The organism is Catenulispora rubra, assembly GCF_015356825.1.
GTDB classification, from domain to species: domain Bacteria; phylum Actinomycetota; class Actinomycetes; order Streptomycetales; family Catenulisporaceae; genus Catenulispora; species Catenulispora rubra.
Genome location: NZ_JAACYW010000052.1, coordinates 1 through 52,588, shown reverse-complemented (window position 1 = coordinate 52,588; position 52,588 = coordinate 1). Strand labels below are relative to the sequence as shown.

The 52,588-nt window shown below is 71.2% G+C and carries 46 protein-coding genes and 2 pseudogenes; 13 read left to right on the top strand and 35 right to left on the bottom strand.

What is annotated here, in order from left to right; translation table 11 throughout:
• Positions 1-166 precede the first annotated feature (166 nt).
• A complete protein-coding gene (locus GWK61_RS17260) occupies positions 167-655 on the bottom strand; it encodes an SRPBCC family protein (protein ID WP_194909404.1) in 489 nt (162 codons plus the stop codon).
• Between the two features lie 17 nt (positions 656-672).
• The gene (locus GWK61_RS17255; protein ID WP_194909403.1) at positions 673-1,458 is read right to left on the bottom strand and encodes a PP2C family protein-serine/threonine phosphatase; all 786 of its coding nucleotides are present in this window, start codon (positions 1,456-1,458) and stop codon (positions 673-675) included.
• 240 nt (positions 1,459-1,698) lie between these two features.
• Here GWK61_RS17255 and GWK61_RS17250 point away from each other — a divergent pair, with 240 nt between their 5' ends.
• Entirely contained in the window at positions 1,699-2,562 is an 864-nt protein-coding gene (locus GWK61_RS17250; RefSeq protein WP_194909402.1) for an SURF1 family protein, read from the top strand.
• Here the strand turns inward: GWK61_RS17250 and GWK61_RS17245 are convergent.
• From GWK61_RS17245 to GWK61_RS17215, 7 genes are all read right to left on the bottom strand, one after another.
• Entirely contained in the window at positions 2,525-2,971 is a 447-nt protein-coding gene (locus tag GWK61_RS17245) for a DUF3817 domain-containing protein (RefSeq protein WP_194909401.1), read from the bottom strand. The genes GWK61_RS17250 and GWK61_RS17245 overlap by 38 nt on opposite strands.
• Before the next feature lie 35 nt (positions 2,972-3,006).
• Positions 3,007-3,699, bottom strand: a complete 693-nt coding sequence (locus GWK61_RS17240; RefSeq protein ID WP_194909400.1) for a hypothetical protein — start codon at positions 3,697-3,699, stop codon at positions 3,007-3,009.
• Positions 3,696-5,102: a DUF58 domain-containing protein gene (locus GWK61_RS17235; RefSeq protein WP_194909399.1), complete on the bottom strand. Its 1,407-nt coding sequence runs from the start codon at positions 5,100-5,102 to the stop codon at positions 3,696-3,698. Before GWK61_RS17235 ends, GWK61_RS17240 begins: the two co-directional genes overlap by 4 nt.
• Positions 5,103-5,164: 62 nt before the next feature.
• Positions 5,165-6,202, bottom strand: coding sequence for an AAA family ATPase (locus GWK61_RS17230; RefSeq protein WP_194909398.1), 1,038 nt, complete (start codon positions 6,200-6,202; stop codon positions 5,165-5,167).
• Between the two features lie 32 nt (positions 6,203-6,234).
• Positions 6,235-6,789 (bottom strand): hypothetical protein, encoded by a 555-nt coding sequence (locus GWK61_RS17225; RefSeq protein ID WP_194909397.1) that lies wholly within the window; start codon positions 6,787-6,789, stop codon positions 6,235-6,237.
• The gene (locus tag GWK61_RS17220) at positions 6,789-7,847 is read right to left on the bottom strand and encodes a DUF4129 domain-containing protein (protein WP_194909396.1); all 1,059 of its coding nucleotides are present in this window, start codon (positions 7,845-7,847) and stop codon (positions 6,789-6,791) included. Before GWK61_RS17220 ends, GWK61_RS17225 begins: the two co-directional genes overlap by 1 nt.
• Positions 7,844-8,899, bottom strand: coding sequence for a hypothetical protein (locus GWK61_RS17215; RefSeq protein ID WP_194909395.1), 1,056 nt, complete (start codon positions 8,897-8,899; stop codon positions 7,844-7,846). The genes GWK61_RS17220 and GWK61_RS17215 overlap by 4 nt, the downstream gene beginning before the upstream one ends.
• 212 nt (positions 8,900-9,111) lie before the next feature.
• Between GWK61_RS17215 and GWK61_RS17210 the strand changes: the two genes are divergently transcribed.
• Positions 9,112-9,549 carry a CBS domain-containing protein gene (locus tag GWK61_RS17210; protein WP_194909394.1) on the top strand — a complete coding sequence of 146 codons (438 nt, stop codon included), beginning with the start codon at positions 9,112-9,114 and terminating at the stop codon, positions 9,547-9,549.
• Positions 9,550-9,624: 75 nt separating this feature from the next.
• Here GWK61_RS17210 and GWK61_RS17205 read toward each other — a convergent pair whose 3' ends face one another.
• From GWK61_RS17205 to GWK61_RS17175, 7 genes are all read right to left on the bottom strand, one after another.
• The gene (locus GWK61_RS17205; RefSeq protein WP_194909407.1) at positions 9,625-10,590 is read right to left on the bottom strand and encodes an ABC transporter substrate-binding protein; all 966 of its coding nucleotides are present in this window, start codon (positions 10,588-10,590) and stop codon (positions 9,625-9,627) included.
• Between the two features lie 246 nt (positions 10,591-10,836).
• Complete coding sequence (locus GWK61_RS17200; RefSeq protein WP_194909393.1) at positions 10,837-11,232, bottom strand: rhodanese-like domain-containing protein; 396 nt, start codon at positions 11,230-11,232, stop codon at positions 10,837-10,839.
• Positions 11,229-11,765 (bottom strand): cysteine dioxygenase, encoded by a 537-nt coding sequence (locus GWK61_RS17195; protein WP_194909392.1) that lies wholly within the window; start codon positions 11,763-11,765, stop codon positions 11,229-11,231. Before GWK61_RS17195 ends, GWK61_RS17200 begins: the two co-directional genes overlap by 4 nt.
• A gap of 240 nt (positions 11,766-12,005) precedes the next feature.
• Positions 12,006-12,950: an ABC transporter substrate-binding protein gene (locus GWK61_RS17190; RefSeq protein ID WP_194909391.1), complete on the bottom strand. Its 945-nt coding sequence runs from the start codon at positions 12,948-12,950 to the stop codon at positions 12,006-12,008.
• Positions 12,951-13,000: 50 nt separating this feature from the next.
• A complete protein-coding gene (locus tag GWK61_RS17185; RefSeq protein WP_194909390.1) occupies positions 13,001-13,678 on the bottom strand; it encodes an ABC transporter permease in 678 nt (225 codons plus the stop codon).
• Positions 13,675-14,325 carry an ABC transporter permease gene (locus tag GWK61_RS17180; protein ID WP_194909389.1) on the bottom strand — a complete coding sequence of 217 codons (651 nt, stop codon included), beginning with the start codon at positions 14,323-14,325 and terminating at the stop codon, positions 13,675-13,677. Before GWK61_RS17180 ends, GWK61_RS17185 begins: the two co-directional genes overlap by 4 nt.
• Entirely contained in the window at positions 14,325-15,638 is a 1,314-nt protein-coding gene (locus GWK61_RS17175) for an ABC transporter ATP-binding protein (protein WP_323747608.1), read from the bottom strand. Before GWK61_RS17175 ends, GWK61_RS17180 begins: the two co-directional genes overlap by 1 nt.
• A 185-nt stretch (positions 15,639-15,823) precedes the next feature.
• Between GWK61_RS17175 and GWK61_RS17170 the strand changes: the two genes are divergently transcribed.
• From GWK61_RS17170 to GWK61_RS17140, 7 genes and pseudogenes are all read left to right on the top strand, one after another.
• Complete coding sequence (locus GWK61_RS17170) at positions 15,824-16,954, top strand: NAD(P)H-dependent flavin oxidoreductase (protein ID WP_194909388.1); 1,131 nt, start codon at positions 15,824-15,826, stop codon at positions 16,952-16,954.
• A gap of 269 nt (positions 16,955-17,223) precedes the next feature.
• Positions 17,224-18,111, top strand: coding sequence for an aminoglycoside phosphotransferase family protein (locus GWK61_RS17165; RefSeq protein WP_194909387.1), 888 nt, complete (start codon positions 17,224-17,226; stop codon positions 18,109-18,111).
• 171 nt (positions 18,112-18,282) lie between these two features.
• Positions 18,283-19,851, top strand: a complete 1,569-nt coding sequence (locus GWK61_RS17160) for an acyl-CoA synthetase (RefSeq protein WP_194909386.1) — start codon at positions 18,283-18,285, stop codon at positions 19,849-19,851.
• 14 nt (positions 19,852-19,865) lie between these two features.
• Positions 19,866-20,894, top strand: coding sequence for a Zn-ribbon domain-containing OB-fold protein (locus GWK61_RS17155; RefSeq protein ID WP_194909385.1), 1,029 nt, complete (start codon positions 19,866-19,868; stop codon positions 20,892-20,894).
• Positions 20,894-21,835, top strand: coding sequence for a thiolase family protein (locus tag GWK61_RS17150; protein WP_194909384.1), 942 nt, complete (start codon positions 20,894-20,896; stop codon positions 21,833-21,835). Before GWK61_RS17155 ends, GWK61_RS17150 begins: the two co-directional genes overlap by 1 nt.
• A gap of 2 nt (positions 21,836-21,837) precedes the next feature.
• Positions 21,838-23,019 (top strand): thiolase family protein, encoded by a 1,182-nt coding sequence (locus GWK61_RS17145; RefSeq protein WP_194909383.1) that lies wholly within the window; start codon positions 21,838-21,840, stop codon positions 23,017-23,019.
• Positions 23,020-23,242: 223 nt separating this feature from the next.
• A pseudogene (locus tag GWK61_RS17140) lies at positions 23,243-24,034 on the top strand (ABC transporter ATP-binding protein); the annotation flags it as partial.
• Between the two features lie 66 nt (positions 24,035-24,100).
• Here the strand turns inward: GWK61_RS17140 and prmC are convergent.
• The 15 genes and pseudogenes from prmC to dtd form a co-directional block, all read right to left on the bottom strand.
• Positions 24,101-24,847 (bottom strand): annotated as a pseudogene (gene prmC, locus GWK61_RS17135) (peptide chain release factor N(5)-glutamine methyltransferase); the annotation flags it as partial.
• A gap of 123 nt (positions 24,848-24,970) precedes the next feature.
• Entirely contained in the window at positions 24,971-26,041 is a 1,071-nt protein-coding gene (prfA, locus tag GWK61_RS17130; RefSeq protein WP_194909382.1) for a peptide chain release factor 1, read from the bottom strand.
• Positions 26,042-26,143: 102 nt separating this feature from the next.
• Positions 26,144-26,362, bottom strand: a complete 219-nt coding sequence (gene rpmE, locus GWK61_RS17125; protein ID WP_194909381.1) for a 50S ribosomal protein L31 — start codon at positions 26,360-26,362, stop codon at positions 26,144-26,146.
• A 92-nt stretch (positions 26,363-26,454) separates the two neighbouring features.
• Positions 26,455-27,243: an alpha/beta hydrolase family protein gene (locus GWK61_RS17120; protein WP_323747606.1), complete on the bottom strand. Its 789-nt coding sequence runs from the start codon at positions 27,241-27,243 to the stop codon at positions 26,455-26,457.
• Positions 27,244-27,526: 283 nt separating this feature from the next.
• A complete protein-coding gene (gene rho / locus GWK61_RS17115) occupies positions 27,527-29,572 on the bottom strand; it encodes a transcription termination factor Rho (RefSeq protein ID WP_194909380.1) in 2,046 nt (681 codons plus the stop codon).
• Between the two features lie 373 nt (positions 29,573-29,945).
• Positions 29,946-30,956, bottom strand: coding sequence for a homoserine kinase (thrB, locus tag GWK61_RS17110; protein ID WP_194909379.1), 1,011 nt, complete (start codon positions 30,954-30,956; stop codon positions 29,946-29,948).
• A 52-nt stretch (positions 30,957-31,008) separates the two neighbouring features.
• Entirely contained in the window at positions 31,009-32,064 is a 1,056-nt protein-coding gene (gene thrC / locus GWK61_RS17105; protein ID WP_194909378.1) for a threonine synthase, read from the bottom strand.
• A gap of 32 nt (positions 32,065-32,096) precedes the next feature.
• On the bottom strand, positions 32,097-33,392 hold the full coding sequence (locus GWK61_RS17100) for a homoserine dehydrogenase (protein ID WP_194909377.1): 1,296 nt from the start codon (positions 33,390-33,392) through the stop codon (positions 32,097-32,099).
• Positions 33,393-33,532: 140 nt separating this feature from the next.
• The gene (gene lysA, locus GWK61_RS17095) at positions 33,533-34,930 is read right to left on the bottom strand and encodes a diaminopimelate decarboxylase (protein ID WP_194909376.1); all 1,398 of its coding nucleotides are present in this window, start codon (positions 34,928-34,930) and stop codon (positions 33,533-33,535) included.
• Positions 34,931-34,965: 35 nt separating this feature from the next.
• The gene (gene argS / locus GWK61_RS17090) at positions 34,966-36,660 is read right to left on the bottom strand and encodes an arginine--tRNA ligase (RefSeq protein WP_194909375.1); all 1,695 of its coding nucleotides are present in this window, start codon (positions 36,658-36,660) and stop codon (positions 34,966-34,968) included.
• Positions 36,661-36,791: 131 nt separating this feature from the next.
• The gene (locus GWK61_RS17085) at positions 36,792-37,235 is read right to left on the bottom strand and encodes a response regulator (RefSeq protein WP_194909374.1); all 444 of its coding nucleotides are present in this window, start codon (positions 37,233-37,235) and stop codon (positions 36,792-36,794) included.
• A 30-nt stretch (positions 37,236-37,265) separates the two neighbouring features.
• On the bottom strand, positions 37,266-38,474 hold the full coding sequence (locus GWK61_RS17080) for a DUF1700 domain-containing protein (RefSeq protein ID WP_194909373.1): 1,209 nt from the start codon (positions 38,472-38,474) through the stop codon (positions 37,266-37,268).
• Complete coding sequence (locus tag GWK61_RS17075; protein ID WP_194909372.1) at positions 38,471-38,806, bottom strand: PadR family transcriptional regulator; 336 nt, start codon at positions 38,804-38,806, stop codon at positions 38,471-38,473. The genes GWK61_RS17080 and GWK61_RS17075 overlap by 4 nt, the downstream gene beginning before the upstream one ends.
• Before the next feature lie 162 nt (positions 38,807-38,968).
• On the bottom strand, positions 38,969-40,648 hold the full coding sequence (locus tag GWK61_RS17070) for a DUF885 domain-containing protein (RefSeq protein WP_194909371.1): 1,680 nt from the start codon (positions 40,646-40,648) through the stop codon (positions 38,969-38,971).
• Between the two features lie 91 nt (positions 40,649-40,739).
• Positions 40,740-41,186, bottom strand: a complete 447-nt coding sequence (dtd, locus tag GWK61_RS17065; protein ID WP_194909370.1) for a D-aminoacyl-tRNA deacylase — start codon at positions 41,184-41,186, stop codon at positions 40,740-40,742.
• Positions 41,187-41,230: 44 nt separating this feature from the next.
• Here dtd and GWK61_RS17060 point away from each other — a divergent pair, with 44 nt between their 5' ends.
• Positions 41,231-42,100: an alanyl-tRNA editing protein gene (locus GWK61_RS17060; RefSeq protein ID WP_194909369.1), complete on the top strand. Its 870-nt coding sequence runs from the start codon at positions 41,231-41,233 to the stop codon at positions 42,098-42,100.
• A 223-nt stretch (positions 42,101-42,323) separates the two neighbouring features.
• On the opposite strand, the gene GWK61_RS17055 is transcribed toward GWK61_RS17060, so the two are convergent.
• A complete protein-coding gene (locus GWK61_RS17055; RefSeq protein ID WP_194909368.1) occupies positions 42,324-43,685 on the bottom strand; it encodes an MFS transporter in 1,362 nt (453 codons plus the stop codon).
• 224 nt (positions 43,686-43,909) lie between these two features.
• Between GWK61_RS17055 and GWK61_RS17050 the strand changes: the two genes are divergently transcribed.
• Both GWK61_RS17050 and GWK61_RS17045 read left to right on the top strand, forming a co-directional pair.
• Positions 43,910-44,803 carry an ADP-ribosylglycohydrolase family protein gene (locus GWK61_RS17050; protein WP_194909367.1) on the top strand — a complete coding sequence of 298 codons (894 nt, stop codon included), beginning with the start codon at positions 43,910-43,912 and terminating at the stop codon, positions 44,801-44,803.
• 20 nt (positions 44,804-44,823) lie between these two features.
• Positions 44,824-46,008 (top strand): serpin family protein, encoded by a 1,185-nt coding sequence (locus tag GWK61_RS17045; protein WP_194909366.1) that lies wholly within the window; start codon positions 44,824-44,826, stop codon positions 46,006-46,008.
• Here GWK61_RS17045 and GWK61_RS17040 read toward each other — a convergent pair.
• From GWK61_RS17040 to GWK61_RS17030, 3 genes are all read right to left on the bottom strand, one after another.
• Positions 45,981-46,748, bottom strand: coding sequence for a hypothetical protein (locus GWK61_RS17040; protein WP_194909365.1), 768 nt, complete (start codon positions 46,746-46,748; stop codon positions 45,981-45,983). The two genes, GWK61_RS17045 and GWK61_RS17040, sit on opposite strands and share 28 nt — an antisense overlap.
• 146 nt (positions 46,749-46,894) lie before the next feature.
• Positions 46,895-49,729 carry a DUF7824 domain-containing protein gene (locus GWK61_RS17035; RefSeq protein ID WP_194909364.1) on the bottom strand — a complete coding sequence of 945 codons (2,835 nt, stop codon included), beginning with the start codon at positions 49,727-49,729 and terminating at the stop codon, positions 46,895-46,897.
• The gene (locus tag GWK61_RS17030; protein WP_194909363.1) at positions 49,726-51,138 is read right to left on the bottom strand and encodes an SWIM zinc finger family protein; all 1,413 of its coding nucleotides are present in this window, start codon (positions 51,136-51,138) and stop codon (positions 49,726-49,728) included. Before GWK61_RS17030 ends, GWK61_RS17035 begins: the two co-directional genes overlap by 4 nt.
• Before the next feature lie 196 nt (positions 51,139-51,334).
• Between GWK61_RS17030 and GWK61_RS17025 the strand changes: the two genes are divergently transcribed.
• Positions 51,335-52,543: an ROK family transcriptional regulator gene (locus GWK61_RS17025; protein WP_194909362.1), complete on the top strand. Its 1,209-nt coding sequence runs from the start codon at positions 51,335-51,337 to the stop codon at positions 52,541-52,543.
• Positions 52,544-52,588: the final 45 nt, after the last annotated feature.

Here is a 52,588-nt window from a genome sequence, read left to right as displayed (position 1 = left end):
GGACGGCGGCGGGGGTGGGAGTGCGGCCGTGGTGTGGCGGTTTTCGGCCGACTCGTACTTTCACCCCGCCCCATCCGGGGGTCACACCACCCTCGGTTCAATGATCCCAGATCGTCAAGGCCCGAATGAAGTACTCACGCACCTGAACCGCCCGATCGGCGCAGCGCTACGCAGCCGCGCCCAGCATCCGATCCAGCCGCCCCAGCGCCCGCCGCGTCGCCAGCGCGATCCCCAGTGCCGAGGCGCGGATCGCCGCGGCGGTCGGGAGCGCCGCGTCCACGGCCATGGTCCAGGCGACGCGGGTGCCGGCCGGGGTGTCCAGGACCGCCCATTCCTCGGCCATGGCGCGGATGCCGGGGACGGTGGTGCGCTCGATGCGGTACGCGTACCTGTTCGGCGTGTCCCAGGCGAGGATCTGCTCGTGGAAGGCCACGCCGCCGACTAGGCGGACCCGGCGCTTCGTGCCGACGCCGAAGGGGCCTGGGCCGCCGTACTCTGCCGCCGCCACTGCGCCGTACCAGCGCGGGAGGTCGGCTACGTCGTGCGCTATGGCGTCGAAGACCGCTTTCGGCGCGGCGGTGAGCGTGCCGGAGAAGGACAAGCGGATCGGGGCTGTGTTCAGGAAGTCGAGGTCTACCGGTCGCGTCGCGTACATGGGCTTACTTTAGGTGCTCAGCTTATGCGGCTGACCAGCAGAGCCCTGTCGTCCCCGGCGTACGCCTCGCCGGGCAGCAGCATCAGGTGCCGGCACACGGTCTCCGGCGACTCCGCGCACACCAGCTGCGCCGCCATGCGCAGCCGCTCCATGCCGTCCTCGATGTCGTCGCCGGGCTTCTCGATCAGGCCGTCGGTGTACAGCACCAGCGTGTCCGAGGGCACCAGCGTGAACTGCGCGACCGGGCGGTGCTCGTTCTCGCGCACGCCGAGCGGCAGGCCTTTCGCCTGGTCCAGCCAGTGTGTGACGTAGCCGCCGGCGCGCTCGACCAGCAGCAGGGGCGGCGGGTGGCCGGCTCCGCTGTAGCGGACCCGGCCGGTGGCGCGGTCCAGGACCAGGACGCAGGCGGTGGCGGTGGTGTCGTTCGGGAGGTACGCCGACACGAAGCGGTCCAGGCGGCGCAGGATCTCCGCCGGGTCGTCCGTGTCCAGGGCGTAGGCGCGCAGCGCGTTGCGCAGCTGGGCCATCACCACCGCCTCGCCGAAGCCGTGGCCCGCCACGTCGCCGATCACCCAGGTCACGGTGCCCGGGACCGGCTCGAAGACGTCGTACCAGTCGCCGCCGACGTTGTGGTGGCGCGCGGCCGGGACGTACTCGGCGGCCGTCACCAGGCCCTTGACCTCCAGGACGGAGGGGAGCAGGGAGCGTTGGAGGCGTTCGACGATGCGGGCGTCGTCGTCCTTGGGCGCGCGGGGACGGGCCGGCGCGGCCGGCTGCTGCGGCCTCGGTTCCTGCGCGTGCACGTCACCTCCAACGCGGGGATACAGGCTCCGGCATATCCGAAAGCCCAGTTCATTGTGCAGGATCATGGTGTCGCCGCGCCGTGGTGACCACCGGGCGTCGGCATGGCGGCATCGAGACCGACACCGTCCGTCGCACTCAGAGTATTCCCTCCGTGACTCACTACGGAGTAGGAGCCGCGCCTTCGTGCCGAAAAGCGACCCGATTCTTACCGCTCTCACAGCCGTGGGAAGCTGGAGGCGATGAAGTACCGCTTCCTGCTCCGACCTGCCTGGCTCGCGGCGATCACGGCCCTGGTCGCGCTCACCGCGGCCTTCGTCGGCCTGGGGATGTGGCAGTGGTCGCGGGCGCACCGCACGCACAAACTGAGCCCGCAGGCCGCCGCGGCGTACGTGACGCCGGCCCCGCTGGCCCAGCTCCTCAAGGACGGCTCGCCGGCCACCGACGACGCCATCGGCCACGCGGTCACCGTCTCCGGGGTCTTCGACGGCGCGCACCAGCTCCTGGTCCCGGACCGCCGCTTCCCGGACGGCCGGATCGGCTACATCGTCATCGCCCCGCTGAAGGTCTCCGACGGCAGCGTCGTGGTCGTCGGCCGCGGCTGGTCGGCGCAGCCGGTCACGCCGCCGCCGACCCCGTCCGGCCAGGTCACCGTCACCGGCTGGCTGTCCGCCGAGGAGCCCGCCGACGGGGCCCCGCCGGACGCCACCGACGCCGCCGCGAAGGACCCGGCGCACCTGATCGCCTCGGTGGACGTGGCGACACTGGTGAACACCTGGCCGTACACCAACCTGGACCAGGCTTATGTGAACGAGCTGACCCCGGGTGCCGCAGACCTGACTCCGATCCCGGCGCCCGCACCGCCGAACACCTCGTCCTGGTACATCCTCAACGTCGGCTACACGTTGCAGTGGTGGTTGTTCGGCGTCGTGGGCCTGTGCTGGTTCGTCATCTACGTCCGCCGCCTGGCGAACCCGGTCGAACCTGAGGAAGACGAAGAAGACCAGGAAGACCAGGAAGACCAGGAAGACCAGGAAGACCAGGAAGACGAAGCAGAGGAAGAAGAACTCACTCAGCCTGAGCAGGCTCCGGCGACGGCTCCGTAGCGTCCGCGCCCTGCGCGCCGACCGAGACCGTGGTCTTGGTGCGAGCCGCCTTCGCCGCCGTCTTGGCCTTCTTCTTCGCCGTGCGCTCCTGCGCCTCGGCCAGCAGCCGCTGCGTGTCCCGCACCACGATCCGCTCGTAGTAGAAGGCCAGGAACGGCACCACGCCGACCAGCAGGATCAAGATGGTGCGGATCGGCTTGTACCGGGCCCGCAGGCACAGGTCGAGCGCCACGATCAGGTACAGCATGTAGCCGTAGCCGTGGATGATCGCGACCGGCTTCTCCAGCGTCTTGTTGTGCGCCCACAGCTGAAGCGGGATGACCACGAAGGTGAGCAGCAGCAGCATGGTGCCGGTGAACAGCGCCATCACGCGGTAGCGCTTGATGGCACCGGAGGTCAGCGTAGTCATTCGGGGGACCTGTCCTGTCCAGCTTTTAAATCAGCTCAGCGGCGTTCGGTTCCCCGCGAGCCTACTCGCCGTTCCTCGGCGCTCCCGAAGGCGGTCGCCAATGCGGCGCCGACCGCGGCCGCCGCCGCGATCGCGACCAGGACCGGCCGGTACGCCCCGCTCGACGCCGGCAGCGCGACCAGCGCCGTGGCCCCGGCGATCAGCGCGGCCAGCGTGATCAGGAACACCGGGGAGGCGGTCCGGCGCAGCACTCCCGGCGGGATGGTGAGCGAGTCGGTCAGCAGCAGGTAGCCCGCCAGCAGCACGGCGTCGACTCCCGCGGCCCACGCCTGGGGCTTCTCGCACGCGACCAGCACCACGAACGCGCCGACCAGCAGCGTGTTGCGATGCACGGTCGCCACGTGGTGGATCCGCATCGACGTCAGGACCGGCCGGCCGGTGTACGGCTGCGCGAGCACGGCGAACACCACGACGCAGAACGTCAACTCCAGGACCGATTCCGCCTTCGGCGGCCAGGTCCACATCGGCACCCGGGTGCCCATCACGGCCATCACGACGCCGTAGGCGGCCCAGAACAGCGGGCTGACGAGCAGGCCTTCGACGAAGCCGCCGCCGGCGGGATCAGTGCCACCGACGACGCCACCAACGGCACCGGCGCCGCCGCCGTCGACGTCGCGGCTGTCGGAGGCCGAAGCCGAGGCCGAGGCCGGTGAACTCGCCACACTCATCGCGCCCTCCCGGCCAGCGGAGCCTGCTGCAACGGAGCCAGCGCCAGATCCAGCGGCTCGATCCCGTCCCACGACACCACCGGCACCCCCAACTCGCCGAGCACGAACCGCACCGCCTGCCGGTCCAGCCGCCACAACCGCAGCGCCAGCGCGTCCAGATGGTCCGGCTTGGCGCCGGTGGTCGGCGCCGGCTCGTGCGCCAGCACGTCGATCACCACCAGCGGGTGCCCGCGGTCGGCGAGCTCGCTGATCGCCTCGACCACGCCGGGGTCCAGCAGGGGGCTGAAGACGTAGACCATCGCGCCGCGCGGCAGCACGCGGGTCGGGAGCCGGCTCAGCCCGCCGACCTCGTACGTGAAGTCCTTGCGCAGGTCCATGACGGTCTGCGCGATCCGGTACAGGTACCCGTTGCCCGATCCCGGCGTCAGCCACTGCACCCGGCCGGACAGCGTGACCAGGCCGATCCGGTCGTGCGCCTTGAGGTACGCCTGCGCCAGGCCGGCCGCGCCGCGCACCGCGGTGTCCAGCGTCGAGCGCGGACGCGGGTTGGCGGGATCCGGCGGCTGCGGCAGGTCGGACAGCGCGTCCACGACCACCACCGCCTCCGCGGCGCGTTCGGCCTCGAAGGTGTTGACCTGCAGTTCGCGTCGCCGGGTGGTCGCCGACCAGTTGATCCGGCGCTGGCGGTCGCCGAACACGTACGGCCGCACCTGGATGAACTCCACACCCTCGCCCGGCGTGCGCGCCGAGTGCTCGCCGAAGCGGTCCGGGAAGCGCACCGGGGCCAGCGTCGTGTCGTCGGGGGCCGGGACCGGGAAGGCCTCGACCTCGCCGAGGTCGGCGTGCAGCGAGGTGAGCCGGAGTCCGGCGGTGTCGTGGACGTCGATCGCGACCGCGCCGAGCGACCACCGGCCCCAGCGCGGGACCAGCAGCTTCACGGTGATCACGCCGCCGGTCAGCTCCAGCGACTCCAGCGTCACGCCTGAGGGCGCCGGGGCCCCGCCGAACTCGTGGTCGTCGCGGGAGCGCGGGGACAGGTACTCCTGGCGGGTCCAGCCCGCGGCGGCGTCGGCGGCCAGCCGGATGGTCGCGGTCAGCGTCTCGCCCTCGAAGCAGCGCCGCTCGGGGACGTCGACCTCGGCGCGGATCCGCTTGGGGTGCGTGCCGCCGTGCGCGGTGAGCATCAGCAGCGGCACCGCGGCCAGCGGGACGCACCACCACGCGCCGAACACCACGGCCGGGACCACCGCGCAGATGGTCGCGGTCAGCAGCCGGGCGGCGCGTTGGGAGGGGCGCCAGACGGCCGGGGCGGTCGCGGTTTTGGCCGCCGAGGCAGGCTTCGGCTTTGCGAGGGTCGGCGAGGTCGGCGACGACAACGACGACAATGACGACAGCGAGGACACAGAGGCGACGGACGGTCGCGGTGCGCCCGCTGTGTCTGCCGAGTCCCGCGGCGTCGGCTCGCTCATCGGCGCGCGCCGGCCGGCTTCTGGGCCGGCTCCTGATTCGGGTTCGGGTTCGGTGCGGCGTCCTGCTGCCGCGGCAGCGTCCGCGGCGTCGGCGTCGCGGCCAGCAGCGAGGCCACGACCTCGTCCGCCGACACCCGCCGCACCCACAGCTCCGGCCGCAGGCTGATCCGGTGCGCCAGCGCCGGGACGGCGACGGCCTTCACGTCCTCGGGGATCACGTAGTCGCGTCCCGACAGCACCGCACGCGCCCGCGCCAGCTGCACCAGCGCCAGGCCGCCGCGCGGGCTCGCGCCGACCTGCACCTGCGCCGCCGCGCGGGTGGCGTTGACCAGCGCCACCACGTAGTCCACGACGTCGGCGGAGACCTCCACCGTCTCCAGCGAGGCGCGCATCGCCAGCAGCTCGGGGGCGTCGACGATCCGCTGCAGGTCCACCTTCTCGGCCCGGCGGTCCAGGCGGCGCAGCAGCATCGCGGCCTCGTCGGACGGCGGCAGGTAGCCCATCCGGACCCGCAGCAGGAACCGGTCGAGCTGCGCCTCCGGCAGCGAGTAGGTGCCCTCGTACTCGATCGGGTTGTCGGTGGCCAGCACCACGAAGGCCGGGTCCAGCAGGTGCGACTTGCCGTCCACCGACACCTGGCCCTCGCCCATCGCCTCCAGCAGCGCGGCCTGGGTCTTCGGCGGCGTGCGGTTGATCTCGTCGGCCAGCAGCAGCTGGGTGAACACCGGGCCCGGCCGGAACACCATGTCGCCGCTGCGCTGGTCGTAGAAGGGGGCGCCGGTGACGTCGGAGGGCAGCAGGTCCGGGGTGAACTGGATGCGCGTGAAGTCCAGGCCCAGGGCGGTGGCGAAGGACCGGGCCATCAGGGTCTTGCCGAGCCCGGGCAGGTCCTCGATCAGCACGTGGCCGCCGGCCAGCACGCCGAGCAGGACCAGCTCCAGGGCGGCGCGCTTGCCGACGACGGCCTTCTCCACCTCGTCCAGCACGGCGAGCGCCTTGCGGCAGGTCTGCTCGGGGGTCAGGTCGTCGGACATCGCGTCTCCTCTGGTCTGGTCTGGCTGCCCGCTCACATCCGCTCCAGCCGCTCGATCAGCTCGGCGACCGCACGGATCGGGACTTCGGCGGGCCTGCCGCCGGCCGGGTTCGCACCCGCGGCGGTGGTGGCGGCGGCGTTGGTGGTACTCGTGATCGCCGCCGGATCGACCAGCGGCCACAGGTCTTTTCCGATCAGCTGCGCGGCGGCCTGCGGGTTCCGGTACAGGTTCACGCCGTGCCGCTCGGCCACGCGCGCCGCCGCCAGCCGCGTCAGTTCCCTGCGCAGCCCGCGTTCGTAGCCGCCGCGCTCGCGGGTGTTGCGGAGCATGGAGCTGTACCAGGCCACGCCGATGTAGTGGCGTTCCAGCACGCGCTCGCGGACCTCGGTGTCCATCCCGAGGGTGCGGCCGGACACGGTGTACCAGGCGCCGAGCGCGATCGCCGCGACGCAGGCGCCGAGGGCCGGGCCCAGCCACGCGGTGCCGAGGACCAGCTCGGCCACCGCGGCGACCACCGCGGTCATCGCGACCAGCGCGATACCGATCGCGATCCACCGGCGGCGCTCGACGCCGGACAGTCCGTCCATCAGCGCCTCCCGGCGGTCTGTGCCGATGCCGATGCTGATGCCGAAGCCGATGTCTGCGACGATGCGGACGCCGCCGCAGCAGCGGCGGTGGCCTTGGCCTGCGCTTTCGCGGCTTCCAGCGCCTCCGCGCGCACCCGCAGATGCTCGGAGATCGCACGCAATGCCTCGCGCGCCGCGTCCCGCTGGCTCTCGGCGATCGGGTGGTGCGAGAAGCGGGCCTCGCGGAACAGGTCGGTGAGCTGGCGGGCCGGCTCCTCGGGGATGAGCTGCGCCGCGGTCACCCGGCGCAGGAACTCCTCGGGGGTGTCGGTGGCGCGCCGCAGAGCGCCGCCGGCGCTGACCGCGAGCTCCATCGCCGAATAGCAGGCGATGACGGCTTCCCGGGCGTCGCCCTCGTACTCCAGCGCTTCAGTCCCGGCGGCGACGGCCTCGGCGAGCTGTTCGAGCTCCGGGTTCAGCGGCTCGAAGTCGATCGTCGCCACCGGCATGCGCAGCCGGCGGCGCGACAGCAGCTGGATCAGCACGTAGACGACCAGCGCGACCGCTGCCGCCACGATCAGGACCATCACGGTCTGTACGATCCAGGCGGCGATCGGCGCGCCGGGTTTGCCGGCGGCCGGCTTCAGTGTCACGCCGGGGTCGATCTTGGGGGTGCGCGTGCCGGACGGCACGGTGTTGGGGGTCACCGGATCCGGCGGCGAGGGCTGGGGTTTGCGCCCGAGGAACACCAGGCCTATCGGGGTGAGGACGGCGGCCGCGGCGAGCAGCACGGCGGTGGCCGTACCGGCCCGGTGCAGGACGCCGTAGCCGTCGTCCCGGTGCTTGGCGAAGTTCGTGGCCACGACGACCAGGAGGACCACGGCGCCCAGCGCTATAGCCGGCCGGGCGCCCTCCCACAGGCCGGAGCCCGCACCGGGGTCCAGCGGGCCGTCGTGCCGGGACGCGACCGCCATCGCCGCGACCGCGAGGACGACCACCGCGGCCGGCAGCCAGCGGGTGGGCTTTCCGGAGTTGCTGGGCTTTCCGGGGTCGCTGGGCTTGCCGGGGCTGTCGCTCATGCGTTCCCGGCGTTCTGCTCCGCGGCACGCTTGGCGCGGATCTTCGCGGCCTGCCGGGCCAGCGCGTGCTCCAGGCCGCGGTCTATGTGCCCGCCGACCTGGCGGACCTCCTCCATCTCGGCGCTGGCGGCCTGGTGCACCTCGGACGGGATGGTCTTCAGGTTGGCAGGCAGGGCCTTGACGGCCTCCCACAGCGAGATGTCGTCCATGCCCATGGCCAGCTCGGTGTGCTTGCGCATCAGGGTGACCAGATGGCGCCGGCGCAGGTGGGCCAGGCTGTCGGCGGCCTTCAGGGCGATCGCCCAGATCAGCAGGTTCAGCACCGGGACCGCGACCAGCCAGGTCGCGTAGTGGATGTTGTCCGAGGTCAGCCAGGACGGCCGGTGGTGCATCCGCTGCGCGGAGTGCTTGACCTGCTGCTCCATCCAGGCCGGGAAGCCCATCACGGTCGCGGTGCCCAGCGAGGTCAGCGCGAACGGGATGCCTATGTAGGCGCCCCAGCGCGGCCAGGTGGTCGTGGCCTGCAACCGGTGGCGCAGCCGCATGAAGGGGCACGGGAACAGCACCGAGGCCAGGTTGCCGGCGGCGATCGGGGCCAGCGGGAGCTCGGCGATGATCGGCCAGTTGTGCTTGACCCAGTGGTGGTCCTTGGTCAGCAGGATCACCAGGCCGGCGACGCCGAAGGCGAATCCGGCCTCGAAGAGGTAGAGCACCTGGTTGCGCACGCGCAGCATGCGCGCCGGGTCGCCGCCGCCGGACAGGACCCTGATGGCCCACTCGGGCTCGGCGGCGAGCTGGTTGGTCAGCGAGGCGTCGGCGACCGCGGTCAGCACGGTGGTGACGATCAGGGTCAGCGGATCGCGCACCTGGTGCCCGAAGGGGTCCCAGTACAGGAAGGCGCCGGTGGCCAGGCCCAGGCCCATCGAGGCCAGCATCCCGAACAACCAGTCCGGCCACACCCTCAGCACGCGGATGAGCTCCCGGGGGAGCGTCACCTTCGGTGCCGGGAGCGGGTTGGCTCCGGCCAGGGCCGTCGTGACGGCCTCGGTCATGGTGTGGCTCCCCCCTGTCGCGCCCCGTGAAGGCTACTTCATGGCTCGCCAAGGGAGGATAACCCGTTTGGGCGCAGCACGGCGGGTGATGGGCCTTCCGCGATCAGTAACCCGTCTGGCAGATTATGACAAAGCGGCCAGGCCCGGCGAAGGCCAAGCTAATCGGGGACAGCTCTGTCTTTTCGGTGCGGAAGCCGGCAGCAGGAGGATGTATGGTCACGGTCCGCGATGTGATGACCGAGGCACCCAAGTCGGTGCTGGAATCGGACAACCTGGTGCACGTGGCCCGGGTGATGCGCGACGAGGACGTCGGCTGTGTGCCGGTGGTCGACGACGCGGGCAAGCTGCTGGGCATGCTCACCGACCGCGACCTGGTGGTCGAGGCGATGGCCGCGAACGACGACCCGACCGTCCGGCAGGCCGGGGAGATGATGCGCGGCGGGATCCACACCGTCGACGCCGACGCCCCGGTGACGAACGCGGTGGAGACCATGGGCCGGCACCGGATCCGGCGGCTGCCGGTGGTGTCGGGCGGGAAGCTGGTCGGGGTGGTCGGGGTCGCGGATTTGGCCAAGAATTTGCCGACCGCGGCGGTCGGGGAGCTGATGGCGCTGATCTCGAAGTCGGGCCACAAGGACAAGCTGCCGTAAGGCGAAACGATCCGGGCCGGAGGCGATGGGTTCGCCTCCGGCCCGAGTTGTTTTTACCCGCGCCTGCTTATTTGCTCACTTGCCCAGGCCCACCGACGTCAGCCACGTCTTGGCCACGTCCGCGGGGTCCTTCTTCTGGGTGACGACCTGCTCCAGCAGCGAGGTCAGCGTCGTGGTGTCCAGCTTGGCCGACACCGCGTTCAGCGCGTCCACGCCGTTCTGCGGCAGGTTCTTCTTGTCCACCAGCGGGACCACGTTCTGCACGCCGAACAGGCCCTTGTCGTCGTTGAGCACCACGAAGCCGTTGGTCTTGATGGCCGGGGTGGTGCTGTAGAGGTCGACGACCTGGGCGTCACCGTGCTGGAGCGCGGAGACGGTCTGCGGGCCGGAGTTGTCCAGCGCCTTGAAGTCCTTGAAGCTCAGCCCGTACTGGCTCTGCAGGCCCAGCAGGCCCTGCTGGCGCGTCTTGAACTCCGGCGCCGAGCCGATGACCAGGTCCTTGGCGTAGGGCGCGAGGTCGGAGATGGTCTTCAGGTTGTCCTTCGTCGCCAGCGCCTGGGTGACCACGAGCGAGTCGTTGTCCTGGGCGGCGGCCGGCTGCAGGATCTCCAGGTTGCTCGGCAGCTTCGCGCTCACGGCGGAGTCCACGGCGGCCTGGGTGGTCTCGGTCGCGGTCTTGTCCAGGTAGGCGAGCAGGGCGCCGTTGTACTCCGGGACGACCGTGATCGAGTCCGACTTCAACTGCTGGTACAGCACGTCGCGCTGCCCCACGTTCGGTTTGCGCTCCACGGAGATGCCCTTGGCCTCGAGTGCCTGGGCGTAGATCTCCATGAGCAGCGCGTTCTCCGGGAACGCCGCCGAGGCCACGGTCACCTTCGAGCCGCTCTTGGAGCTCGACGAGCAGGCGCTCAGGGCGCCGGTGGCGGCCAGCGCGAGCGCCAGCGCTCCGCCGACGACCCGAGTCTTGGAACCAGTAGTGCGAAGTTGCGCCCGCCCGTCACCCACCACCGCCCGTTGTGGAGACGCTGCGCGTCGCTGCATTTTCTTCATGTAATTCCCCTCCAGACACATAGACATGTCGAAGCTAGCAACCGCCGCCGACAGCGGCAGCCTTCCCACAAAGCCGTTTCGAGACCTTTTCGAGACCGTTTGTGGCTGCGACCGGCCCGGTCTGGATCAAGATGCTGCGGCCGAGGCTCGGTTGGGGCTTCGGCCATCCGCGTTACATGGTCGGGTGGTGCTTGATCGATCGGGGTACCGACCTGGCACCGGGGTGGGTTTGACCTGCTACGGCAGCGCCGGCTTCCCGCCCGGCTCGGTCGGCAGCCCGGCGGCGGCCCAGGCACGGAACCCGCCGACCAGGTCGGTGGCCCGCGTCAGGCCCAGCAGCTGCAGGTCGCGGGCGGCCAGGCTGGAGGCGTAGCCCTCGTTGCAGAACACGATGACCTGCGACTCGGCCGTGACGCCGGGCAGGCGCCACTCGCTGTCCGGCGAGAGCCGCCACTCCAGGTGGATGCGCTCGACCGGGAGCGCGCCGGGGATCTCGCCCTCGGCCTCCCGGTTCGCGTACGGCCGGATGTCGATCAGCAGCGCACCCTCGCCGCGCAGCGCGTCGGCCTCCTCCGGCGTGACGCGCGCGAGCCCGGAGCGGGCCTTGTCCAGGAAGGCGTCCACGGAACTCAAACCAGGTCCTCCAGGCTCTCGTACTCCCGGGTGGGGAGCAGCGGGGGCGAATAGGCGTGCACGGTCGCGGCAGGACCGATACCCGATTGCCGGACGCTATGCGCGCGATCGCCGCCGAATCCCAGACCGTCACCGACCTGTAGCTTGCGCACCCCGATGGGACCGCCCGGGTACCGGTGCTCCTCCTGCACCTCGCCGGTCAGCACGGCGAACGAGCCGGCGGCACCGCCGTGGTCGTGCGGCCGCGTGCCCTGCCCGGGCAGCCAGCTGAGCAGCCAGACCTCGACCCCGCGGGTCAGGGCCAGCCGCGTCCACCAGCGCTGCGGCTCGGTGTACTGCACCAGCGGACGGAGGCGGTCGGCGTAGGCGCCGCCGGCCAGCGCCGAGGTCAGGTCCCGGAGCTGCGTCGGGGTCCACAGGGGGCGGTCGGGGATGACGAGGTCGCGCAGAAAGGGTTCGGCGACGTCGTAGTCGAGGTTGGCGCCGAGGCCGAGGTCGAGATCAGGCGTGGGCGTCTGCAAAGCCGAGGACATGTCTGCTCCGGGGTCCGGGATGTGAGGTCGAGGTCGGGAAGGCCCCGGTACACATGCAGGACGCCACGCGCAGCAGGTCGACCGGGCGGTCGGACCAGGCGAGCAGCGGAGCGGACATGCGCAGATGCTGACACGGGCGGGCGGTGGCGTGGCGCGGGCGCCCGGGATGTGGACAGGCATTTGTCTCACGGCGTGTCGGATGGCGGACGCGGGGTGTCCGGGATGCGGACACCATCCCGCCTACCGCAACTTCGCCGCCTTCAGCCAATCATCCGCGACCACATCGATGTCCCGCTTCTGATTCATGATCTGCGCCATCATCCCCGCCAGCGCCGCCGTGTCCAGCTTCGCCGACACCTCGTTCAGCGTCGCCACGGCGACCGGCGTCATGCTGTCGCGGTAGGCCAGCGGCGTCACGTTCTGCGCGGTGAACACCTGCTCGGGGTCGGTCAGTACCTTGAAGCCGCGCGAGGTGATGTTCGGGTCCGTCGTGAACAGCGTCGCGACCTGCACTGTGCCGTCGGCGAGGGCTTTGACCGTGATCGGGCCGGCGGTGTCGAGGGAGGCGAAGCTCTTGAACGTCAGGCCGTACTTGTCCTTCAGGCCCGGCAGGCCCTGGTAGCGCTCCTTGAACTCCGGCGGGCCGCCGATGCTCATCGAGGGTGCGTACGGTGCCAGGTCCGCGATCGACGCCAGGTGGTCCCGTGCTGCCGTCGCGGCGGTGACCACCAGGGCGTTCTTGTCCTCGGCGGGGGAGGAGTCCAGGATCTCCAGTTTCGCGGGCAGCAACGCCTGCAGCTCGGCGTTGATGTCCGCGGTGGTGGCGGCGCGCGTCTTCGAGTCCAGATACGCCAGCAGCGCGCCGTTGTACTCCGGCAGCACCGTCAGCGAACCCTGCTGCACCTGCTGGTACAGCACCTCGCGGCTGCCGACGTTGAACCGCACGCCGACCTTCACGCCCTTCGCCTTCAGCGCCGAGGCGTAGATGTCGGCCAGCAGCACGTTCTCCGGGAAGTTGGCCGAACCGACCGTCACCTGGCCCTTCTTCGGGCCGGGGACCAGCGGGTTGCCGCTGGTGCAGGCGGTGACGGCGAGTGCGGCCGCGGCCAGAGCGCCGGCCGCGGCCGTCGTCGAAACCATCGTCGAAACCGTCGTCGACAGCAGGGTGCGAGGGGTCTTGCTCATGCGGGGCGTCCTTCGTGCGGTGCTGAAAGCCGGCCCCCCTGCTTGGCGCGCTAAACGGTCTGTTTCTTCTGCCTGAGTCCCGGAGAGACCAACAACTTCCGCAAGACCGCGAAGAACACCAGGTTCAGGATCGCCGCGAACACGATCAGGGTCGCGCCCCCGGCCACCATCCCGTAGTCGGTCGTCGCCAGCCCGTCGATCACGAACCGCCCCAGCCCCCCGAACGAGGAGTACGCCGCGATCGCCGTGTTCGCCACCGCGTTCACCGCCGCGAACTGGAATCCGGTCAGGATCAGCGGCAGCGCCGCCGGCACCTCGGCCCGCCACAGCACCTGCCACGGCCGCAGGCCCATGCCCTTGGCCGCGTCGGTGAGCTGCGGATCCACGTTCCGCACGCCCTCGTAGGTGTTCAGCAGGATCGGCGGCACGGTCAGCGCCACCAGCGGGATCATCACGGCGCGGAACTTCACGCCCAGGACCACCACCAGCAGCACCACCAGGCCCAGCGTCGGCAGCGCGCGCGCCACGTTCGCCAGCGAGGTGACCAGCAGCCCGCCGCGCTTGATGTGCCCGGTCAGCAGGCCCAGCGGGAAGGCGATCAGGGCCCCGATGAGCACCGCCTCCACCGAGTACTCGAAGTGCTCCAGGAATCTGGTCGGGATCCCGTCGGACCCGTGCCAGTTCGCCGCTGTGGTCAGCCAGCCCCAGGCCTGGCTCAGGACGTTCACGCCGACCTCCGCTTGTTCCACGGCGTGAGCAGCCGCTGGGTGACCACCAGAACCAGGTCGCAGGCCAGCGCCAGCGCCACGATCACGACGATGCCGGTGATCGCCAGGTCCGACCGGCTCAGCTGCGCCGCGGCCGTGAACAGGGCGCCGAACGCCCCCACGCCGATGACCGTGCCGACGCTGACCATGCTGACGTTCCCGACCGTCGCCACCCGCAGCCCGGCCATGATCGGCGGCACCGCCAGCGGCAGGTCCACGGCGATCAGGCGGCGCGCGCCGGTGTAGCCCATGGCCACCGCGGCCAGGCGGACGTCCTCGGGGATCCCGCGCACGCCCTCGACGATGTTCGGGACCAGGGCCGCGAGGCTGTACAGCGACAGCGGGATGATGACCGTGGTCTGCGTCAGTCCGGTGGAGGGGACCAGCAGCACGAACAACGCGATGGACGGCAGCGAGTAGATGACGGTCAGCAGCCCGACCATCGGCGCGTAGAGCTTCGGGAAGCGCACGCACAGCAGTGCCACGGGCATCGCGAGGATCAGCCCGAACAGCACCGACAGCAGGGCCATCGTGAGCTGTTGCTGGATCAGCGAACCGTATGTGCCCAGATAACTGGGGATGTGGGGGAACAGGCCCGCGGACCTCATCAGACGGTCTCCGGGCCGTCGCCGGTGCCGGTCTCAGGAACAGCGTCGCCGACTTCCGGGCCGCCGATCTGGTCGGTCGCCGGGTTGACGATCCGGCCGGTGTCGGGAACGGCGTCGCTGACATCCGTGACACTGTCGCCGATCCCCGAACCGCCGATCGGCTCGGCGTCAGGGCTGCCGCCGTGCACGATCTCCGGAGCACTCGCGCCCTGAGCCGCCCTGATCGCCGGCACCAGCTCCTCCACCGACGCCACGCCGATCACCCGGCCGTCCTCCCCCACGCCGACCGCCCGGCTGGACGGCGACAGGATCGCCGAGTCCAGCGCCGCGCGCAGCGAGTCCACCTCGGCGTCGAACGTGTGCCCGTACGAGGTCAGGTCCCCGACCGGTACCCGGCTCAGGTCCCCGTCGGCCGGCACCTGGTCGGCCGGCAGCCAGCCCAGCGGCTTGTGCTCGCCGTCCACGACCAGCAGCCACGGCTGCGAACCCCGGCGCGCCAGCACCTCGGCGGGCGGGGCGTCGAACGCCACCACCGGCTCGGGCCGCAGCGGCACGCCGGACGAGGAGAAGAAGGACAGCCGCCGCACGCCGCGGTCCAGTCCCAGGAAGCTCTCGACGAACGCGTTCTTCGGATTCGCCAGCAGCTCGGTCGGGGTGTCGAACTGCTCCAGCACCCCGCCGGTGTTCAGCACCGCGACCTTGTCGCCGAGCTGGATCGCCTCGTCGATGTCGTGGGTGACGAACAGGATCGTCTTGCTCAGCTCCGACTGGAGCCGCAGCAGCTCGGTCTGCAGGTCCTTGCGTACCACCGGGTCCACGGCGCTGAAGGGCTCGTCCATCAGCAGCACCGGCGGATCGGCGGCCAGCGCCCGCGCCACGCCGACGCGCTGCTGCTGACCGCCGGAGAGCTGGAACGGGTAGCGCTTCGCGTGGGACTCCTCGAGCCCGACGGTCGTCAGCAGCTCCATGGCCCGCTCGCGCGCCCTGTCCCGGGACCAGCCCAGCAGCCGCGGCACGGTCATCACGTTGGCCAGCACCGTCCGGTGCGGGAACAGCCCGGCGTTCTGGATCACGTAGCCGATCCCGCGCCGCAGCTCCGGTGCGGACTTCGACCGCACGTCCACCCCGTCGATGAGGATTTCGCCGCTGGTGGGGTCGATCATCCGGTTGACCATCCGCAGCAGGGTGGTCTTGCCCGACCCCGACGGACCGACCAGCACCGTGATGCGGCCGCTCTCGGCGGTCAGGTCGGTCGCGGCGACAGCCACCGTCCCGTCCGGGTAGGTCTTTCCGACCTGCACGAAGGAAATCACCCCGCGAGCCTAGCCGGTGGGTCGGTCAAAGGTTGGTCAAGCAGCGGCAAGGACCGGCATGCCCACGATGTGAACAGTGGGCGTCTCATTGTCGGAAGGTCGCGGTTGGAGGTCGGGTGGACTATCGGCACGGAGCACACTAGAACCTGTTGCAGTTTCACGCACCCGGCCCTACCGTCCGTCCCATGCGAACCCCGCTCTCGGCATCCCTGGGCCTCGAATTCCCCCTGTTCGCGTTCAGCCACTGCCGCGACGTCGTCGCGGCGGTCACCCGGGCCGGGGGCCTGGGCGTCCTGGGCGCCGTCTACTTCACCCCCGACGAGCTGGAGACCGAGCTGCGCTGGCTGGACGCGCACACCGACGGCAAGCCGTACGGCGTCGACGTCGTCATGCCGGCCTCGGTCTCCACCTCGGTGGACGAGGTCTCCGCCAAGGACTCGGCACGCACGAGCATGGAGGAGACGCTCAAGTCCTACATCCCCTCGCAGCACCGCGACTTCGTCGAGGGCATCCTCGACAAGTACGAGGTGCCCGAACTCCCCGCCGACGGCGACCACAGCCATCAGTTGCTCGGCTGGACCGACGCCACCGCGCGCCCGCAGGTCGAGGTCGCCCTCGATCACCCGATCGCGCTGCTGGCCAGCGCCTTGGGCCCGCTGCCCGCCGATATCGTCGAGCTGGCACACCGGAACAACGTGCGCACCGCCGGCCTGGCCTCCAGCGCCCACCACGCGCGCAAGCAGGTCGACTCCGGCGTCGACATCATCGTCGCGCAGGGCACCGAGGCCGGCGGCCACACCGGCGAGATCTCCACCATGGTGCTGATCCCCGAGGTCGTCGACGCGGTCGGGGACACCCCGGTGCTGGCGGCCGGCGGCATCGGCAACGGACGGCAGGTCGCCGCCGCCATGGCGCTCGGCGCGCAGGGCGCGTGGACCGGCTCGATCTGGCTGACCGTCGCCGAGGCCGACACCGATCCGCGCGTGGTCCCCAAGCTGCTCGCCGCTTCCTCGCGCGACACCGTCCGCTCCCGCGCGCTCACCGGCAAACCGGCGCGCCAGCTGCGCACCGACTGGACCGACGCCTGGGAGGGCGCTGATTCCCCCGGCGCGCTGCCGATGCCGTTGCAGTACATGCTGGTCTCCGAGGCGCACCGCCGCATCGCGCGCGCCGGGCGCACCGAGCTGATGGGGATGCCGGTCGGGCAGATCGTCGGCTCGATGACCGACGTGCGGCCGGTGCGGGAGGTGATCTACCAGCTGGTCGAGGAGTACGTGGCCGCGGTCGAGCGGCTCGGCGCGATCACCGAGGCCTGACAGACGTCTGTTGACAGACACCTGCTGATCGACGGCGCGGCTGTTCGCGACTGCGAACGCCCGTAAGGGGTACAGGCGGAAAATCATCCACATCCGCCGATAACCGTGCGGTCACCGGCTGTCACGCCGTACTCTGCGAACTGGCACCGGTGACCCCTGCGGTCGCGGTGCCCCAACCGGTCGCGCCGAGGGCAGACGCGAACGGGGCACCGGGGTCTCTTTCCGCGCTCTAGAGGCCCCGGTGTCGGCTGTTCGGCTAGCGTGGGCCGATGGGCGACTTCGTATATGAACACAGCCTGGTCCAGGCCTTGTTGCGGGAACAGCACCCTGATCTGGCGGACCTGGAGATCCGGGACGTCGCCGGGGGTTGGGGCAACCAGCAGTTCCGCCTCGGGGACGAGTTGGCGGTGCGGCTGCCGCGCTACGGCGAAGCCCCGTTGCAGTTGCGACAGGAACAGAAGTGGCTGCCGGTATTGGCCGAGCGGCTGCCGCTGCCGGTTCCCGTGCCGGTGCGTATCGGGGAACCCTCAGAACTGTTCGAACATCCCTGGACGGTGATGCGCTGGGTCGAGGGCGAGCCGGCTGATCTGACACCGATCACGCGTGCCGAGTCGGCGGAGCGCCTGGCGGCCTTTCTCAACGCGTTGCACCACGACGCCCCCGACGACGCTCCGGCCAATCCCCGGCACGCAGGTCCCAGCGCCGTGCGGCCGGGGGACTTCGAGCGGTGGCTGGACAAGATCGAGGGCCATCCGAGTGCCGACGACGCGCTCAAGGTGTGGCAGAAGGCTGTCGCGGCGCCGGTGTGGCCGGGAGCGCCGCAATTCCTGCACGCAGACCTGCATCCGGCCAACGTGATTGTCCGCGACGGCGCGCTGGCCGGGGTCGTCGACTTCGGTGACATGGGGGCCGGAGACCCGGCGATCGATCTGTCGGCGGCCTGGATCCTGCTGCCCGCGGGTTCGGCGAACCCGTTCTTCGAGGCCTACGGACGTGCCGACGAGGCCGACATCGCCCGGGCCCGCGGCTGGGCGGTGATGCGGGCCCTGAATCTGATCGCGATCGGCCGGGCGGGGCGGTTGGGCAAGCCCGGTGGTAAGCCGACGTGGGAACCGGCCGGGTACGCCACGTTGGAGCGTGCGCTCGCCGAGGACTGAGCGCTGTCGTCAGAACTGTCGTCGGAGCTGTTGTCGGAGCTGTTGTCGGAGGTCAATCGCACCAACAAGAACTCGTTCTAGTTCTGCCCCGCGAAACCCTTGCAGCCTCTCAGGGGCCGTGTTGTACTCCACTACTGACGATCCATCAGATGGAGTAGGCGGGAGTCGCGCATGGCAGGGCTGGGTTTCTGGAAGATCGCGCAAGCCGACCCCGACTGGACCGCCGTCATCGAGGAGGCCGGGGCCGAACACAAGGCCGGCGACGTCCTGGCGCGCGCCAACCAGACCGTGCACGCGCTGCGCGCCCTCGGCCTGGCCGACGGCGACGGTCTCACGCTGCTGATGCCGAACCTGGTCGAGATGGTCGAGATCTACGCCGCCGCGCTGCAGGCCGGCTGGTACTACACGCCGATCAACTTCCACCTGGCCGGCCCCGAGGTCGCCTACATCGTCCACGACGCCGAGGCCAAGGCGTTCTTCTGCCACGCGCGCTTCGCCGACATCGGCCTGGCCGCCGTCGCCGAGCTGGAGAAGGAGGGGCACGGGCTGCCGAAGGAGGCGCTGATCAGCGTCGGCGGCGACATCCCCGGCTTCACGCCGCTGGTGCGGTTCCGCGCCGGGCACAGCACCGACCTGCCCGAGAACCGCAGCTACGGCACCGCGATGCACTACACCTCCGGCACCACCGGCAAGCCCAAGGGCGTGCGGCGCGCGCTGTCGGGCCAGGACCCGGACATGATGGCCGAGTTGGGGACCGTCCTGCCCGGCTTCTTCGGCATCAAGCCCTTCGGCGGCGGCGTGCACCTGGTCACCTCGCCGAACTACCACACCGCGGTCACCCAGTTCGGCGGCACCGCGCTGCAGATGGGCCACACGCTGGCGCTGATGGACAAGTGGACGCCGGAGGGCACGCTGGAGATGATCCAGCGGACCGGGGCCACGCACACGCACATGGTCCCGACGCAGTTCCACCGCATGTTGCACCTGCCGGACGAGGTGAAGCAGCGCTATGACGTCTCCTCGATGAAGGTCGCGATCCACGCCGCCGCGCCGTGTCCGCAGCACGTCAAGCGCGCGATGCTCGACTGGTGGGGCCCGGTGATCTACGAGTACTACGCAGCGACCGAGGGCGGCGGCACCATCGCCACCCCCGAGGAGTGGATCGCGCATCCCGGCACGGTCGGCAGGGCCTGGCCGATCAGCGAGGTCAAGGCGCTGGACGACGACGGCGCGGAGGCGCCGGTCGGCACGCCGGGCACCGTCTACATGAAGATGGGCGTCGGCGACTTCGAGTACAAGGGCGACAAGGCCAAGACCGAGGCCAACCGGCGCGACGGCTTCTTCACCGTCGGCGACGTCGGGTACTTCGACGAGGACGGCTTCCTCTACCTGTGCGACCGGAAGATCGACATGATCATCTCCGGCGGCGTCAACATCTACCCGGCCGAGATCGAGGGCGAGCTGCTGCGCCATCCGGCGGTCGGCGACGTCGCGGTGTTCGGCATCCCGGACGAGGACTGGGGCGAGCAGATCAAGGCCGTCGTCGAGCTTAACGAGGAGTATTCGGGCTCCGACGAGCTGGCCCAGGAGATCATCGCCTCCCTGGACGGCCGGTTGGCGCACCTGAAGTGGCCCAAGACGCTGGACTTCATCGATCAGCTGCCGCGCGAGCCCAACGGGAAGCTGTTCAAACGGCGGTTGCGCGACCCGTACTGGGCCGGTCACCAGAGCGCGATCTGAGGCGCGGGGTCACGATGACGACTCAGGGTTCCCAGACATCCTCGGCCTCCTCGGTTTCTCAGGCTTCCCAGACTTCTGATGAGCGGGTACCGCACGTCCTGGAGTTCCCCGGCGGCTACACCCGCTCCACCGGCCCGGTGATCGGACGCTTCCTGACCGGCCTGCGGTCCGGCCGGATCCACGGCGTGCGGACGCCCGACGGCAAGGTCCTGATCCCGCCGACCGAATACGACCCGGTGACCGCGGCCGCGCTCGGCGCCGCGGACGAGGACTGGGTCGAGGTCGGCCCGGCCGGGACCGTGACCAGCTGGACCTGGGTCGACGAGCCGCGCGGGGACCATCCGCTGGACCGGCCCTTCGCGTGGGCGCTGATCCGGCCGGACGGCGCGGACACCGCGCTGCTGCACGTCGTGGACAGCGGCTCGAAGGCCGTGATGGCGACCGGGATGCGGGTGCACGCGACGTGGCGGGCCGAGCGCACCGGCTCGGTCAAGGACATCGCGTCCTTCGTGCCGGGGGAGGGGCCGGCCGAGGTGCCGGTCCTGGCCGGCGAGGCGGAGCTCGAACCCGTCTCTCTGGTCACGCTGCCGCACCGGCTGGAGTACCGGCTGCGTCCTGGGACCGTGTGGAACCACTTCATCGACGGCATGGCCGTGGGGCAGATCCGCGGCACGCGCTGCCCGACGTGCGGGAAGGTCTACGTCCCGCCGCGCGGCGCGTGCCCGGCGGACGGGCTGCCCGCGACCGAGTGGGTCGATCTTCCGGACACCGGCGTGCTGACCACCTTCGCGGTCAACAACGTCCCGGCGGCCGGCGCCCCGGAGGTGCCGTTCATCAGCGGTTATGTGCTGCTGGACGGCGCCGACATCGCGATGCTCGTGCTGGTATCCGACGTGCCGTGGCAGGACGTGCGGATCGGGATGCGGGTGCGGGCGGTGTGGGTGCCGCCAGGCCAGCGGACGCGGTCGGTGAAGAACCTGAAGTGGTTCGCGCCGACCGGTGAACCCGACGTCCCCTACGAGCGCTTCGAGGAGTACGTGTGATGAGGGACGTCGCGGTCGTCGCCTTCGCGCAGAGCGAGCACAGTTTCTCCGACCTCGGCTGGACCGAGGCGGACCTGGTCATGCCGTTGGTGAACGAGGTGTTGGAGGCGACCGGGCTGACGCGGTCCGAGATCGGCTTCACCTGCTCGGGGTCGAACGACTACCTGGTCGGGACGCCGTTCTCGTTCGTCGCGGCGCTGGACACCATCGGCGCGTGGCCGCCGATCGCCGAGAGCCATGTGGAGCAGGACGCGGCGTGGGCGCTGTACGAGGCGTGGGTGCGGATCCAGCACGGCGACATCGACACGGCGCTGGTGTACGGGTTCGGGAAGGGCACGGTCGGGGACCAGGTCGGGATCAGTTCTCTGGGATACGACCCCTACTACCTGGCGCCGCTGGTGCCGGGGCATGTGGCGATGGCCGGGCTGCAGGCGCGGGCTCTGAAGGACGCCGGGTTCGACGTCGATCCGGATCCGACGCCGCCGCCGGCCACCGACGGCGCGGCCGCGGTGATCCTGGCGGCCGGGGAGGTGGCGCGGCGGGTGCGTGCGCGGCCGGCGTGGATCACCGGGATCGACCATCGGATCGAGCCGCACAGCGTCGGGGCGCGGGATCTGACGCGGAGCGTTTCGGCTCGGCAGGCGGCCGAGCGGGCCGGGGTCGGGTCCGGTCGTGTCGATTTCGCCGAGCTGCACACGCGGTTCGACCACGAGGAGGTCCTGCTGCGGCGCGAGTTGGGCCTTGATGAGAAGACCGTGGTGAACGCCTCCGGCGGGCCGCGGAAGGCCGATCCGATCATGGCGACCGGGCTGATCCGGATCGGCGAGGCTGCCGCTCGGATCCACGACGGCAGCGCCGGCCGGACCGTCGCGCACGCCACGGCGGGTCCGTGCCTCCAGCACAACTTGGTGTGTGTGCTCGATTCCGAAGGGCAGGACTGACCATGGGCAACCGTTGCGCCGTGATCGGCGTCGGTCAGACCGCGTACCGGACCAAGCGTGCCGACGTCTCGCTGGCCGGGCTGGTGCGGGAGGCGGCTTTGCGGGCTCTGGAGGACGCCGGGCTGACGTTCGCCGACATCGACTCGGTCGTGCTCGGGAAGGCCCCGGACATGTTCGAGGGCGTCGCCACGCCCGAGCTGTACCTGGCCGACGCGCTCGGGGCCGCCGGGAAGCCGATGATGCGCGTGCACACCGCCGGCTCGGTCGGCGGGTCGACGGCGCTGGTCGGGACCTCGCAGGTGCAGGCCGGGGTGCACGAGCGGGTGCTGGTGGTGGCGTTCGAGAAGCAGTCGGAGTCGAACGCGACGTGGGCGCTGTCCACGCACTCGCCGTTCTCCGCCTCGCTGGTGGTCGGGGCCGGCGGGTATTTCGCGCCGTATATCCGGGCCTATATACGGCAGTCCGGTGCTCCCGGCAATATCGGGATGATGGTCGCGGTCAAGGACAGAATCAATGCCTTGCGGAATCCCTACGCGCATTTGAAGATCCCGAACATCGACCTCGCGATGGTCGAGGAATCGATGATGTTGTGGGATCCGATTCGCTATCTGGAGACCTGTCCTTCCTCCGACGGGGCGGTGGCGATGGTGCTGGGCTCGGAGCGGGCCGCCTCGGCCGCGGTGGCGGCGACGGGGCGCCATCCGGCTTGGGTGCACGGTGCGGCGATGCGGTCGGAGCCGATGGGGATGGCCGGGCGGGACAGCGTGGACCCGCGGGCCGGGCGGGACTGCGCCGCCGACGTGTACCGACAGGCCGGTGTCACCGAGCCGCGGCGGCAGTTCGCGGCGGCCGAGGTGTATGTGCCGTTCTCTTGGTACGAGCCGATGTGGCTGGAGAACCTGGGGTTCGCCGAGAAGGGCGCGGGCTGGAAGCTGACCGAGGCCGGCGCGACCGCGTTCGACGGGGACATCCCTTGGAACCCGTCCGGGGGCGTGCTTTCGTCGAATCCGATCGGGGCTTCGGGAATGATCCGGTTCGCCGAAGCCGCGCAGCAGGTGCGTGGCCAGGCCGGGGAGCATCAGGTGGCTGCTGCCGCGGACGGCTCGCGGTTGGCTTTGGGGCACGCTTATGGCGGCGGGTCTCAATTCTTCGCGATGTGGGCGGTGGGGGCGAACAAGCCGTAGGTTGATTGATCGTTTTCAGGCTTGTTTCCAACAGCCGGAGATGAGAATTCAACAATTTGCGCCGGTCATATGCCGCACTTGGCGTCATGTCCGGCGCCCGGTCCAACCGTAAAAGAGGAAGGGTATTGCGACGCCGTTCAGCTCGGCGTAACGTCCGCGTTCAACACCGGCGCGGCAGGGCTGAACGCGGCCGGTCACTTGGGCTGAAGTGCGGTGAGACGGTGTGGCGACAGTCGATTTCATTCAGGCGAGTTGCACGTACCCGGAGGGGAAACGCAAAGCAGTTGACAATCTGACGCTTTCGGTGGCGGACGGCGAGTTCCTGGTGCTGCTGGGACCGTCCGGCTGCGGCAAGACCACGGCCCTGCGCATGCTCGCCGGGCTGGAGGACATCCAGAGTGGCCAGGTCATGGTCGACGGCGAGGATCTGGAAGGGATCCCGCCGGGCGAACGCGATCTGGCGATGGTGTTCCAGAGCTACGCGCTCTTCCCGCACATGTCGGTCGCCCGCAACCTCGGCTTCCGCATGGAACTCGCCGGCGCCCCACCCTCGGCCGTCTCGCGCCGCGTCCGCCGCATCGCAGCGGAGCTGGACCTCAGCGACCGCCTGGACCGCCTGCCGAAGACCCTGTCCGGCGGCGAGCAGCAGCGCGTCGCGATCGGCCGCGCGATGGTGCGCGAACCACGCGTGTTCCTGATGGACGAACCCCTCGGCGCCCTCGACGCCAAGCTGCGCACCACGGCGCGCGCCCGCATCGCGCAGATGCAGCGCAAAAGCGGCATCACGACCCTGTACGTGACCCACGACCAGGTCGAGGCCATGGCGATGGGCGACCGCATCGCCATCATGAACCGGGGCACGTTGCAGCAGATCGACACGCCGCGCAGGCTGTACGACCACCCGGTGAACGAGTTTGTGGCGGGGTTCGTGGGATCGCCGGCGATGAACTTGGTGCCGGGGACGTACAAGCACGGGTGGGCGCTGATCGGCGAGTCGGACGTGTACGAGGTGCCCGTGGAGGTGGCGCAGCCACTGACGTCACCGGCCGTGCTGGTGGGCTTCCGGCCGGAGCACGCGACGTTCGCCGCCCTGCTTGTCGGAGTGCTCGAAAGCGGCCCAGCCACCGGGCTTCAGCAGCCGCTGAGCCGTGCGCTCCAAGCCGCGGATCAGGTCCAGGCCGTCGGGCCCGGAGAACAGCGCAAGCTCCGGATCGTGGTCCCGCGCTTCGGGCGCGACGTACTCCCACTCGGTCAGCGGAATGTACGGCGGATTCGACACCACCACGTCCACCCGGCCGTCCAGCTCCGGCAGCGCCGTCACCGCGTCCGCCAGGTGCAGCGTCACGCGCTCCCCGGCCTCCGACGCCGTGATGTTGCGCGCGGCCCACGTATAAGCGTCGTCGGACAGCTCCACGGCGTGCACGCGGGCACGCGGCACCTCCTGCGCTATCGACAGCGCGATGGCCCCGGATCCCGTGCACAGGTCGACGATCAGCGGCTCGGCGACGTCCAGCGCCCGCAGCTTGTCGATGGCCCAGCCGACCATCACCTCGGTCTCCGGCCGCGGGACGAAGACGCCCGGGCCGACCGCGAGTTCCAGGTAGCGGAAGTACGCGGCGCCGGTGATGTGCTGCAGCGGTTCGCGATTCGCACGGCGGGCGATGACCTCCCAGTACCGCGCGTCGAAGTCGTGGTCGGGCACGCGGTGCAGCTCGGTCCGCCGCACGCCGTGCACCCACGCCGCCAGCTCCTCGGCGTCGTGCCGGGGCGACCCGACGCCGGCCTCGGCCAGCCGCAGGGACGCCTGCGCGATCTCGGCGCGCAGCAACGACGAGCCCTTGGCCTCGGCGGCCGCGCCGCCTACCGCACCGGTCCCGCCGCTCCCGCCGCTCCCGCCGCCAACCGCATCCTGTGTCACCGGAGTGGAATCGCTCACCGGTCTCCCGCCGCCTCAGTTCCCCCCGGCCGCGAGCTTCGCGGCGGTGTCCGCGTCGACGCAGGCCTGGATGACCGCGTCCAGATCGCCGTCGAGCACCTGGTCCAGGTTGTACGACTTGTAGCCGACCCGGTGGTCGCTGATGCGGTTCTCCGGGAAGTTGTACGTACGGATCCGCTCGGAGCGGTCCATGGTGCGGATCTGCGACTTCCGTGCGTCCGAGGCCTCCTTGTCGGCCTCCTCCTGGGCGGCCGCCAGCAGCCGGGCCCGCAGGATCCGCATCGCGGATTCCTTGTTCTGCAGCTGAGACTTCTCGTTCTGGCAGCTGACCACGACGCCGGTCGGAAGGTGCGTGATGCGCACCGCCGAGTCGGTGGTGTTCACCGACTGCCCGCCGGGTCCGGAGGAGCGGAACACGTCGATCCGCAGGTCGTTCGGGTTGATCTCGACTTCGACGTCCTCGGCCTCGGGCAGCACCAGCACGCCGGCAGCCGAGGTGTGGATCCGGCCCTGCGACTCGGTCACCGGCACGCGCTGCACGCGGTGCACGCCGCCCTCGTACTTCAGCCGCGCCCAGACGCCCTCGCCGGCCTCGTTGACCCGGCCCTTGACCGCGACCTGCACGTCCTTGTAGCCGCCGAGGTCGGACTCGGTCGACTCCAGGACCTCGGTCTTCCAGCCCTGGCGCTCGGCGTAGCGCATGTACATGCGCAGCAGGTCGCCGGCGAACAGCATGGACTCCTGCCCGCCCTCGCCGCCCTTGATCTCCAGGATGACGTTCTTCTCGTCCATCGGGTCGCGCGGGATCAGCAGCTTCTGCAGCCGCTCCTCCAGCTCGGTGCGGCGCTCCTGCATCGCCGGGATCTCCTCGCCGAAGCTGGGGTCCTCGGCGGCCAGTTCCTCCGCGGCGGTGATGTCCCCGCCGACGGTCTGGTACTCCCGGTACGTCTCGGCGATCGGGCCGAGTTCGGCGTAGCGCTTGCCCAGCTTGCGGGCGACGTCGGCATCGGCGTGCACGGACGGGTCCGCCAGCTTCGTCCCCAGCTCGGCATACTCAACGAGCAGGTCGTCGATGACCTCGAACATGTCACGTCCTCACTAGAAGCGAACCGCCCACACAAAAACAACGACGGCGGCGCCGGACCGGGACCTCCCGAGGGGTCCACGGCACCGGCGCCGCCGCACGCGCTACTTGCTGGCGTCCTTCTTGCCGAAACGAGCCTCGAAGCGCGCCACGCGGCCGCCGGTGTCGAGGATCTTCTGCTTACCGGTGTAGAACGGGTGGCACTGCGAGCACACTTCGGCGTGGATCACGCCGTTCGGGGCCGTGCTGCGCGTCTGGAACGTCGCGCCACAGCCGCAGGTCACGGTCGTGACCTGATAGCTCGGGTGAATGTCAGGCTTCATTTCGGCTCCTAGAGGTCGATGGGCCGCCGGGTCTCCATGGGATTGGGGTGAACCGGGACCGACGAACCATCATAACCGCCAGCCGGGGGTGCTTATTCCCCCCGGCCCAGCACCCGCTCCAGGAACTCCAGGGTCCGGCCCCAGCTCTCGTGCTTCGGGTCGAGCAGTTCGAAGTGCCCCATCCGAGCGAACTCGGCGACCTCGACCTCGTCCCCGGCCTCCCGGGCGGCCTCGGCGAAGTTCCGGGACTGGGAGAGCGGAACCCGGTCGTCCTCGTCGCCGTGCACCAGCAGGATCGGGGTCTCCAGCGGCAGCAGCGCCGAGGGGGAGGTGGCCGCGTAGCGGTCCGGCACCTCGTCCGGGGTGCCGCCCAGGAACTCCACGGTCGCCGGGACGTCCAGCACGCCGAGTCCTTCGCGCGGGGAGCCGACACCCAGGCGCTCGTTCGCGGCGTCGTACAGGTTGGACACACCGGCCTGCGCGACCGCGGCCGCGACCTGGAACTCCGAGGAGAGCCACAGCGCCAGGTGCCCGCCGGCCGAGTGGCCGACGAGCGCGGTCCGGTCGGTGTCCAGCGGGAACTGCGCCGAGAGCGCACCCAGCTGGTCCAGTGAGGCGGCGACATCGTCCAGGGTCACGCGCCAGGCCCCGCCGCCGCCACCGTCGCCGACCCGGCGGTAGTCGACGTTCCAGGCGGCGAACCCGCGCTCGGCCAGATCCTCGGCGAGCGGCTCCATCAGTTCGCGGTCGAAGGGGGTCCGCCAGAAGCCGCCGTGGATCAGGACCACGACCGGGAAGGGGCCGGCGCCATCGGGGACGAACAGGTCGGCTATCTGGGACGGATGGGGGCCGTACGGGTGAGTGGCCGGGGTGATCGTCACCCCGGCCACCTTAGAGGGTGCGCGGACTGGTTGCCAGGTGAGAAAATCGGCGGAGCTCCGAGCCTGGCTGCACCGGTCCCTTGCGGGCGCTGCGCTGGCAAGCCGAGCTCCCACAACGCTCGTGCCAACAGCGACTTCGCCGCGGGCCGGGCGAGGGAGCCCGTCCGGCACACCCAGTCTCGTTCCCGCCGAGTTTTCCGTGCGCTACGGCGGCTGACGCCGCCGTAGCGCACGGACCGGCCACCAGTCCGCGCACCCTGCTGATTACTTCTGGTTGAAACCGTTACTCCTGCGGACCCACCGCGGTCTTCTGGATGGTCATCAGGAACTCGGCGTTCGACTTGGTCTTCTTCATCCGGTCGAGCAGCAGCTCCATCGCCTGCTGCTGGTCCAGCGCGTGCAGGACGCGGCGGAGCTTCCAGACGATGCTGAGCTCCTCGGCGCCGAGCAGCAGCTCCTCCTTGCGGGTGCTCGACGGGTCCACGTCGACCGCCGGGAAGATGCGCTTGTCGGCCAGCTTGCGGTCCAGGCGCAGCTCCATGTTGCCGGTGCCCTTGAACTCCTCGAAGATCACCTCGTCGAGGCGGGAGCCGGTCTCCACCAGGGCGGTGGCCAGGATGGTCAGCGAGCCGCCGTTCTCGATGTTGCGCGCCGCGCCGAAGAACTTCTTCGGCGGGTACATCGCCTGGCTGTCCATACCGCCGGTGAGGATGCGGCCGGACGCCGGGGCGCTGGTGTTGTAGGCGCGGCCCAGGCGGGTGATCGAGTCCAGCAGGATGATCACGTCGTGGCCGAGCTCCACCAGCCGCTTGGCACGCTCGATGGCGAGCTCGGCGACCGTGGTGTGGTCGTCGGCGGGCCGGTCGAAGGTCGAGGCGATGACCTCGCCCTTCACCGAGCGCTGCATGTCGGTGACCTCTTCGGGCCGCTCGTCCACCAGCACCACCATCAGGTGGCACTCGGGGTTGTTCTGGGTGATCGCGTTGGCGATGGCCTGCATGATCATGGTCTTGCCGGTCTTCGGCGGGGCCACGATCAGACCGCGCTGGCCCTTGCCGATCGGCGCGATCATGTCGATGATGCGCGTGGTCAGGATGTGCGGCTCGGTCTCCAGACGGAGCCGGTCCTGCGGGTACAGCGGGGTGAGCTTGTTGAACTCCGGACGCTGGCGGGACGCGGCCGGCTCCAGGCCGTTGATCGAGTCCAGCCGCACCAGGGCGTTGAACTTCTCGCGGCGCTCGCCCTCCTGCGGGGCGCGGATGACGCCGGTGACGGCGTCGCCCTTGCGCAGACCGTTCTTGCGGACCATGGCCAGCGAGACGTAGACGTCGTCCGGCCCGGGCAGGTAGCCCGAGGTCCGCACGAAGGCGTAGTTGTCCAGGATGTCGACGATGCCGCCGACCGGGATCAGGACGTCGTCGTCGGTGATCGTGGTGTCGACGTCGCCGCCGCTCTCGTTGCGGTTGCCGCGGTTGCGGCGGTTCTGCTGCCGGTCCTCGCGGTTGCGGTTGCGGTCCCGGGTCCGGCGGTTGCCGCCGCGGCGGTCGTCGAAGTCGTCTCCGCCGCCGCCGGAGTTCTGACTCTGGCTCTGGCTCTGGCCCTGGCTCTGGCTCTGACCCTGATTCTGGCTCTGGCCCTGGCCCTGGCCCTGGTTGCCCGAGGCCTGGCCCTGACCCTGGCCCTGCTGACGCTCACCGGAGCGCTCGCCGGAGCCCTCGCCGCGGCCGCGGTCGCGGTCCCGGCGGTTGTTGTTCCGGTCGCGCCGGTTGCGCTGCTGGTCGCCGCCGGTGCCGTCGCCGGCACCCGGGCCGGCCTCGACGGTCGCGGTGGCCGTCGCGGCGCCGGCGCTCGCAGGGGCCTGACCCTCCGCGGTGGCCACGGCGCTCTCGGCGGCCTTGGCTGCGCGGTCGGACCGCTCGGTGCGGTCGGCACGCTCGGTGCGCTCGGTACGTTCCGCGCGCTCGGCCCGAGCCGCGGTCTCGACCGGGGCCTTCTCGACCCGCTCGCGCTGCGGCTGCTCGGGGATGTCGGCGCGGACCTCAGAGGTCTGCTCCGCAGCGGGGGCCTTCTCGGCGGCGGCCGCGGTGGTGCGGGTGCGGCGCGCGGTGGTCCGCGCGGGGGCAGCCGCGGCGGCGGGCTCGGCCTTGCCGGCACCGCCGTTCTTCTCCTGAATTGCCTCGACGAGCTGGCCCTTGCGCATCCGCGCGGTACCGGTGATCCCCAAGCTCACGGCGTAAGCCTGGAGCTCGGGAAGCAGCATCGAGGACAGCCCCTTGCCGGCGCGCCCGGCGGGGGCGGTGGCGGGGGATTCAGTCGTGGTGTCGCTCACGAAGCGATCCTTCCTGGTCGCCGGTTCCGGTGGAGAACTCCACCGCGAGCCGGGGACAGGTGCTGGTTGTGTTGAGCAGTGTTGAATTTAGAACCAAGGCTGCGGTGCAGGTGCCCGCACGTGCGACCGACGTGTGTGAACAGGTTCGACACAGATCAGTCGCGGAAGCTTTCACGCGGGGATACCAGACCGCACTCGCGCGAATCGCCGCCGACGACGGTCGTGCCCGTCAAGGGAGGGGAGTCGCGCTGTCGCTCACCAGTGGAGACGTAGGTGCTCGACAGGAGAGTAACACCTCGTGGTGGTCAACGGGACGCCGAGGGATTGATGCGCCGTCCCAAGGAAAACCATACGCGGGCGCTGCTCTTATGAATCACAGTCCCCCGTGGCGTGGGTTTGAACCCTTGTCGGAATCCATTCCCCGCCCCGCGCCTTCGGTCGAGCTCAAGGATACCGCACCGGCGAGGTCGACGGCGAGGCCGAAGGCCTGCCAGCCGGCCGGCGCGGCCTTCTCCCCGGCCGCGATCACCGCCTGGACCTGGTCTTCCGTCGTCAGAACCAGAACGGTCGGGCCGGCCCCGGAGACCACCGCGGCGTGGCCGGCCGCGCGCAGCTCGGCGATCAACTCCGCCGAGGCGGGCATGGCCGGCGCGCGGTAGCCCTGGTGCAGATGGTCCTGGGTGGCGGCCAGCAGCAGGTCGGCGCGGCCCGCGGTGAGCGCGGCGGTCAGCAGCGCGGCCCGGCCGGCGGTCCGCGCGGCGTCCGCGTGCGGCACGAGTTTGGGCAGCAGACCCCGCGCGACCTCGGTCGACAGGCCCTCGTCCGGGACGAGGGCGACGGCCCGCACGGCCGGCGCGGGGTCCACCCGCAGCGCCCGGGCCGCGGCCGCGGACGCGTCGGAGATTTCACCCGCCTGGTCCAACCAGGCGATGGTGAAGCCCCCGCGCAGGCAGGCCGCCACGTTGTCGGGGTGCCCCTCCAGCTCGGTGGCCAGCTGGAGCACCTCCTCGTCGGACAGCGTCGCCCCGACGGTCAGGGCGCGCGCGGCGACGATGCCGGCGCAGATCGCCGCCGCCGAGGAGCCCAGGCCCCGGGCGTGCGGGATCCGGTTGGCGCAGACCAGCTCCAGACCCGGCGGGCGGGCCCCGAGCCGGTCGAACGCCGCGCGCATGGCGCGCACCACGAGGTGGCCCTCGTCGCGGGCGACGGTGTCGGCGCCCTCCCCCGCGACGTCCACCCGCAGCCCGGCATCGGCTATCCGGACCATCACCTCGTCGTACAGCCCGAGCGCCAGGCCCAGGGAGTCGAAGCCGGGTCCGAGGTTCGCGCTGGTGGCCGGCACGCGGACGCGCACCGGGGCGGCTCGGAAGACAGGGCTCGGCATTGTGCTCCGTTCGTGCTGAGGCTTTGATGGCTCAGCTGTATCAGAACCTTCCTTAGGCGAGGCTGAGAGCCTCGGCCACCGCCGTCACGTCGGCGGGCACCGCCTCGGGCAGCGGCGGGGCGGCCTTGACCGCCCACTCCGGGTCCTTCAGGCCGTGTCCGGTGACCGTGACGACGATCCGCTTGCCGGCCTCGAGCCGACCCTCATGTGCCATCTTGAGGATTCCGGCGACGCCGGCGGCCGAAGCCGGTTCGACGAAGACGCCTTCCTCGGCGGACAGCACGCGGTGCGCGGCCAGGATCTCCTCGTCGGTCACCGCTTCGATGACGCCGGTGGAGTCCTCGCGCGCGGCGACCGCCAGGTCCCAGGACGCGGGGTTGCCGATGCGGATGGCGGTGGCGATGGTGTCCGGGAACTCGACCGGCGCGCCGTGCACGAGCGGAGCGGCGCCGGCGGCCTGGAAGCCGAACATCCGGGGAGTGCGCGAAGCCTGACCTTCCTTCGCGTACTCCTGATAACCGAGCCAGTAGGCGGAGATATTCCCGGCGTTGCCGACCGGCAGCGCGTGGATGTCCGGGGCGTCGCCGAGCACGTCGACGATCTCGAACGCCGCGGTCTTCTGGCCCTGCAGCCGGACCGGGTTCACCGAGTTCACCAGCGCGACCGGGTACTTGGCGGCCAGTTCGCGGGCCAGCCGGAGGCAGTCGTCGAAGTTGCCCTCGACCGGCAGCTGGGTCGCGCCGTGCGCCAGCGCCTGGGCCAGCTTGCCCAGCGCGATCTTCCCGGCCGGCACCAGCACCACCGGCTTGAGCCCGCCGCGCACCGCGTAGGCGGCGGCCGAGGAGCTGGTGTTGCCGGTCGAGGCGCACACCACGGCCTCGGCCCCGGCCTGCTTGGCCAGCGAGATCGCGGTGGTCATGCCGCGGTCCTTGAACGAACCGGTCGGGTTCATGCCCTCGACCTTGACGAACACCTCGCAGCCGGTGAGCGCGGACAGGCGCGGGGCCGGCAGCAGCGGCGTGCCGCCCTCGCCCAGCGTGATGACGGGCGTGCCGGCGTCGACCGGCAGCCACTGTCGGTACTCCTCGATGACGCCTCGCCAAACCATGTCCGCCAGCTCCTCTGTTTCACGGGGAGGGATCAATCGGATTCCACGCGCATGACGCTGGACACGTCACGCACGAAGTCGAGCGCCCGCAGCCGGGCCACGGTCGCGGTCAGGGCCGCGTCCGGGGCCAGGTGCGTCACGATCACCAGCTGCGCGTCCAGCCCGCGGCCGGACTGCCGCACGGTGGCGATCGATACGTCCTGTTCTGCGAAGATACCGGCCACCGCCGACAGGACGCCCGGCTTGTCGTCCACGTCGAGGCTGATGTGGTAGCGGGTCCGCGCCTCGCCGACCGGCCGGACCGTGAGCCCGGCGTACGCCGACTCCCCGGGCCCGCGCGATCCGGTCACCTTGTTCCGCGCGATCGCCACCAGGTCGCCGAGCACCGCCGACGCGGTCGGGGCCCCGCCGGCGCCGGGCCCGTAGAACATCAGCTGGCCGGCCGCCTCGGACTCGATGAACACCGCGTTGTACGCCTCGCGCACCCCGGCCAGCGGATGGCTGCGCGGGATCATCGCCGGGTGCACCCGCGCCGAGACCTTGCCGGCCTCCGCGTCCACCTCGCAGATCGCCAGCAGCTTCACCACCGAGTTCATCGCCCGGGCCGAGGCGATGTCGGCGGAGGTGACCTCGGTGATGCCCTCGCGGTGCACGTCGGAGGCGGTGACGCGGGTGTGGAAAGCGAGACCGGCCAGGATCGCGGCCTTGGCGGCGGCGTCGAAGCCCTCGACGTCGGCGGTCGGGTCGGCCTCGGCGTAACCCAGCGCGGTGGCCTCCTCCAGCGCCTCGGCGAAGCCGGCGCCGGTGGTGTCCATGCGGTCCAGGATGAAGTTGGTGGTGCCGTTCACGATGCCCAGCACCCGGTGCACCCGGTCCCCGACCAGCGACTCGCGCAGCGGCCGGACCAGCGGGATCGCGCCGGCCACCGCGGCCTCGTAGTACAGGTCCACACCGTGTTTCTCAGCAGCCTGGTACAGCGTCGAGCCGTCCTCGGCGAGCAGCGCCTTGTTCGCCGAGACCACGGACTTCCCCGACTCCAGCGCGGCCAGGATCAGCGCCCGGGACGGCTCGATCCCGCCGATGACCTCGATGACCAGGTCCACGTCGTCCCGTTTGACCAGCGCCTCGGCGTCCGTGGTGAACAGTTTCGGGTCGACCCCGGGCACCTCGCGCTGCCGGTTCGGGCGGCGCACCGCGATCCCCACCAGCTCCAGCGGCGCGCCGACCCGGGCGGCCAGGTCGGCGGCGTTGGCCGTCATCAGGCGCGCGACTTCCGAGCCGACTACTCCACAGCCCAGCAGTGCCACCTTCAGCGGCTCAGTACGCATCGCAAAACCCCATCGCCTCGGTCGGTGCTCGTGCGCGTCCGGTCGTACGTCACAGGCACGGCACAGTCAGTCCTGCCAGTCTTGCCGAATCCCATCCCTCGACAACCCGTCGTCCGGGATGTGGGACCGGCGGACGGTCGTCAGCCCAGGTCCAGGCTCAGGAGGTCGTCCTCGGTCTCACGGCGCACGATGACGCGCGCCGCACCGTCCTTCACCGCGATCACCGGCGGCTTCAGCACGTGGTTGTAGTTGCTGGCCATCGACCGGCAGTAGGCGCCGGTCGCGGCGATCGCGAGCAGGTCGCCGGGGGCGGTGTCGCCGGGCAGCCAGGCGTCGCGCACGACGATGTCGCCGGACTCGCAGTGCTTGCCGACCACGCGGGTCAGCGCCGCCTCGGCGCGGCTGGCCCGGTTGACCAGCGCGACCGTGTACTCGGCGTCGTAGAGCGCGGTGCGGATGTTGTCGGACATTCCGCCGTCCACCGAGACGTACGTCCGCAGCCCGGGCAGCGGCTTGACCGTGCCGACTTCGTAGAGCGTGATCCCGGGCGGGCCGGCGATGGCGCGGCCGGGCTCGACGGACAGCCGGGGGTGCGCGAGCCCCGCGGCGTCGCACTCGCGCGCCACGATCTCCTTGAGCCGCCGCGCGATCTCGGCGACCGGCGCCGGGTCGTCGGCCTCGGTGTAGGCGATGCCCAGGCCGCCGCCGAGGTCCAGCTCGGGCAGCTCGATGCCGTGCTCCCGCTTGATGGCGGCCAGCGCCTCGGTGAGCCGGTGCGCGGCGACCTCGAACCCGGCGGTGTCGAAGATCTGGCTGCCGATGTGCGAGTGCAGACCGGTCAGCTCCAGGTGGTCGGCGTGCTTCAGGATGCGCGCCACGGCCTCGGCCGCCGCGCCGCCGGCCAGCGAGAAGCCGAACTTCTGGTCCTCGTGCGCGGTGGCGATGAACTCGTGGGTGTGCGCCTCGACGCCGGCGGTCACGCGCACCATGACGCGCTGCCGGACGCCGCGGTCCGCGGCGATGGCGGCCAGCCGCTCTATCTCGTCGTGCGAGTCGACGATGATCCGGCCGACCCCGGCGTCGACCGCGCGCTCCAGCTCGGCGACGGACTTGTTGTTGCCGTGGAAGCCGAGGCGGTGCGTCGGGAAGCCGGCGCGCAGGGCGACCGCGAGTTCGCCGCCGGAGCAGACGTCCAGGTGCAGCCCCTCGTCGGCGGCCCACTTGGCGATCGCGACAGACAGGAAGGACTTGCCCGCGTAGAAGACGTCCGCGTCCGCGCCGAACGCCTCGACCCACTCGCGGGCCCGGCTGCGCCAGTCTTCCTCGTCGACCAGGTACGCTGGCGTGCCGAACTCGCGAGCCAGCTCGCGGACGTCGGCGCCGGCGAAGGTCAGCGCTCCGGAGTCGGCATCGCGCGCGACCCCGCCGGGCCAGATCTTCCGGTCCAGCCGGTTGAGGTCCGCCGGGGCGGCGCCGTGGCCGCCCTCGGGCAGGACGTCGGCGTACCGGGGCCCGGCGGGATGCGCGCTTCTGCTCATGGACCGAGAGTGTCCTCTACTTCAGGTCCGATTTGTCACATGCGCTCAGGTGCCGAGACACCGAGCAGGTCCAGGCCGTTGCGCAGGACGGTCTGGGTGGCCTCGACGAGCCACAGCCGCGCGCGGTTCAGATCGGTCGGCGCCTCGCCGCCGAGCGGGAGGATGCGACAGTCCTTCTTCTCGGACTGCCAGCCGTGGTACTTGCCGGCCAGGTCCTCCAAGTAGTGCGCGACCTTGTGCACCGCACGCAGCCCGGCGGCCTGGGCCACGACCCGGGGGAACTCCGCAAGCGCCGCGAGCAGTTCCTCCTCACGCGGATGCGAGAGCAGTTCCGGCTTGAAGTCTTCCGCGGTGCCCTTGTCGAAGCCCAACTCGCCCGCGTTCCGCTTGACCGAGGCCATCCGCGAGTGCGCGTACTGGACGTAGAAGACCGGGTTCTCGTTCTTCTGCGACGTGAGCAGGTCGACATCCAGCACCAGCTCGTTGTCCACGCTGGAGCGCGCCAGCGCGTACCGCGCCGCGTCCACGCCGATCAGGTCGATCACGTCGTCCAGCGTGACGATGTTCCCGGTCCGCTTGGAGAGCTTGACCTCCTCGCCGTCCTTCACCATCTTCACGAACTGGCCGATCAGGACCTCGACGTCCTGCTCGGGGTCGTCCCCCGAGCACGCGGCCATCGCCTTGAGCCGGCCGACGTAGCCGTGGTGGTCGGCGCCGAGCATGTAGATGCACGGCGAGTAGCCGCGGTCCCGCTTGTTCAGGTAGTACGCGCAGTCCGCGGAGAAATAGGTGCGCTCGCCGTTGGAGCGGACGATGACCCGGTCCTTGTCGTCGCCGAAGTCGGTGGTGCGCAGCCAGATCGCGCCGTCCTGCTCGAAGACGTGCCCCTGTTCGGCCAGCCGGTCGGCGACGCCCTCGACCGCGCCGGAGTCGTGCAGCGTCGTCTCGGAGAACCAGACGTCGAAGTGCGTGCGGAACTTCTCCAGCGACTCCTGCTGGAGCCGCAGCTGGAGCTTGTACCCGGCTGTGCGGAAGGCCTCGACCTGCGCGTCTTCGGGCAGCTGGGTCAGGACCGGGTGCTCCTCCAGGATGGCCTGAGCCAGATCCTTGATGTACGCACCCTCATACAGTCCCTGCCCCGACGGCACCTCCTGGCCGTTCGCCCGCAGCGCCAACGACATGCCGAAGTTGTTCATCTGGTTGCCGGCGTCGTTGATATAGAACTCGCGCGTGACGTCTGCGCCGGCCGCCTCCAGCAGCCGGCCCAGCGCGTCGCCGACCGCGGCCCACCGGGTGTGGCCCAGGTGCAGCGGCCCGGTCGGGTTGGCCGAGACGAACTCCAGGTTGACGATCTGGGCCGCGTAGGTCTCGCTCCGGCCGTACTCGACACCCTGCTCGACGATGGTCTTGGCGAGCTCGCCCGCCGCGCCGGCGACCAGCTTCAGGTTGAGGAACCCGGGCCCGGCGACATCGACGCCGGCGATGCCCTCGACCTTGCGCAGGCGCTCCGCGAGCAGCTCGGCCAGGGCCCGCGGCGGCATGCCGGCGGCCTTGGTCAGCTGGAGGGCGACGTTGGTGGCGTAGTCGCCGTGGTCGCGGTTCTTCGGTCGCTCGACGGTCACGGTCTGCGCGGGCCACACGCCGGGGACCGCGGTCAGGGTCAGCGCGCCGTCGGCGACGGCGGCGTTGACGGTGTCGAGGACGGCCTGGGAAAGCTGCTCGGGAGTCACCCGTCCTAGATTACGGGACGCGCCGGGACGCCCCGCGGGAGTTTCGGCGCCACCGCGGTGTCAGCCGCTTGATCAGGTCCAGCCGGTCGGGTGCCGCCGGGTCAGGTGTCGCCGGGTCATGTGCCGCGGAGTCAGGTACCGCCGGGCAGGGCGAGCGCCCGCACCGCGTCCACCAGGTCCACCGGTTCGAAGGGCTTGGTGATGTAGGCGTCCGCGCCGGCCGACTCCCCGCGCCGCCGGTCCTCCGGCAGCGCCGCGGCCGTCACCACCACCACGCGCGGACGGCCCAGCGCGGGGTCGCACTTGAGCCGCCGCAGCACGTCCAGGCCGCCGGGCCCGGGGTCGGGCAGCAGCAGGTCCAGGGTGACCACGTCGGTGCCCGGCACCAGTTCCAGGCACCGCGCGCCCGACTCCGCCTCCTGCACCTCGAAGCCCTCCAGCTCCAGGTTGATGCGGATCAGGGTCCTGACGGTATCGCTGTCGTCGACCACGAGGACGCGCGAGGGGCCCGTTTTAGCCCGCCCGTCTCCCACCACCACCCGTTGAGGAGACGCTTCGCGCCACAAACTGACCATGGCCCCACGGTAGCGGCCCCGCGCGAAGTCCTAGCCCTTCGTACCACTGGGTGTCGGGGTCGTCGGGAGCGCGGACGTCGTCTGCGCTCCGGTGGCGCCAGGAGTCGCCGACACCGACGGACTTGCGGAAGTTGAGGTCGTGGGATCGTCCAGCCCCGGCTGCCGGTGCACGCCCTGCGGAACACTCACCATCGGCGGCGGGACCGCCATGAAGCGCATGGCGTCGTCGGCGCTGCTCCACTGCGGTTGCAGCAACTGCCGGGGGAACAGGTTCGTGATCACCGATCCGTTCCCGTCCAGCCAGGCGTCGTTGTCGACGTACGAGTTCCCCGTGAACAGCGACGCGGTCACCGGCATGCCGTCCTGGTCGTAGACGTAGACGCCGTTGAGCTGCTTGCCGCTCTGGTCGTAGACGTACAGGTTCGAGACCGGCTTGCCGTTCTCGATCAGCCCGGACTCCGACTGCTGGCTGAAGGATACGCCCGAGGCCGTGTCGCCGTAGTCGCCCTGGTCGCCGATCGCCGACAACGCCATACCGACCGTGAACAGGACCAGGATGCCCTCCCCGGCCCCCATGGCCCGCCGCCGCCAGCCGTCGGGGACCGTCCGGCGGGCCGCGTAGACCGACGCCGGGACCGCGATCAGCAACGCGACGAACCCGGTGAACGTGCTGTTCCCGACCTGCGGGATGAGCGCGAAACCGCGCCAGGGACCCACCGACGTCGTCATCACCTCCAGAATCCGCACGGCCACCCACGCGCGCAGCACCCACCACGCGGGGCGCAGCGAGGGCAGGAAGTCCAGCACCTCGCGCCCCGCCCGGTAGCCGCGCGCACGCTGCTCCGCGTCCGCCATCGCCTGCCGCGCCCGCGACCGCAGCCTCGACCGCAGCGTGCGCCGCGGCCGCGAACCCGCGGCCGAAGCGCCCGAGCCGCTCCCCTCCCCCGGCCCCGGCAACCCGGCCGCCTGTCGCAGCTCCCTGGCATACGCCGCCGGCGCACCGAGCCGCTCCCGCAGGCTCCCGGCGTCCTCGGCCGCGACCTCCCGCAGGTGGTCCTCCAGATCCTCCAGGAGGTCGGCGCTCTCGTCGGCCGACAGATCGGTGAACAGCGCCCGCACCTCGGCCGCGTAGCCGGCGACCTCGTCGCCGCTCGCGCCGGTACCACCGCCAGGACCGTCGGCGCCACCGAGGCCGCCGAGGCCGTCGCCGTCCATGCCCTCGAACCCCTGGGAACTCATGCCCGATCTCCCCTCTCCGCTCCGAGCAGCCGGTCCATGGACCCGGCGAACACCCGCCACGTCGCGGCGGACTCCTTCAGCTGCGCCCGCCCACTGGCGTTGACCCCGTAGTACTTCCGGTGCGGCCCCGATTCGGAGGGCACCACGTAGCTCGTCAGATAACCGTTGGCGTACAGCCGCCGCAGCGTGCCGTAGACGGACGCGTCGCCGATGTCCTCGAACCCTGCGACGCGCAGCCTGCGCACGATGTCGTAGCCGTAGCCGTCCTCATCGACCAGGACCGCGAGGACCGCGGAGTCCAGGACGCCTTTGAGCAATTGTGTGGAATCCATCGCCCCTCCTGTGCGGACCACGGTACTACACATTGCACAGTACTGCGCGAAGAAAAAGAGCCCGGCCCTCGCGGGGTCCGGGCTCTGAGACAGATGGGACACCGAACGCCCCCGGCCGACGAGGACCGGGGGCGTATTCGTCCCTTGATAAACGCGCCGTGCCTACAGCCGCTCGAGCGCCTCGCGCAGCGGCTTGAGCCCGATCGACCCGAGGTCGAGGGCCTGCCGGTGGAACGCCTTCAGATCGAAGTCGCCGCCCTTGCGAGCCTTGGCGTCGTCACGCGACTGGAGCCAGATCCGCTCGCCGATCTTGTACGCCGGCGCCTGCCCCGGCCAGCCGAGGTAGCGGTCCAGCTCGAAGGCGAGCTGCGCCTCGGTGGTGTTGACGTTCGTCGTCATGTACTCCCACCCGAGCTCCGGCGTCCAGCGCCGGCCGCCGTGGTCCACGCCGTTGCCGAAGTCGGTGCCGGCCGGGATCTCGAACTCCAGGTGCATGCCCAGGTCCACGACCACGCGCACGGCGCGCATCATCTGGCCGTCGAGCATCCCCAGCTTGTCGGCCGGGTCGGACAGGTAGCCGAGGTCGTCCATCAGCCGCTCGGCGTACAGCGCCCAGCCCTCGCCGTGGCCGGAGACCCAGCACATCGAGCGCTGCCAGCGGTTCAGCAGGTCCTTGCGGTAGGCGGTCTGCGCCAGCTGCAGGTGATGCCCGGGGACGCCCTCGTGGTAGACCGTCGTGGTCTCGCGCCACGTCGAGAACTCGGTCTGGCCCTCGGGCACCGACCACCACATGCGGCCCGGGCGCGCGAAGTCCTCCGACGGCGGCGTGTAGTACATGACGCCGTCGTGGGTCGGGGCGATCATGCACTCCAGGCGGCGCACCGGCTCGGGGATGTCGAAGTGGACGTCGGCCAGCGCCTCGACGGCGGCGTCGGACTTCTCCTGCATCCAGGCGCGGAAGTTGTCCGCGCCGGTGATCTTCCGGTCGGGGTCGGCGTCCAGAGCGGCCAGCGCGTCCTTCAGCGAGCCGCCGGGCACGATGCGCGCGGCGGTCTCGTTCATCTCCGCGCGCAGCCGGGCCACCTCGTCCAGGCCCCAGCGGTAGGAGTCCTCCAGGTCGATGACGTCACCGAGGAACTCGCGGGAGGCGCGCTGGTAGCGCTCGCGGCCGACCGCGTCCTTCTCCGGGGCGGAGGCCAGCAGCTGCTCGGTGAGGAAGCGGCCGAAGTCGGCGGTGGCGGCTGCGGCCGCCTCGGCGCCGCGGTCCAGGTCGCCGCGGACCGCGCCGGTGGCGCCGGTGCGCTCGACCAGGCCGGTCCAGAAGCTGCCGCCGCCGAGCTCGCCGTTCCAGTCCTTCGCCTGCTTCGCGCAGGCCAGCACCTGGCGGCGCGCGGAGGTGCGGCCCTGGGCCGCGGAGTCGGCCAGCGTCGCCTTCAGCTGCTCCAGCGCCGCCGGGACGGCCGCCAGGCGCTTGGCGATGTTCGCGTGGTTCTCCTCGCCCTCGGTGCCCATCTGGTCGAACACCGAGCGCACCGACTGGAAGGGGCTGGCGAGGACGTTCAGCTCGGAGGTGTCGTCGCCGGCCTCGTACCTCTCGACGGCCAGCGCCAGGCGCTCCTCCATGGCCTCCTTGGCCACGCGCTCGTTCTCGTCCGCGGGCTCCAGGGCCCGGATCGCCGCGAGGGTGGACGCCGTCAGCGTGTTGCGCTCGGCGAACCCGTCCAGGGAGTTGTCGGTCAGCTCGTGGTCGTGTCCCGCGACTCCGAGGTCGGTCGCGAACTGCGGGTCCAGTTCGACGTAGCGGGCGACGTAGTCTTCGGCGATTTCATTGATGGACGTCACAGGCTCGACCCTATGTCACCGCATACGCCGGCGCGCGAGCCCTTTACGCGCCCCCGGGCGCCGCCACATCGGTCTCGCCCGGCCGTGGGCTTCAGACCTCGACCAGCACGGTGAAAGGGCCGTCGTTCACGAGCGCCACCTTCATGTCCGCGCCGAAGCGGCCGGTCTCGACTTTCGCGCCGAGCCCGCGCAGTTCCGCGACCACCGTCTCGACCAGCGGCTCAGCCACGGGTCCGGGCGCGGCGGCGCTCCAGGTGGGGCGTCGGCCCTTGCGCGCGTCGCCGTAGAGCGTGAACTGGCTGATCACGAGCAGTGGCCCTCCGAAGTCGGAGCAGGACTGCTCGGTCCCGGGCTCGCCGTCCGGCCCCTCGAACAGGCGCAGGCTCCACAGTTTGCGGGCCAGTCGCACGGCCTCGGCGGGGGTGTCGTCGTGGGTGACGCCGACCAGCACGGCCAGGCCGGGCCCCTCGATCGCGCCGACGACCTCGCCGGCCACGGTCACCGACGCCTCGCTCACCCTCTGGACCACCGCTCGCATGCGCCTATTCTCCCCCGCCGCGCGGCCGATGAGACGATGGCGCCATGGCAGAGCTGAACACCACCCTCGTCACCTTCCCCGCCGGCGCGACGTCCGGGAGCGCGACCGTCCTGGCCGTGCAGCCGCTGGCGGAGGGCGTCGGCGTGATCGTCGACACCACCCCGTTCCACCCGCTGGACCACAGCTGGCCGGACCAGCCCGGCGACACCGGCGTCCTGAACGCCGGCGGAGTGGAGCACGTGGTGACGGACTGCCTCACCGGCGGCGTGGGCCCGGACGGCGAGTTGGCGGTCGGCTCCGACATCCCGGTGCGGCGCGGGGACGAGACGTGGCAGTGGCTGGCGGTGCATGTAGTGGACGGCTCTGGTTCGGCGCCGACCCCGGGCGCATCGGTCGAACTGCGCGTGGACGAGGCACGCCGTGCGGCTCTGTCCGCCTCCCACACCGGCTGCCACCTGATGGCGCTGGCCCTGAACGAGGCCCTGGCCGACCGCTGGCGCAAGGAAGCCGCCACCGATGGCCTGAACCACCCGGACTTCGACAGCATCGCGATGGACACCTCCCGCATCGGCCTGGACGCCAGCACCGACCGCTACCGCCTCGGCAAGTCACTGCGCAAGAAGGGCTTCGACCCCGAAGGACTGCGCGAAGCGCTGCCGGAGGTGACCGAGAAGGTCAACGCGCGCCTGGCCGAATGGCTGGCGCAGGACGCGACGGTGCGCATCGCCACACCCGGCCCGGAGCTGACCGCACGCCGACAGTGGGTCTGCGAGCTGCCGGAGCGGACGGTCGAGATCGCCTGCGGCGGCACGCACCTGCACCGGCTCGGGGAGCTGGCTTCGCTGACCGCGGAGCTGACGCTGTCGGAGGACGGGACCGAGTTGGTCGTGGTGACGACGCCGAAGCGGGCTTAAGCAGCGCGAAAACACCGACTGGCCGCCGCTCGCAGCATGTCGGGCGGCGGCCGGGTCGCGCTCGCAGCGCGCAGCATGTTCGGCGGCAGCCAGATCGCGCTCGCAGCGCCCGGTATGCCTGGTCGCACTCGCAGCGCGCGCTTCGCTTGCCGGCTGGCTGGCTAGCTGGCTAGCTGGCTGGCTGGCTGGCTAGATTGGCTGGCTGGCTGGCTCCGGCTAGGCGCTAGCAGGCCGCCGGCTCCAGGGCTGCGGCCTCGGCGTCCCTCGCAGCACCCGCATTCACATTCACGGGCACCGGCAGCGGCACCGGCTTCGGCGCAGGAGCCGGTGGCTGCGCGGGAACCGGCATGGTCGCCACCACCGAAGCCGTCCGCTCCACCCCGACCCCCGCGAACCGCTGGTACCCCAGCATCGCCGCGGCCAGCACCACCCCGATCGCCCCGGTCGTGGCGAACGCCCACGGCGGCGACGAGGCGTCCACGACCGTCCCGGCCAGCGGCGCGCCTATCGCACCCCCGAGGGTCATCGCAGAGCCCTGCAACCCCATCGCCTGCCCGCGCGCCGAGGCCGGCACCGCGGCGGCGACCGCCTCGGCCGTGGAGGCCAGCGTCGGCGCGCACATGAAGCCGGCCGGCAGCAGGATCAGCGCCAGCCACCACCAGCCGAACTGGCCGACGAAGCCGACCGGCACCGTCCCCGCGCCCAGCAGCAGCATCAGCACCGGCAGCCGCCACGGCCGCTCGGTCGAGCCGTGCCAGAAGCCGCCGATCAGCGACAGCAGGCACCACGCGAAGATGCACACCCCGGCCATGCTCACCGCGTTCTGCTGCCGCAGCAGCGCGGTGATGGAGATGTCGGTCCCGGCCAGCACCAGGTTCGCCGCCATGCCGGTGGCCAGCACCAGCACGAACGCCGGCCGGATCCACGTGCTCACCGGCACCTTCTCCGGCGGCGCGCCGTCCCTGGCGCCGTCCGCCCGGTGTCCGATCGGCGGGTTCAGCACCCACAGCGTCACCACCGAGCCGACCGTCAGCACTCCGATGGCCGCCATCGTCACGGTCGCGGTGTGCATCGACGTGATCGCCGCGATCGCCAGCGCCGGCCCGACCATGAAGACCAGCTCCACGATCATCGAGTCCAGCGCGAAAGCCTGCCGCCGCATCGAGTCCGGCACCCGCGCGGCCACCGCCTGCCGGATGACCGAGAACACCGGCACCCCGAGCACGCCGCCGAGCACGAACGTGGTCGCCAGCAGCACCGGGTAGGAAAGGAACGGCGCGGTCACCCAGTACGTCGCCTCCGACACCCCGGTCAGCAGCAGCACCGGCTTGAGCCCGCGCCGGTCCACCATCCGCCCCAGCAGCGTCGACCCGACGCCCATGCCGATGGTCATCACCATGCTCGCCAGCCCGGCCGCGGCGTAACTGCCGTGCTGGTCCAGCACGACGTGCAGGGTCAGCGCCATGGCCTTGGCGGTCAGCGGCAACCGCGCCACGAAGGCGACGACGAACAAGGCCCGGGTCCCGGGCATGGCCAGAATCGGCTTGTAAGGGGTGATGAGCTTGAGCACTTGTTTCCTTCCCACCGAGATCATCGCAGACGCCGCCGACAAAGACGAGTGGGTAATCGCACGGTGGACCGGCTTTTGAGAGCGGCGACGGGACCTGCCGCAGGACCCGCCGCGGGGTCGCGTTGAGGACGGCACGACGGCCTCTCGCCGATCCCTCGCCGGCCCCTCGGCGAGCACTGCCGACCGGCCCGGCCCCAACGATGTGAGTTAGTGGTATGCCATGCGGTAAGAAGTGAAACATGACCGACGACCGCTCGCTTCCCCGCGCCGTCGCGTCGCTCCGCGGCCTGGCCGTGGGGGACGCGGTGGGCGCCTGCTACTTCATTCCCCTGAACCAGCCCCTCCTCACCGACCGCCGCCTCCCGCCGGACCCCTGGTACTGGACCGACGACACCGAGATGGCGTGCTCGGTCCTGGCGGTCCTGCGCGACCGCGGCCACGTCGACCAGGACGCGCTGGCCCACTCCTTCGCCGCGCACCACGACTTCGACCGCGGCTACGGCGCCGGCGTCAACCGCATGCTGCGGCTGATCCGGCAGGAGGGCGCCGACTGGCGCGAGCAGGCCGGGGGCATGTTCGACGGCAAGGGCTCGTGGGGCAACGGCGCCGCGATGCGCGTGGCCCCGCTCGGCGCCTGGTACGGCTCCGCCGATCTGGACCGCGTCGTCGCCGAGGCGACGGCCTCCGCGGAGGTGACGCACACGCACCCGGAGGGCTCGGCGGGCGCGGTGGCGATCGCCGTCGCCGCCGCCCTGGCCGCCGACACGACGCTGACCGGCTACGAATTCCTCGACGAGATCGCCGAGCGCACGCCGCCGAGCCTGGTCCGCGACGGCATCGGGACCGCGATGACGCTGCTGCCGCTGACCGACCCGCGCAGCGCCGCCGCGTCGCTGGGCAACGGCCGCTACATCTCGGCGCCGGACACGGTTCCGTTCTGCCTGTGGGTCGCCGCCAAGCACTTGGACGACTTCGAGAACGCCTTCTGGGACACCGCCTGCGTCGGCGGGGACATCGACACGACGTGCGCGATCGTCGGCGGTATCGTGGCCGCGCGGGTCGGCGTGGCGGGGATCCCGGAGGAGTGGCTGAAGCGGTGCGAGGCGCTGCCGGAGTGGGTGGGGGTCGAGTGAACGCTTCACGGGAGACGCGAGTGGCCGTCGGGCACGTCAATGCCCTGACGAAGCGCTGGCTGGCGACGGTCGGCGCCGATGCGGGGGTGCTGTCGGCGGTCGGGGTCTGGCCGCTGCTGGCCTTCCTCGCCGACGGTGCTGATGAGGAGACGGGGCGGGAGCTTTCTGCGGCGCTCGGCGTCCCGGCGGAGGAGGCTTCGCAGGCGGCGCGCGAGCTTCTGGCTGTGGTCGAGCACACGCCTGCGATCCGCACCGCGCTCGGGCTGTGGACGCGTGGTGAGGTGCAGGTGTTTCGGGATTGGCTCGGGCGCCTGCCAGCGGACGTGCACGGCGAGTTGACCGGCGTGCCGGGTGACGACCAGCGGCGGCTGGACGCGTGGGCTTCGGACCGTACCGAGGGGCTGATTCCTCGGATGCCGATCGAGGTGAAGCCGGACACGATGCTCGTTTTGGCGAGCGCTTTGCTGGTGACTCTCACGTGGCGTGAGACGTTCCGCGAATCGACCGGACCGTGGGCCGACGCCGAAGGCGGCATCCCCGTTCTACGGCGCACCACTCCGGACCTCAGTCTGCTGCGCATCGCCGACACCCCGATCGGCCCGGTGACGACGCTGAGAGTCGAGAGCAACGAGGACGTGGACGTGCACCTCGTCCTGGGGCCGGTGGACGGCTCACCGTCGGACGTGCTGGCGGTCGGGAGCAACTTGGTCGGCTCCCCGCTTCATGGGGTGACGAGGGGCTCCGACCTACCCGTCGGCGATGCCGGTCCTGGGGTTCGGGTGGCGATGGTCGAGTCCTCCTGGCAGCAGGACAGCCTGGAGGTGACGACGGTTCCGTTCCGGATCGAAGCTCGGCACGACCTGCTGGACCATGCCGCGCTGTTCGGGCTTCAGCATGCGACGGACGACTCGCACGGCCACTTTCCCGGCGTCAGCGACTACCCGCTGTTCGTGAACCAGGCGCTGCAGGACGCCGTCGCGGAGTTCAGCGCGACCGGTTTCCGGGCGGCGGCGGTGACGGCGATCGGCATGTTCGGTGCCGCGATGCCCAGGCAGCGGTACCAGCTGCGGCACGTGGCGGTCGCGTTCGACCGGCCTTTCGCATACTACGCGGTGCATCGTGACAGTGGCCTGATTCTGGTCGCCGGCTGGGTGAGCGAGCCGCTGCGGGCTGCGGCTCAAGACGTCTCGTCCGGCAACGCGTAACGCCACCGGCAGATTCGCGGACCCTTGTCCGACCGGTACACGGTCGCAGCCGGCTGCGGCTTTCCGGACGGCGTGTCTACGCCAGTACACGCAGCTCGCACGGCGGTAGCGGCAGCACCATCGGTCGAGTGCACCTCCGTACAGTCGGCCACCCCCGGCTGCGGCAGCCCCGCGGGCCACGGCTGCACGGGCCCGTTCGCATCCGGCGGGCACTGCATCTCGTAGCGCACCTTGGTGGCGGTGTAGGGCGTGGTGGCGTCGGAGGTGAGCGCCTGGAGCTTGGCGAAGGCGTCGGCCACCGGCGCGGGATACTCCGACTCGGTACTGGCGTTGAGCACGAGCGCACGCACGGTCTGATACGCCCCGCCGGGCTGGTAGACGCCGAGGACCGTGATCGCGCCATCAGGAATCGCATGGCCGCTCTTCGGCACCAGGACCTTGCTGGACGACTGCCCCTTGAGATCCTGCTGCACCCCCTGAACGAGGTAGTCGAGCGCACCCGGCGTAAGAGTGAGGCGCTTCTGTGCGTTGAAGACAACACTTCCGTCGGAGTAGACGACAACCGCTGGCGCCGCCAACGCACTCCGGACCACGAACCCACCGGAGTAACTGATCTCCGCCACCCGCGTCACCACCCCCGCAGGCGGCAACAACGGCCCAGCACCCCCACCAGCCTTCGTGGAGCTGGTACACCCCGCCACACTGATGATCAGCGCGACAGCACACAAGTACTTGCGCATCTCCATGCGACTTGGACGCGATCGGTGCGCCGCCGGTTCCCGAACACAGAGCACTTATTGGGCGCACCGGACCGCACCGGCCAGCCGCAGCCGCTCCGCGCGAAAGCCCCCGCCGACCGCGCCAGCTCGCCCCAACCACCCTCCTCTCACCCCGCCCGCAGCACTGCCTCCAACCGCCGCGCCGCATTCCCCACCGCGCCGCCGCTCTTCTTCTGCGCCAGCGCCGTCACCTCGGCGATCGGCGTCCGCGCCGCCGGCAGCGCGCCGGCCAGCTCCGTCGCCAGTGCCAGCAGGTCCGCCGTGCCCGAAAGGGTCTTCGGCACCGCCGGTGGCAGCACCTGCGGCAGGATCAGCGCTATCGCCTCCCACGCCTCCGCCGGCGCGCCGCCGTTCGCCAAGTCCCGCAGTGCCGGGACCGCGCGGCGCACGCCGGAGGCCGGGAACGCCCGCAGCTCCGCTGCCAGCGCCGGGCCCAGCGCCGCAGGGTCCAGCAGCTTGCGCGATGCCAGTACCAGGGCCGCGTCTACGCCCGAGGCGCGCAGGCGCACGTCGTCGCTGACGAGGCGGTAGGCGATCACCTTGTGCGTGCCGTCCTGTGGCCCGTCCTGCTCGGCGAGGACCACCGCCGACTCCGGCGACGGCGGGGCCGTGCCCCAGTCGACGCCGCCGAGCATCGCCAGCGCGGACAGGTCGGGGCGCGAGGGGATTATCGCGGGCCAGCACGTCGTCCAGTCCGACTCGTTCCAGCAGCGCTCCGGCTCGCGCCAGACGCCCGGCGCCAGGTCCAGCAGGGTCTCCGGCGCGACGGCGTGGCCCTGCGCGACCCGGCGCGCGAGCTCGGCGTCGGGGAGGTTGCGGACCGCTTCCCGCGCCGCCGGTTCCGGCAGCGAGGCGGGCGGCAGCACGACCCGCTCCCCCGCCACCCAGGCCGCGAAGCGCCGCCCCGCCTTCGACGTCAGCCCACTGACATCCACCCCCCCGCAGTCGGCCGGCAGCCGCAGCAGCGCCTGGTGGAAGTCCGCCTCCAGCGGCACCCACCCCCGCGCCTCGCACTGCCGCAGCCGCGCCGCCAGCACCTCCGGCTCGATCGCGCCGGTCGGCGACGTCGGCATCGACACCAGCGGCGGCATCTCCGCCATCCCCAGCGCCGCGTGGATCTCGGCGGCGCGCAGCGTCAGGAAGTCGGCGGGCGTCGTCCGCCTGCGGCGGTACCAGCCCCGGCTCGACTTCCGCGCCCGCGACCACAGCTGCTTCACCGACGCCCGGTGCGGATGCCGCCGCGCCTCCTCCCCCGCGCGGGCACCCGCCGCAACCACCATGCACAGGGCGCTGCGCGGAGTCAGCGCCCCCATGCCCGACGTCCCGACCTGCCCCGAAGCCGAAGACCACCGCTCGACGATCGGCGCCAGCGCCTCCCGCAGCCCCGCGGAATCCGTCCGCTCGAACTCCACGACCGCCTCCAGCACCCGCTCGAAGACCATCGCCTCGACCGGATCGGCGTGCATCAACGACGCGACCACCTCGGCCAGCTCGGCCGGCGAACCGATCGGCGGCAGCAGCGGACGCGGCACATACGGCGCGACCTCCGGATAGCCGGGATGGCCGGGATAGCCGGGATAGCCGACGCCAGCGATATCCCCGGCATTGTCCGTCGACGAGTCCTGCGAAACCCCGAGCAGCCCGGCCAGCGTCGCGACCAAGTCCGGAGCGAGGTAGACCTGCGCCTCGGCGACCAGTCGCCCGCGCTCGTCCTCCCCCGACTTCTTCGCATGCTTCCCCGCCAGCTTCACCGCACGCTCCTGCAGATCCGCAGCCTGCGCACCGAACGCCGTCCCGACCGCGTCCACCAGCTGCCCGGCCCGATCCGGATGCGCCACGAGCAACGTATCCAGCCAGCTCAGCGTCGTCTTGACCACGTTCTTCTCCGACCGCGTCACCGCGATCGACGCCGCCTCGACAGCGAGCTCGACATCGAGCAGCCCGACGTCGGAAGCCTTCCTCAAGGCCGCCAGGAACGTCCGCGCGACCGTCCCGCTCTGCGAAGACAGCAGACTGATACAGCTCGACACCCGCTCGACGACCTCGTCGTCGGTGGCCTCCAGTCCGTTCCAGAACGCCAGGTGGTCCTGCAACGCCCCCGGCCGCCCACCGCGCAGCAGTCGCCGCAGACTGCCGTCCAGCACCGCGGCGCGAGGCACCTGCGCCCGCTGCACCGCCGTGACGGCCGCGACGCGGAAGGCGGCCCGCGGCTTGAACATTTGGTCGTTCTCGTCATCGTCGAACAGGAGCGGCAGCAACTCGCCGAGGCGCGGATCCGCCAAGATCTCCGCCTTGAGCTGCTCGCCGTTCCTGCCCCAGGTGTAGTCGGAACCCCAGGCCCGCACGAAGTCGGGCGTCGCCTCCAGCTCCACCCCGGCAACCGCCGCGACCACCTGCACCAGCTGATAGGCACGCTCCGGCTCAAGCTCGGCAAGCAGAGCAGCGGGCAGCTCGGTCAGCCAGGCCGGAGAACGCTCGGTCAGAACCTGCCGGACGGCATCGGTCTCACGGGGGTGGAAAAGGTCCGTGCGCTGCACGCCACGCAGAAACTTCGCCGTCGCGGACGCGCTGGCGAAGACCGCCAACGCCGCCGGGATCACGGTCCGCTCGGCATGGTTCCTGCGCTCCATGAAGGTGCGCCAGTCTTCATCATCCGTGGAGGAGCCCCAGCGCACCGTCCGCAGAAACTCCCTCAGCGGTTTGCCGAAGGTGCGGCGGTCCTTCTCCGACATGCCCTGGAAGAAGTCCGCGACCGAGGCAGCGTCGCCGCTGGCCAACCGCGAGGTGAAGTCGGGGATCGATGCCGACACCGAAGCCGACGCCGAGGACGAGGCCGAAACCGACGCCGAGCCGGCAGCCGCACCAGCCGCAGCGACTTCCGGCGCGCCGACCGCCTCAGCCGCCTCAGCCGCACCTTTCGCAGCAGCTCTCCTCCAGATCATCGCGCCGCCACCGCCACATCGTCATCCGAGCCCGAGCCCGTATCCGCATCCCCGCTGTCCGTCAGCCCCCGTTCACCACGCCGATACGCATCCGCCGCCAGGATGTGCTTACACGGCCCGCGCCCGCCCTGATACTTCGCGTACCAAAGACACGTGCACGACAACGCACCATCACCCGCCAACCGCACCCGCTGCACATGCTCCTCGACCCGCACCGTCGCGATATCCCCGTCCCAGCTCACCGCGCCGGCGTCCAGCAAGTCCCGAGCCGCACGCAGCCGCGGGTTCTGCTTCGCCGCACGCTCGGCGTCATAAGGCAGCTCGCGATGGAAATACGCCGCGTCCGCGTGGTCGTACCCGACCCGCCCGGCCGTCCCCAGCTGCGTCAGTGCCGCACGCACCCGCCCCACCAGGAGTCCGGCGCGCTCGGCCAGCATGTCCGGCTCGATCCGCGCGTCGAACGCCAGCAGCGCGGCGACCGCCTCGGCGTCGTCGATCACGTCGTCACCGGCCAGCGCCGACAACACCGCGCCCTCCCCGGAGAACCCCCGGGTGACCTCCGGCGAAAGCGTCAGCACCAGCCGCATCCCCGGCAGGTCCAGCTGCCAGACCGAGGCCACCGGATTCGCACCGCGCGCCGCGTTCGGCCCGTAGACGCGCAGCTTGCCGCCGAAGCGCAGCAGCGGAAGCAGTTCCTTGAGACGCTGCGGCCCGGCGACGCAGATCGCGCCGGGGCCGGGCGAGGCTGCCAGCCGCAGCGTGCGGCCCGCCGGGACCAGCCACAGCACGCCGCGCGGCGCGTTCGGCAGCCCGCGCAGGAACCGGGCCGCGTCGGCCGCGCCGAGTTCGGCACGCAGGTCGTACCCGGAGGTGACGGCCTGCACCTCCGCGAACCCGCGCAGCCAGCGCGCCGGCAGCGGGACCTTGCGCTCCACCACGGTGCCGTCGAAGGTCGTGGCCTCGAGCCCCTCAGGGCCGACCTCGAGCTTGAGCGGGTCGCCGCCGCGGACCCGGGTCAGCGCCAGCCGCAGGTCGTTGTTGACGTCGACGTTGGTGGTGCCCCGGTCCAGAGCCAGGCCGTCCATGCCCTCGTCGAGGACGTCCAGCCGGGCGTAGACGCCGCAGCAGCCGGAGAACGACTCGAAGCGGAGCCGGTCGCCGTTGCACGTGACCACCGGATCACGCAGCGCGGCCAGATTCGGGCGCCAGTAGCGGGCCTGCGCGATGTTGGCCACACCGAGCAGCGCGGCGGCGGCGGGCTCGGCCTCGCCGAGGAAGCCGGAGAAGAAGCGCGGGTGCGCGCTGGGACCCGCGGTGGTGGTACCGCCGGACGTCTGCAGGTCCAGCAAGCCCGACGAGGTCAGGCTGGACGGGCGGACATACCCGTATATTTGGGCGGTGGAGGTCATGGTCCGAAGGTAGCGGCGGACACTGACAGGGGATGAGGGGACTAATGTCGACTCGGGTTCGCCTGAGCCGACCTCGGATCCCGACCCCATAGCCCGACGCCACAGCCCGACCCGATAGCCCGACGCCAGAGCCCGACCCGAGAGACCGACCCGAGAACGACCCCGAAGCCCGACGCGAAGAAGGAGCCCGCCAGACGTGGAGTCCGCCTGGAACCGCAGCGTTCTGCGCACGAACAACGAGCGGCTCCTGCTCGACCGCCTGCGCGCCGACGGCGCCACCTCCCGCGCGGAGCTGGCCCGGCTGACCGGGCTGTCCAAGCCCACGGTGTCCACCGCGCTGGGCCGGCTGGAGCACGGCGGCCTGGTCCGCGAGATCGGCAAGCAGGCGGTCGCCGGGCGCGGGCGCTCGCCGGTCCTCTACGAGGCCGACCCGACCGCCGGCTACGCCATCGGCGTGGACGTCGGCCGCAGCTGGATCCGGGTCGGCGTGGCCGATCTGGACGGCACCGTGGTCGGCCGCACCGACCGCCCGAACACCGCCGCCGACGCCGACGGCATCGTCGACGCCATCGTGGAGCAGGCCCGGAGCGCCGCCGAGGAGGCCGGCGTGGAGTGGTCGCACGTGCTGCACACCGTGGTCGGCAGCCCCGGCGTCATCGACACCGCGACCAACGAGCTGCGCTACGCGGTGAACCTGCCGGGCTGGGGCCGCCGCGAGGTGACCGACCGCCTGGCCGCGTCCTTGGGCACCGCCCTGGAGCTGCTGAACGACGCCAACCTCGCGGCCCTCGGCGAGCACGCGGCGGGCGCCGGACGCGACTGCCGCCTGTTCGTCTACCTCCACATCGGCACCGGCCTCGGCTCCGGCATCGTGGTGGACGGCAAGCTGTTCCCCGGCGCGCACGGCGCCGCCGGCGAGGTCGGCTACCTGCCGTACGGCCCGTACGACGAGGACCGCGCCCGCACCCGCGGCCTGCTGGAGGACGCCGCGGCCGCCGACTCGGTGGTGGCGATAGCGCGGGAACTCGGCATGGCCGACGTCGGCTCGGCGAAGGACGTCTTCCTGGCCGCCCGCGCCGGCAGCACGACCGCGCTGGAGGTCGTCCGCCGCGAGGCGGAGCGGCTGGCGTACGCCGTCGCCTCGATCGCCGCGGTCATCGACCCGGAGCTGGTCGTGCTCGGCGGCGGCATCGGCGACAGCGCGGACCTGCTGCTGGAGCCGCTGCGCGAGACGCTGGGCAAGATGACGCCCCTGGTCCCCGAACTGGCGGCCTCGGTGCTCGGCGCGAACGCGGTGCTGGAGGGGGCTCTGGCCTCGGGCGTGCGGACCGTGCGGGGGCTGGTTTTCGAGGCCTGGCAAGGGGTTCAGGAAGTGGTGCCGGCGGCGGGTGCGGCGGACGCGTAGGCGAACGCCGCCCACCGCCGCCGGAGAACCCCGCCGCCCCACAGC

What these genes read in the sequence shown, in the direction of transcription:
- GWK61_RS17260 (WP_194909404.1), bottom strand. Translation starts at nt 655, where the DNA reads ATGTACGCGACGCGACCGGTAGACCTCGACTTCCTGAACACAGCCCCG.
- GWK61_RS17250 (WP_194909402.1), top strand. Translation starts at nt 1,699, where the DNA reads ATGAAGTACCGCTTCCTGCTCCGACCTGCCTGGCTCGCGGCGATCACG.
- GWK61_RS17245 (WP_194909401.1), bottom strand. Translation starts at nt 2,971, where the DNA reads ATGACTACGCTGACCTCCGGTGCCATCAAGCGCTACCGCGTGATGGCG.
- GWK61_RS17240 (WP_194909400.1), bottom strand. Translation starts at nt 3,699, where the DNA reads ATGAGTGTGGCGAGTTCACCGGCCTCGGCCTCGGCTTCGGCCTCCGAC.
- GWK61_RS17230 (WP_194909398.1), bottom strand. Translation starts at nt 6,202, where the DNA reads ATGTCCGACGACCTGACCCCCGAGCAGACCTGCCGCAAGGCGCTCGCC.
- GWK61_RS17225 (WP_194909397.1), bottom strand. Translation starts at nt 6,789, where the DNA reads ATGGACGGACTGTCCGGCGTCGAGCGCCGCCGGTGGATCGCGATCGGT.
- GWK61_RS17220 (WP_194909396.1), bottom strand. Translation starts at nt 7,847, where the DNA reads ATGAGCGACAGCCCCGGCAAGCCCAGCGACCCCGGAAAGCCCAGCAAC.
- GWK61_RS17215 (WP_194909395.1), bottom strand. Translation starts at nt 8,899, where the DNA reads ATGACCGAGGCCGTCACGACGGCCCTGGCCGGAGCCAACCCGCTCCCG.
- GWK61_RS17210 (WP_194909394.1), top strand. Translation starts at nt 9,112, where the DNA reads ATGGTCACGGTCCGCGATGTGATGACCGAGGCACCCAAGTCGGTGCTG.
- GWK61_RS17205 (WP_194909407.1), bottom strand. Translation starts at nt 10,590, where the DNA reads ATGCAGCGACGCGCAGCGTCTCCACAACGGGCGGTGGTGGGTGACGGG.
- GWK61_RS17195 (WP_194909392.1), bottom strand. Translation starts at nt 11,765, where the DNA reads ATGTCCTCGGCTTTGCAGACGCCCACGCCTGATCTCGACCTCGGCCTC.
- GWK61_RS17190 (WP_194909391.1), bottom strand. Translation starts at nt 12,950, where the DNA reads ATGAGCAAGACCCCTCGCACCCTGCTGTCGACGACGGTTTCGACGATG.
- GWK61_RS17180 (WP_194909389.1), bottom strand. Translation starts at nt 14,325, where the DNA reads ATGAGGTCCGCGGGCCTGTTCCCCCACATCCCCAGTTATCTGGGCACA.
- GWK61_RS17170 (WP_194909388.1), top strand. Translation starts at nt 15,824, where the DNA reads ATGCGAACCCCGCTCTCGGCATCCCTGGGCCTCGAATTCCCCCTGTTC.
- GWK61_RS17165 (WP_194909387.1), top strand. Translation starts at nt 17,224, where the DNA reads ATGGGCGACTTCGTATATGAACACAGCCTGGTCCAGGCCTTGTTGCGG.
- GWK61_RS17160 (WP_194909386.1), top strand. Translation starts at nt 18,283, where the DNA reads ATGGCAGGGCTGGGTTTCTGGAAGATCGCGCAAGCCGACCCCGACTGG.
- GWK61_RS17155 (WP_194909385.1), top strand. Translation starts at nt 19,866, where the DNA reads ATGACGACTCAGGGTTCCCAGACATCCTCGGCCTCCTCGGTTTCTCAG.
- GWK61_RS17150 (WP_194909384.1), top strand. Translation starts at nt 20,894, where the DNA reads ATGAGGGACGTCGCGGTCGTCGCCTTCGCGCAGAGCGAGCACAGTTTC.
- GWK61_RS17145 (WP_194909383.1), top strand. Translation starts at nt 21,838, where the DNA reads ATGGGCAACCGTTGCGCCGTGATCGGCGTCGGTCAGACCGCGTACCGG.
- prfA (WP_194909382.1), bottom strand. Translation starts at nt 26,041, where the DNA reads ATGTTCGAGGTCATCGACGACCTGCTCGTTGAGTATGCCGAGCTGGGG.
- rpmE (WP_194909381.1), bottom strand. Translation starts at nt 26,362, where the DNA reads ATGAAGCCTGACATTCACCCGAGCTATCAGGTCACGACCGTGACCTGC.
- thrB (WP_194909379.1), bottom strand. Translation starts at nt 30,956, where the DNA reads ATGCCGAGCCCTGTCTTCCGAGCCGCCCCGGTGCGCGTCCGCGTGCCG.
- thrC (WP_194909378.1), bottom strand. Translation starts at nt 32,064, where the DNA reads ATGGTTTGGCGAGGCGTCATCGAGGAGTACCGACAGTGGCTGCCGGTC.
- GWK61_RS17100 (WP_194909377.1), bottom strand. Translation starts at nt 33,392, where the DNA reads ATGCGTACTGAGCCGCTGAAGGTGGCACTGCTGGGCTGTGGAGTAGTC.
- lysA (WP_194909376.1), bottom strand. Translation starts at nt 34,930, where the DNA reads ATGAGCAGAAGCGCGCATCCCGCCGGGCCCCGGTACGCCGACGTCCTG.
- GWK61_RS17085 (WP_194909374.1), bottom strand. Translation starts at nt 37,235, where the DNA reads ATGGTCAGTTTGTGGCGCGAAGCGTCTCCTCAACGGGTGGTGGTGGGA.
- GWK61_RS17080 (WP_194909373.1), bottom strand. Translation starts at nt 38,474, where the DNA reads ATGAGTTCCCAGGGGTTCGAGGGCATGGACGGCGACGGCCTCGGCGGC.
- GWK61_RS17075 (WP_194909372.1), bottom strand. Translation starts at nt 38,806, where the DNA reads ATGGATTCCACACAATTGCTCAAAGGCGTCCTGGACTCCGCGGTCCTC.
- dtd (WP_194909370.1), bottom strand. Translation starts at nt 41,186, where the DNA reads ATGCGAGCGGTGGTCCAGAGGGTGAGCGAGGCGTCGGTGACCGTGGCC.
- GWK61_RS17060 (WP_194909369.1), top strand. Translation starts at nt 41,231, where the DNA reads ATGGCAGAGCTGAACACCACCCTCGTCACCTTCCCCGCCGGCGCGACG.
- GWK61_RS17050 (WP_194909367.1), top strand. Translation starts at nt 43,910, where the DNA reads ATGACCGACGACCGCTCGCTTCCCCGCGCCGTCGCGTCGCTCCGCGGC.
- GWK61_RS17040 (WP_194909365.1), bottom strand. Translation starts at nt 46,748, where the DNA reads ATGCGCAAGTACTTGTGTGCTGTCGCGCTGATCATCAGTGTGGCGGGG.
- GWK61_RS17035 (WP_194909364.1), bottom strand. Translation starts at nt 49,729, where the DNA reads ATGATCTGGAGGAGAGCTGCTGCGAAAGGTGCGGCTGAGGCGGCTGAG.
- GWK61_RS17030 (WP_194909363.1), bottom strand. Translation starts at nt 51,138, where the DNA reads ATGACCTCCACCGCCCAAATATACGGGTATGTCCGCCCGTCCAGCCTG.